The 57,057-nt window shown below is 69.0% G+C and carries 53 protein-coding genes, 1 pseudogene and 1 riboswitch (1 of these 55 only partly in view); of the genes and pseudogenes, 25 read left to right on the top strand and 29 right to left on the bottom strand.

All coding sequences use genetic code 11. The features are described from left to right. Positions 1–361: 361 nt before the first annotated feature. The 6 genes from ACWIGI_RS18415 (at position 362) to bluB (ending at position 7,526) form a co-directional block, all read left to right on the top strand. Positions 362–1,777 carry a WS/DGAT/MGAT family O-acyltransferase gene (locus tag ACWIGI_RS18415; RefSeq protein WP_454203598.1) on the top strand — a complete coding sequence of 472 codons (1,416 nt, stop codon included), beginning with the start codon at positions 362–364 and terminating at the stop codon, positions 1,775–1,777. Positions 1,778–1,829: 52 nt separating this feature from the next. Next, positions 1,830–2,360, top strand: a complete 531-nt coding sequence (locus tag ACWIGI_RS18420; RefSeq protein WP_454203667.1) for a DUF6912 family protein — start codon at positions 1,830–1,832, stop codon at positions 2,358–2,360. A gap of 258 nt (positions 2,361–2,618) precedes the next feature. Next, positions 2,619–3,779 (top strand): ferredoxin reductase, encoded by a 1,161-nt coding sequence (locus ACWIGI_RS18425; RefSeq protein ID WP_454203599.1) that lies wholly within the window; start codon positions 2,619–2,621, stop codon positions 3,777–3,779. A gap of 182 nt (positions 3,780–3,961) precedes the next feature. Beyond that, a complete protein-coding gene (locus tag ACWIGI_RS18430) occupies positions 3,962–5,398 on the top strand; it encodes a fatty acid desaturase family protein (RefSeq protein WP_454203600.1) in 1,437 nt (478 codons plus the stop codon). Positions 5,399–5,493: 95 nt separating this feature from the next. Beyond that, positions 5,494–6,744, top strand: a complete 1,251-nt coding sequence (locus ACWIGI_RS18435; RefSeq protein ID WP_454203601.1) for a fatty acid desaturase family protein — start codon at positions 5,494–5,496, stop codon at positions 6,742–6,744. Between the two features lie 116 nt (positions 6,745–6,860). Then, complete coding sequence (gene bluB / locus ACWIGI_RS18440; protein WP_454203602.1) at positions 6,861–7,526, top strand: 5,6-dimethylbenzimidazole synthase; 666 nt, start codon at positions 6,861–6,863, stop codon at positions 7,524–7,526. 239 nt (positions 7,527–7,765) lie between these two features. Here the strand turns inward: bluB and ACWIGI_RS18445 are convergent, their stop codons facing one another. From ACWIGI_RS18445 to ACWIGI_RS18475, 7 genes and pseudogenes are all read right to left on the bottom strand, one after another. After that, entirely contained in the window at positions 7,766–9,058 is a 1,293-nt protein-coding gene (locus ACWIGI_RS18445; protein WP_454203603.1) for an acetyl-CoA C-acyltransferase, read from the bottom strand. Between the two features lie 185 nt (positions 9,059–9,243). Beyond that, positions 9,244–9,921, bottom strand: a complete 678-nt coding sequence (hpf, locus tag ACWIGI_RS18450; protein ID WP_454203668.1) for a ribosome hibernation-promoting factor, HPF/YfiA family — start codon at positions 9,919–9,921, stop codon at positions 9,244–9,246. A 229-nt stretch (positions 9,922–10,150) separates the two neighbouring features. Next, positions 10,151–10,807: a ComF family protein gene (locus ACWIGI_RS18455; protein WP_454203604.1), complete on the bottom strand. Its 657-nt coding sequence runs from the start codon at positions 10,805–10,807 to the stop codon at positions 10,151–10,153. 15 nt (positions 10,808–10,822) lie between these two features. Further along, positions 10,823–12,586 carry an MtrAB system accessory lipoprotein LpqB gene (gene lpqB / locus ACWIGI_RS18460; protein ID WP_454203669.1) on the bottom strand — a complete coding sequence of 588 codons (1,764 nt, stop codon included), beginning with the start codon at positions 12,584–12,586 and terminating at the stop codon, positions 10,823–10,825. 698 nt (positions 12,587–13,284) lie between these two features. Beyond that, positions 13,285–14,874: pseudogene (gene mtrB, locus ACWIGI_RS18465) on the bottom strand (MtrAB system histidine kinase MtrB); the annotation flags it as partial. Next, a complete protein-coding gene (gene mtrA / locus ACWIGI_RS18470; RefSeq protein ID WP_029931579.1) occupies positions 14,871–15,548 on the bottom strand; it encodes an MtrAB system response regulator MtrA in 678 nt (225 codons plus the stop codon). The gene mtrA and the pseudogene mtrB, both read right to left, overlap by 4 nt. Before the next feature lie 77 nt (positions 15,549–15,625). Continuing rightward, the gene (locus ACWIGI_RS18475; protein WP_454203605.1) at positions 15,626–16,273 is read right to left on the bottom strand and encodes a dTMP kinase; all 648 of its coding nucleotides are present in this window, start codon (positions 16,271–16,273) and stop codon (positions 15,626–15,628) included. Positions 16,274–16,799: 526 nt separating this feature from the next. Between ACWIGI_RS18475 and ACWIGI_RS18480 the strand changes: the two genes are divergently transcribed. After that, positions 16,800–17,075: a hypothetical protein gene (locus ACWIGI_RS18480; RefSeq protein WP_454203606.1), complete on the top strand. Its 276-nt coding sequence runs from the start codon at positions 16,800–16,802 to the stop codon at positions 17,073–17,075. Between the two features lie 168 nt (positions 17,076–17,243). Here the strand turns inward: ACWIGI_RS18480 and ahcY are convergent, their stop codons facing one another. The 4 genes from ahcY to ACWIGI_RS18500 all read right to left on the bottom strand — a co-directional run bounded on the left by ahcY (position 17,244) and on the right by ACWIGI_RS18500 (position 22,495). Then, positions 17,244–18,719: an adenosylhomocysteinase gene (gene ahcY / locus ACWIGI_RS18485; protein WP_454203608.1), complete on the bottom strand. Its 1,476-nt coding sequence runs from the start codon at positions 18,717–18,719 to the stop codon at positions 17,244–17,246. Positions 18,720–18,885: 166 nt separating this feature from the next. Further along, on the bottom strand, positions 18,886–19,971 hold the full coding sequence (locus ACWIGI_RS18490) for an alkane 1-monooxygenase (RefSeq protein WP_454203670.1): 1,086 nt from the start codon (positions 19,969–19,971) through the stop codon (positions 18,886–18,888). 260 nt (positions 19,972–20,231) lie between these two features. Further along, positions 20,232–20,924: a response regulator gene (locus ACWIGI_RS18495; RefSeq protein WP_454203609.1), complete on the bottom strand. Its 693-nt coding sequence runs from the start codon at positions 20,922–20,924 to the stop codon at positions 20,232–20,234. Next, positions 20,921–22,495: a sensor histidine kinase gene (locus ACWIGI_RS18500; RefSeq protein WP_454203610.1), complete on the bottom strand. Its 1,575-nt coding sequence runs from the start codon at positions 22,493–22,495 to the stop codon at positions 20,921–20,923. Before ACWIGI_RS18500 ends, ACWIGI_RS18495 begins: the two co-directional genes overlap by 4 nt. A gap of 149 nt (positions 22,496–22,644) precedes the next feature. Here ACWIGI_RS18500 and ACWIGI_RS18505 point away from each other — a divergent pair, with 149 nt between their 5' ends. After that, entirely contained in the window at positions 22,645–24,051 is a 1,407-nt protein-coding gene (locus tag ACWIGI_RS18505) for a cation:dicarboxylate symporter family transporter (RefSeq protein WP_454203611.1), read from the top strand. Between the two features lie 79 nt (positions 24,052–24,130). Here the strand turns inward: ACWIGI_RS18505 and ACWIGI_RS18510 are convergent, their stop codons facing one another. Further along, positions 24,131–24,496, bottom strand: a complete 366-nt coding sequence (locus ACWIGI_RS18510) for a hypothetical protein (RefSeq protein ID WP_454203612.1) — start codon at positions 24,494–24,496, stop codon at positions 24,131–24,133. Positions 24,497–24,891: 395 nt separating this feature from the next. On the opposite strand from ACWIGI_RS18510, the gene ACWIGI_RS18515 reads away from it, so the two are divergent. Then, positions 24,892–25,776 (top strand): helix-turn-helix domain-containing protein, encoded by an 885-nt coding sequence (locus tag ACWIGI_RS18515; protein ID WP_454203613.1) that lies wholly within the window; start codon positions 24,892–24,894, stop codon positions 25,774–25,776. Between the two features lie 6 nt (positions 25,777–25,782). Then, positions 25,783–26,013, top strand: coding sequence for a DUF397 domain-containing protein (locus ACWIGI_RS18520; protein WP_454203615.1), 231 nt, complete (start codon positions 25,783–25,785; stop codon positions 26,011–26,013). Positions 26,014–26,057: 44 nt separating this feature from the next. Here the strand turns inward: ACWIGI_RS18520 and ACWIGI_RS18525 are convergent, their stop codons facing one another. The 9 genes from ACWIGI_RS18525 to cofD all read right to left on the bottom strand — a co-directional run bounded on the left by ACWIGI_RS18525 (position 26,058) and on the right by cofD (position 32,939). Continuing rightward, positions 26,058–26,504, bottom strand: a complete 447-nt coding sequence (locus ACWIGI_RS18525) for a 6,7-dimethyl-8-ribityllumazine synthase (protein ID WP_454203616.1) — start codon at positions 26,502–26,504, stop codon at positions 26,058–26,060. Positions 26,505–26,581: 77 nt separating this feature from the next. Further along, positions 26,582–26,747: riboswitch (FMN riboswitch) on the bottom strand. A gap of 83 nt (positions 26,748–26,830) precedes the next feature. After that, positions 26,831–27,214, bottom strand: coding sequence for a hypothetical protein (locus ACWIGI_RS18530; protein ID WP_454203617.1), 384 nt, complete (start codon positions 27,212–27,214; stop codon positions 26,831–26,833). 105 nt (positions 27,215–27,319) lie between these two features. Then, positions 27,320–27,844, bottom strand: a complete 525-nt coding sequence (locus ACWIGI_RS18535) for a hypothetical protein (RefSeq protein WP_454203618.1) — start codon at positions 27,842–27,844, stop codon at positions 27,320–27,322. Between the two features lie 22 nt (positions 27,845–27,866). After that, positions 27,867–29,258 (bottom strand): hypothetical protein, encoded by a 1,392-nt coding sequence (locus tag ACWIGI_RS18540; protein ID WP_454203619.1) that lies wholly within the window; start codon positions 29,256–29,258, stop codon positions 27,867–27,869. A 1-nt stretch (position 29,259) separates the two neighbouring features. After that, positions 29,260–29,559, bottom strand: coding sequence for a WXG100 family type VII secretion target (locus ACWIGI_RS18545; RefSeq protein ID WP_354987337.1), 300 nt, complete (start codon positions 29,557–29,559; stop codon positions 29,260–29,262). Between the two features lie 13 nt (positions 29,560–29,572). Next, entirely contained in the window at positions 29,573–29,905 is a 333-nt protein-coding gene (locus ACWIGI_RS18550; RefSeq protein WP_354987336.1) for a WXG100 family type VII secretion target, read from the bottom strand. Positions 29,906–29,975: 70 nt separating this feature from the next. Then, positions 29,976–30,494, bottom strand: a complete 519-nt coding sequence (locus ACWIGI_RS18555; protein ID WP_454203620.1) for an NUDIX hydrolase — start codon at positions 30,492–30,494, stop codon at positions 29,976–29,978. A 139-nt stretch (positions 30,495–30,633) separates the two neighbouring features. Beyond that, positions 30,634–31,983, bottom strand: coding sequence for a coenzyme F420-0:L-glutamate ligase (locus tag ACWIGI_RS18560; protein WP_454203621.1), 1,350 nt, complete (start codon positions 31,981–31,983; stop codon positions 30,634–30,636). Next, on the bottom strand, positions 31,980–32,939 hold the full coding sequence (cofD, locus tag ACWIGI_RS18565) for a 2-phospho-L-lactate transferase (RefSeq protein ID WP_454203671.1): 960 nt from the start codon (positions 32,937–32,939) through the stop codon (positions 31,980–31,982). Before cofD ends, ACWIGI_RS18560 begins: the two co-directional genes overlap by 4 nt. A gap of 625 nt (positions 32,940–33,564) precedes the next feature. Between cofD and ACWIGI_RS18570 the strand changes: the two genes are divergently transcribed. Further along, positions 33,565–33,792 carry a WhiB family transcriptional regulator gene (locus ACWIGI_RS18570; protein ID WP_033089244.1) on the top strand — a complete coding sequence of 76 codons (228 nt, stop codon included), beginning with the start codon at positions 33,565–33,567 and terminating at the stop codon, positions 33,790–33,792. A gap of 59 nt (positions 33,793–33,851) precedes the next feature. On the opposite strand, the gene ACWIGI_RS18575 is transcribed toward ACWIGI_RS18570, so the two are convergent. Continuing rightward, a complete protein-coding gene (locus ACWIGI_RS18575; RefSeq protein WP_354987333.1) occupies positions 33,852–34,331 on the bottom strand; it encodes a metallopeptidase family protein in 480 nt (159 codons plus the stop codon). Between the two features lie 274 nt (positions 34,332–34,605). On the opposite strand from ACWIGI_RS18575, the gene ACWIGI_RS18580 reads away from it, so the two are divergent. The 5 genes from ACWIGI_RS18580 (at position 34,606) to ACWIGI_RS18600 (ending at position 40,115) form a co-directional block, all read left to right on the top strand. Continuing rightward, positions 34,606–35,007 carry a DUF3499 domain-containing protein gene (locus ACWIGI_RS18580; protein WP_454203672.1) on the top strand — a complete coding sequence of 134 codons (402 nt, stop codon included), beginning with the start codon at positions 34,606–34,608 and terminating at the stop codon, positions 35,005–35,007. A 68-nt stretch (positions 35,008–35,075) separates the two neighbouring features. Then, positions 35,076–36,452, top strand: a complete 1,377-nt coding sequence (locus ACWIGI_RS18585) for a phosphomannomutase/phosphoglucomutase (RefSeq protein WP_454203622.1) — start codon at positions 35,076–35,078, stop codon at positions 36,450–36,452. A 72-nt stretch (positions 36,453–36,524) separates the two neighbouring features. Next, positions 36,525–37,709 (top strand): tobH protein, encoded by a 1,185-nt coding sequence (locus tag ACWIGI_RS18590; protein ID WP_454203623.1) that lies wholly within the window; start codon positions 36,525–36,527, stop codon positions 37,707–37,709. Further along, complete coding sequence (gene manA, locus ACWIGI_RS18595) at positions 37,709–38,944, top strand: mannose-6-phosphate isomerase, class I (RefSeq protein WP_454203624.1); 1,236 nt, start codon at positions 37,709–37,711, stop codon at positions 38,942–38,944. The genes ACWIGI_RS18590 and manA overlap by 1 nt, the downstream gene beginning before the upstream one ends. A 250-nt stretch (positions 38,945–39,194) precedes the next feature. Then, positions 39,195–40,115, top strand: a complete 921-nt coding sequence (locus tag ACWIGI_RS18600) for a cation diffusion facilitator family transporter (protein WP_454203625.1) — start codon at positions 39,195–39,197, stop codon at positions 40,113–40,115. 5 nt (positions 40,116–40,120) lie between these two features. Here ACWIGI_RS18600 and ACWIGI_RS18605 read toward each other — a convergent pair whose 3' ends face one another. Both ACWIGI_RS18605 and ACWIGI_RS18610 read right to left on the bottom strand, forming a co-directional pair. After that, complete coding sequence (locus tag ACWIGI_RS18605) at positions 40,121–41,587, bottom strand: phytoene desaturase family protein (RefSeq protein WP_454203626.1); 1,467 nt, start codon at positions 41,585–41,587, stop codon at positions 40,121–40,123. Between the two features lie 222 nt (positions 41,588–41,809). Further along, positions 41,810–42,385 (bottom strand): TetR/AcrR family transcriptional regulator, encoded by a 576-nt coding sequence (locus ACWIGI_RS18610; RefSeq protein WP_454203627.1) that lies wholly within the window; start codon positions 42,383–42,385, stop codon positions 41,810–41,812. Positions 42,386–42,473: 88 nt separating this feature from the next. Here ACWIGI_RS18610 and ACWIGI_RS18615 point away from each other — a divergent pair, with 88 nt between their 5' ends. Next, entirely contained in the window at positions 42,474–42,902 is a 429-nt protein-coding gene (locus ACWIGI_RS18615; RefSeq protein ID WP_454203628.1) for a DUF4267 domain-containing protein, read from the top strand. A gap of 76 nt (positions 42,903–42,978) precedes the next feature. Beyond that, positions 42,979–43,197, top strand: coding sequence for a DUF4287 domain-containing protein (locus ACWIGI_RS18620; RefSeq protein ID WP_454203629.1), 219 nt, complete (start codon positions 42,979–42,981; stop codon positions 43,195–43,197). Positions 43,198–43,364: 167 nt separating this feature from the next. On the opposite strand, the gene ACWIGI_RS18625 is transcribed toward ACWIGI_RS18620, so the two are convergent. From ACWIGI_RS18625 to rfbD, 3 genes are all read right to left on the bottom strand, one after another. Beyond that, positions 43,365–44,456, bottom strand: coding sequence for a sugar phosphate nucleotidyltransferase (locus tag ACWIGI_RS18625; RefSeq protein WP_454203673.1), 1,092 nt, complete (start codon positions 44,454–44,456; stop codon positions 43,365–43,367). Between the two features lie 75 nt (positions 44,457–44,531). Next, positions 44,532–45,446, bottom strand: a complete 915-nt coding sequence (locus ACWIGI_RS18630) for a glycosyltransferase family 2 protein (RefSeq protein WP_454203630.1) — start codon at positions 45,444–45,446, stop codon at positions 44,532–44,534. Positions 45,447–45,457: 11 nt separating this feature from the next. Further along, entirely contained in the window at positions 45,458–46,351 is an 894-nt protein-coding gene (gene rfbD, locus ACWIGI_RS18635) for a dTDP-4-dehydrorhamnose reductase (protein WP_454203674.1), read from the bottom strand. Between the two features lie 274 nt (positions 46,352–46,625). Here rfbD and ACWIGI_RS18640 point away from each other — a divergent pair, with 274 nt between their 5' ends. From ACWIGI_RS18640 to ACWIGI_RS18650, 3 genes are all read left to right on the top strand, one after another. Then, entirely contained in the window at positions 46,626–48,083 is a 1,458-nt protein-coding gene (locus tag ACWIGI_RS18640) for an LCP family protein (RefSeq protein WP_454203675.1), read from the top strand. Beyond that, a complete protein-coding gene (locus ACWIGI_RS18645; protein ID WP_454203631.1) occupies positions 48,071–48,787 on the top strand; it encodes a TIGR03089 family protein in 717 nt (238 codons plus the stop codon). The genes ACWIGI_RS18640 and ACWIGI_RS18645 overlap by 13 nt, the downstream gene beginning before the upstream one ends. 101 nt (positions 48,788–48,888) lie before the next feature. Beyond that, positions 48,889–50,184: a cytochrome P450 gene (locus tag ACWIGI_RS18650; RefSeq protein WP_454203632.1), complete on the top strand. Its 1,296-nt coding sequence runs from the start codon at positions 48,889–48,891 to the stop codon at positions 50,182–50,184. Between the two features lie 13 nt (positions 50,185–50,197). On the opposite strand, the gene ACWIGI_RS18655 is transcribed toward ACWIGI_RS18650, so the two are convergent. Next, positions 50,198–51,760: a carboxylesterase/lipase family protein gene (locus ACWIGI_RS18655; RefSeq protein WP_454203633.1), complete on the bottom strand. Its 1,563-nt coding sequence runs from the start codon at positions 51,758–51,760 to the stop codon at positions 50,198–50,200. On the opposite strand from ACWIGI_RS18655, the gene ACWIGI_RS18660 reads away from it, so the two are divergent. Continuing rightward, positions 51,663–52,106, top strand: coding sequence for an FmdB family zinc ribbon protein (locus ACWIGI_RS18660; protein WP_454203634.1), 444 nt, complete (start codon positions 51,663–51,665; stop codon positions 52,104–52,106). The two genes, ACWIGI_RS18655 and ACWIGI_RS18660, sit on opposite strands and share 98 nt — an antisense overlap. Positions 52,107–52,132: 26 nt before the next feature. Here ACWIGI_RS18660 and ACWIGI_RS18665 read toward each other — a convergent pair whose 3' ends face one another. Continuing rightward, on the bottom strand, positions 52,133–52,426 hold the full coding sequence (locus ACWIGI_RS18665) for a SelT/SelW/SelH family protein (RefSeq protein WP_454203635.1): 294 nt from the start codon (positions 52,424–52,426) through the stop codon (positions 52,133–52,135). A 238-nt stretch (positions 52,427–52,664) separates the two neighbouring features. On the opposite strand from ACWIGI_RS18665, the gene ACWIGI_RS18670 reads away from it, so the two are divergent. The 3 genes in view from ACWIGI_RS18670 to ACWIGI_RS18680 are tightly spaced (each overlapping or abutting the next) and all read left to right on the top strand, a layout consistent with a single transcriptional unit that may run on beyond the window. Beyond that, positions 52,665–55,604, top strand: coding sequence for a DUF5691 domain-containing protein (locus tag ACWIGI_RS18670; protein ID WP_454203636.1), 2,940 nt, complete (start codon positions 52,665–52,667; stop codon positions 55,602–55,604). Continuing rightward, positions 55,601–56,713 (top strand): ATP-binding protein, encoded by a 1,113-nt coding sequence (locus ACWIGI_RS18675; RefSeq protein WP_454203637.1) that lies wholly within the window; start codon positions 55,601–55,603, stop codon positions 56,711–56,713. Before ACWIGI_RS18670 ends, ACWIGI_RS18675 begins: the two co-directional genes overlap by 4 nt. After that, on the top strand, positions 56,713–57,057 hold the beginning of the coding sequence (locus ACWIGI_RS18680; protein ID WP_454203638.1) for a DUF5682 family protein. The gene runs 2,364 nt beyond the window's last position; only the first 345 of its 2,709 coding nucleotides appear in the window; it begins with the start codon at positions 56,713–56,715; its stop codon lies beyond the right edge, outside the window. Before ACWIGI_RS18675 ends, ACWIGI_RS18680 begins: the two co-directional genes overlap by 1 nt.

Consider the following 57,057-nt stretch of genomic DNA (forward strand, 5'->3'; position numbering starts at 1 on the left):
TCGGCGCGCGTTCCGCTTCGCTCCCAGCGGACGGCACGGCTCGGCGTACCTGCGGTGATAGCGCGCGCCCGCCCCGGCCCGGCCCGGCGGGGGCCGGCGATTCGCCAGCGAATCGTCTTGGCGCGGAGTCAATTTCGGGACCCTGTCGTACCATGTAGCCAGGTTCGGGGTGCGCCAGGCTTGCGCCCGCACACCCGGGCCGGGGGCGTCGATGACGACGAAACGGTGGGCAGTGTCGCTCGGACCGTATCCCCGGATGAACGGATCGCGATAGCTTGCCGGTGTACCGGCGCGCGCCGCCGACGCCGTGCCCGGGGGACACCGGCGGGCACAGGCAGGGATGTAGGGAGTAGCGGGCAGCGTGATCACCAGACTGACGCCCCAGGACGCGTCGTTCTACCGGCTCGAATCGAGCAGCAACCCGATGCACATCGGATCCCTGGCAATCCTGCGCAACCCCGCGCCGGGCGCCGATGCCGGGCCCGCGCCGCTGGATTATCAGCGCCTGGTGTCGCTGGTCGAGTCGCGACTGCCGCTGGTTCCGCTGTATCGCCGCAAGGTGCGCGAGATCCCGTTCGCGCTGGGCCGGCCGGTGTGGGTGGACGACGCGCACTTCGACATCAGCTATCACATCCGCCGCTCGGCCCTGCCCGCCCCGGGCACCGACGAGCAACTGCTGGACCTGGTCGCGCGCCTGGCCTCGCATCCGCTGGACCAGTCCCGGCCGCTGTGGGAGATGTACCTGGTCGAGGGCCTGTCCGAGGGTCGTTCGGCGGTGTTCACGAAAACCCATTCGGCGCTGGTCGACGGTGATTCCGCACTGGAGATCGGGCACGTGATCCTGGACACCTCCGCAGATCCGCGCGAGGTCGCCGACGATGCCTGGCGCGCGGATCGCGAGCCCGCCGATCTGGAACTGCTCGTCGGCGCGGTGCTGCACCTGGCCACCCAGCCGCGCGAGGCCCTCGAGGTGATGCGCCACCACGGCGCGGAGGCGTTCGCGGTGGTCGACGCGACCGGCAAGGCCGTGCAGAAGATGGTGTCGATGCTGCGCGCGGCCGCGCTCGGCGCGCCGGACAGCCCGCTGAACACGCGGACCTCACGCAATCGCCGGGTCGAGGTGGTGCGCACCGATCTCGAGGACTACCGCAAGATCCGTAAACGCTTCGATTGCTCGACCAACGACGTGATCCTGGCCGTGGTCACCGGCGCGCTGCGCAACTGGCTGCTCTCGCGCGGGCAGGTGCTGACCGAGGCCGACACGCTGCGCGCGGTGGTCCCGATGTCGGTCTACGCCGATGGCGCCGAGCTGAAACCCGCAGGTGAGATCACGTCGATCATGGTGGATCTGCCGGTGGGCGAGCCGAATCCGATCATCCGGCTCTCGCACATCATGCACGCCACCGAACCGCACACGCGGCACGACCGCGGGGTGCGGGCGCGGACCCTGGTGCATATGGCCGGATTCGCTCCGGCGAGCCTGCATGCCATGAGTGTGCGGTCGGCGAGTACCTTCGCAGAACACACGTTCAATTTGGTGATCACCAATGCGCCGGGTCCGCAGCAGCCGATGTACATCGGGGGCGCGCGGATGCTGGAGATGTACCCGGTATCGCCGCTGCTGCGCTTTCAGGCTCTGAGTATCGGGCTCACGTCCTACGACGGACGCGTCTGCTACGGACTCACCGCCGATCGCGACGCCATGGCGGATATCGCGGTGCTGACCGCTTCGGTGCACGAGTCGATGGAGGAGATGCTCGGTGCCTGCGTCCAGTGAGTCGTCCCGCGTCTCGAAGAAACTTCGCGTGTACGTGCCGGCCACCGTGCCGATGCTGCGAGAGCTGGTCGCCGACCGCGAGATTCGCGCCCTCAACGACACCGCCTTCGCGGTGACCCCGGCCCTGCGCGAGGCGTACGCGTCCGGCGACGACGAGGAGCTGGCCGAGGTCGCGATGTCCGAGGCCGCGCGCGCCTCGCTGCGCCTGCTCGCCGATCAGCAGGCCGGGATCGAGGAGTTCGACGGTCCGGACGCCGACGGCACGGGCGACGACACCGCAGCACCCGTGCGCGGCCCGATCTTCCGGCGCGCGGTCATCGCCGCCGACGTCGACGAGGCCACGCTGCGCCCGGATCTGGACGACGCCGTGGTCCGGCTGGTGGCCGCGATTCCCTACGACCGGATCGCCTCGGTGCACGTCGATCTGGCCGAGGCCGAGCCGGAGATCGCCAAGGCCGTCGATGTGATCGACGCCGCCGACATGGGCGACACCGACGCCGAATTCGTGCTGGGCGATGCCGAGGATCATCAATTGGCTTGGTACGCGGCCCAGGAACTGCCGTTCCTGCTGGATCTGCTGTAGCGGTCGCGGCCCTCGTATCCGGAGTTCTTCACCTCTTCCCCCAGCGCCGACGGCACCGTAACCTACGATGCCGTAACCTTGCTGTGACAGCGTGCGGCGAAGCTCCGAGCCTGGCCCTATAGGGTCCTCGGGAACCGCACGCGCCGCGCCGGGGCGGGCAGCGACGACGCTGACTCGCAGAGCCGACGGCTCCGATTTCGGGCCGCATCTGAACGAACCGCGCTACGAGCGCTCGACCGACGGGAATTTGTCCGGATCATGGCTTCGAAGACTTCGGGTTTCTCCATACGGGGACTCCGGGAATGGCTGGAGGCGCCGGTCGCCGACGGCGCCACCGCGGGACGGACCAAGCTGAACGCGCTGCGCGGCGCGGCGGCCCGGGTCACCACTCCCCTGCTGCCCGACGACTACCTGCATCTGGTGAATCCGCTGTGGTCCGCGCGCGAGCTGCGCGGTCGCATCGTGGAAGTGCGCAAGGAGACCGCCGACTCGGTCACGCTGGTGATCAAGCCGGGCTGGGGTTTCGATTTCAAGTTCGAGCCGGGCCAGTACATCGGCATCGGCGTGCTGGTGGGCGGGCGCTGGCACTGGCGGTCGTATTCGCTGACCTGCCCGCCGGATTGGACAGATCCCGAGCACAAGTCCAAGCGGCTCATCTCCATCGCGGTGAAGGCGATGCCGGAGGGCTTCCTGTCCAGCCACCTGGTCAGCGGGGTCGCGGTGGGCAGCATCGTGCGCCTGGCCGCGCCGCAGGGCGGTTTCGTGCTGCCCGAGCCGCCGCCGGCCAAGACGCTGTTCCTGACCGCCGGGTCGGGCATCACCCCCGTGATGGCCATGCTGCGCACGATGGATCGGCGCGGCGTGGTGCCGGACGTGGTGCACGTGCATTCGGCGCGCACTCCCGAGGACGTCATGTTCGGCGCTGATCTGCGGGGTCTGCACGACCGGCACCCGAGTTTCCATTCGTACCAGCACTTCACCGGTGAGCACGGCAAGTTCTCGCTCGCCGAACTCGACGAGAAGGTGCCGGACTGGCGCGAGCGCGACACCTGGGCGTGCGGCCCGGCCGGCATGCTCGACGAGATCGAGAAGCATTGGGACGCAGCGGGTATCGCGGACCGACTGCATGTCGAGCGGTTCGAGATCGCGCGGTCGGCGACCGGCGAGGGCGGCACCGTCACCTTCGGCCGGACCGGGCGCGCGGTGGAGGTGGACGGCGCGACCACCCTGCTGCAGGCCGGTGAGGGCGCGGGCGTGCAGATGCCGTTCGGCTGCCGGATGGGCATCTGCCAGACCTGCGTGGTCACCGTGACCGACGGTCACGTTCGCGATCTGCGCAATGGCAACGAACATCGCGCGGGCGACAAGGTGCAGACCTGCATCTCCGCCGCCGCGGGCGACTGCACTCTGGACGTCTGACCAGTATGCTGGGCGCGAGCTGTGACACACCGAGGGGCGGCACCGCATCACACGCGGTAACCGCTTGCGGCACTCGAGCCGGGGACCGGATACCCTCGATGGCAGTCGACACGGTTCGCGCCCGGCTCGGGGCGAACCCTCGCCGTACAGCGGCGTAATTCGAAATACGGAAGGACCCGCCGGTGGCCATCACCGACATCAAGGCGTTCTCCCATCTCACGGCGGCCGATATCGAGACCCTGGGTCAGGAACTCGACACCATCCGCCGGAATGTGGAGCTTTCGCTCGGCGAGCGCGATGCCAAATACATCAGGCGCACCATCGCCGCCCAGCGCGTGCTGGAAGCGGCGGGTCGCGCCACCCTCTTCGCATCCAAGAATCGCTGGGCCTGGCTCGGCGGCACCGCCCTGCTCTCGGTAGCCAAGATCATCGAGAACATGGAGCTCGGGCACAACATCAGCCACGGGCAATGGGATTGGATGAACGACCCGGAAATCCACTCCACCTCGTGGGAGTGGGACATGACGGGCACCTCCGCGCAGTGGAAACGCGCGCACAACTACTCGCACCACACCTATACCAACATCGTCGGCATGGACGACGACGTGGGCTTCGGCATTCTGCGCATGACCCGCGACGAAGAGTGGAAGCCCATCAATCTCTTTCAGCCGGCGGGCAATCTGGTGCTCGCCGCACTGTTCGAATGGGGCATCGCGCTGCACGATCTGGCCGCGACCAAGGAACAGATGGGCCTGGCCGGCAAGAAGTTCACCGAGCCGGACATGGACTTCATGCGCAAGGCGGCCAAACAGGTCGTCAAGGATTTCGTCATCTACCCGGCGCTCACCGGACCGGCGTGGAAGTCGACGCTCAAGGCGAACGCCACCGCGAACCTCGTCCGCAATCTGTGGGCGTACGCGGTGATCTTCTGCGGCCATTTCCCGGACGGCGCGGAGAAGTTCACCGAAGAGCAGTTCGAGGGCGAGACGCAGGGCGAGTGGTACCTGCGCCAGATGCTGGGCAGCGCCAATTTCGAGGCGGGCCCGGCCATGGCGTTCATGAGCGGCAATCTCAGCTTCCAGATCGAACACCACCTGTTCCCCGACATTCCGAGCAATCGGTATGCCGAGGTGTCGGTGAAGGTCAAGGACCTGTGCGACAAATACGACCTGCCGTACACCACCGGATCGCTGGGTAAGCAATACCTGTTGGCGTTCCGCACGATTCACAAGCTGGCGCTGCCGGACAAGTGGCTCAAGCGGACCTCCGACGACGCGCCGGAAACCTCGTCCGAACGCAAGTTCATCGGGGTGACGCTGCCGCACATGCCGTCGATGCCCGCCATGCCCTCGATGCCGTCCATTCCGAACGAGGCCAGCGAATGGCTGGCCGAGCATCATTTCACCGGTATCGACCCGGTGACGGGTCAGCGGCGCGGATTGCGTTCGGCCATGCAGGAAGCCAAGGTGGCGCTGAAGGAAAAGGCGCAGCACGAGAAGCAGGTACTGCGCGAGGCGAAGGCGTCGCTGCAGGAAAAGGCCCGGGCCGAGAAGGCGCTGCTGCGCGAGAAGGCCGATCGTAAACACATCCTCCCGAAGTTCCTGCGCCGCAACGCATAGCAGAGCGAAGTGTCGAATACAATGCGGTATTCGACACGTTCGGGATTCAAGAGCTCGTAACCTACGGGCCCGTAACCTACGGTATCGTAGGCCGCATGGCGATCTCGGATGTCAAGGAATACGCACACCTCACCCCGGAAGATGTCGAAGCTATCGGCGCAGAGCTCGACGCCATCCGCCGCGAAATCGAATCCTCCCGGGGTGAGCGCGATGCCCGCTACATCCGCAATGTGATCCGTTTGCAGCGCGCGCTCGAAATCAGCGGGCGCGGTGTGCTTTTCTTCAGTCTCTTCCCGCCCGCCTGGTTCACCGGCGCGGCACTGCTCGGCGCGGCCAAGATCATCGAGAATATGGAGATCGGCCACAATGTCATGCACGGGCAATGGGATTGGATGAACGACCCGGAAATCCACTCCACCTCGTGGGAATGGGACAACGCCGGCCCGTCCGAGCACTGGAAGATCACCCATAACTTCCTGCACCACAAGTACACCAATGTGCTGGGCATGGACGACGACATCGGCTACGGCCTGCTGCGCGTCACCCGCGACCAGCGCTGGTCCCCGTTCTACCTCGGGCAGCCGCTGTACAACCTGCTGCTGCAGAGCTTCTTCGAATACGGCGTCGCCATCCAGCATCTGGAGCTCGGCAAGGTCGCGAAGAAGAAGTGGGCCAAGGACTCCCCCGAGTGGAAGCAGTTCGAGGCCGACCGCGCGCTGGTGCTCAAGAAGATCGGCAAGCAGGCCGGTAAGGACTACCTGCTGTTCCCGCTGCTCACCGGTCCCGCGTTCTTCGGCACGCTCACCGCGAACCTGGCCGCCAACGTGATTCGCAACGTGTGGACCAACGCCGTCATCTTCTGCGGCCACTTCCCCGACGGCGCCGAGAAGTTCACCAAGCACGACGTGCTCACCGAGACCCAGGGCGAGTGGTACCTGCGCCAGATGCTGGGCAGCGCCAACATCGACGGCGGCAAGCTGATGCACTTCATGTCCGGCAACCTGAGCCACCAGATCGAGCACCACCTGTTCCCGGACCTGCCGTCGAATCGCCTGGCCTCCATCGCGGTTCGCGTGCGGGCGATGTGCGACAAGTACGACCTGCCCTACACCAGCGGTTCGCTGCCGGTGCAGTACTTCAAGTCGTGGCGCACCATCATGAAGCTGTCGCTGCCGAACAAGTACCTGTCCCGCAGCACCGACGACGCGCCGGAGACCAAGTCGGAGAAGGCTTTCGGCGGCGTGGCCACCATCGACCCGGCCACCGGCCGCCGCTCGGGCCTGCGCACCGCGCTGGCCGCGGGCAAGCGCCGCATCTCCCGCAAGGAGCCCGCGCTCGTCGGCTGAATGCCGAACCGCGTACGACCACCGTGCCCCGCCGAGTACTCGGCGGGGCACTGCCGTTCCGGCCACAAAGGCAGGCCGAAGCAACCGCCGGCATCGCGCCTGGTTCACTGGGGGCCGTGTGTTCCGAAGGCCCGATTGCCCCCGTCGAATGTCCCAGCGTCTACGACGCCATTCGCCTGCGCCGCGATGTGCGCGCGGAGTTCACCGGCGACGTCGTGGACGACGGCACCCTGCTGCGCATCCTCGACGCCGCCCATCGCGCACCCAGCGTCGGCAATTCCATGCCCTGGGATTTCATCGTCATCCGCGATCCGGCGATGCTGAACAAGTTCGCCGACCACGTCGCGGACAAGCGCCGCGAGTTCCACGCGGGCCTGCCCGCCGACCGCGCGGACACCTTCGACCCCATCAAGATCGAGGGCATCACCGAGTCCGGCACCGGGATCGTGGTCACCCACAACCAGTCCCGCGGCGGCACCCACGTGCTGGGCCGCGCGAGCGTGCCGGAGACCGGCATCTACTCCACGATCCTGGCGATCCAGAACCTCTGGCTCGCCGCGACCGCCGAGAACATCGGCGTGGGCTGGGTCAGCTTCTACGACACCCCGGTCCTGGCCGACCTGCTGCACCTGCCCGACCACGTGAAACCGGTCGCCTGGCTCTGCGTCGGCCCCGTCGAGCGGTTCCAGGAGGTCCCCGACCTCGAGCGCTTCGGCTGGCGCACCCGCCGCCCCCTGGAGTCCGCGATCCACTGGGAGCGTTTCACCGACCGCGACGCCTGAACGCCCGTCCCGAAGCCCGCGCTCCGCACCGGCCCCGTATGCCGCGCCACGGGAAGTGCGCCGGCCGCGGCCGAAGGTCTCGCGTGGTCACCGCAACGGCAGCAACCGACACCCCGATCACGCAACGTCGTCACGAGTGATGGCGGCGCGTGATCCGTCGGGCGGATCGGTGACGACACCGTTCGGTTGCGCGGGCGGGTCGCCCCGTCACGCGTGCGGGATGGTGCGACCGGGCCGAGTCAGACGCGTTCCAGGACCGCCGACGCGCCGATGCCGCCGGCCGCGCAGATGCCGAGCAGGGCCGTCGACTTGCCGGTGCGGTGGAGCTCGTTGGCCATCGTCGTCACCATGCGGGCGCCGGTCGCGCCGAAGGGGTGGCCGAGCGAGACCGAGCCGCCGTGCACGTTGAGCTTCGCGGGGTCGATCTCGCCGACGGCGGTGTCGCGGTCGAGGCGGGTCTTGGCCCACTCGTCACTGGCCAGGGCCGTCACCACGGACAGGGTCTGGGCGGCGAACGCCTCGTGGATGTCGACCAGGTCGACGTCGGCGAGGGACAGGCCGGCCTTGTCCAGGGCGCGCGGCATCGAGATCGCGGGGCCGATCAGGACCTGGTCGCGCGGATCGACGCTGACGTAGCTCCACGAGCGGAAGGCCGCGAGCGGGGTGAGGCCGAGGGCGCGGGCCTTCTCCTCGCTCATGAGCAGCACCGCGGACGCGCCGTCGGTGAGCGGGCTGGCGTTGCCCGCGGTGACGGTGCCGCCCTTGGCGAAAACCGGTGCGAGGGAAGCGAGTTTCTCGATGCTGGTGCCGGGGCGCACCAGGCCGTCGCGATCGACGACCTTGCTCTCGGGGGTGGTCACCGACAGCACCTCGTCGGCGAACCGGCCGGAGTCGATGGCCGCGGCGGCGCGGTGGTGCGAGCGGGCGGCGAACTCGTCCTGCGCGGCGCGCGAGACGCCGTGGATGCGCGCCATCTTCTCGGCGCTCTCACCCATGACCTCGCCGGTGGTGCGCTCCTCGATCTTGGGGCGGCGCGGCATCAGGTCGTAGAAGGGCGCGAGCTGCGCGGCGGCGGCGAGGTAGTCCTTGGCCTTGGGCTTGCCCAGCGCGAGCGGCGCGGCCGCGTGCACCATCTTCTGCGGCAGCTTCACCTCCGCGTTGCTGGTGGAGTCGCTGCCGCCGGCGATCATGATGTCGTATTCGCCGCGCTCGATGGCGGCCGCGGCCGAGGTCACGGCCTGCAGACCGGAGGCGCACGCGCGCGTGACGGTGTAACCCTCGCACCCGGGGTCGAGCTGGAGATCCAGCGCGATCTCGCGCGCGATGTTGGGCGCACCGCTGGGCAGGATCACCCCGCCCCACACGATGGCCTGCACGGCGGCCCTGTCCAGCCCGCTGCGCTCGAGCAACCCGGCGACGGCGATGTCGGCCAGGTCGATGGAGTCCATCCGGGTGTAGTCACCGAATGCCCGCACGAACGGGGTGCGTACGCCGGAGACGATGACGGCACGACGAGCGCCCTTGGTAGCCATGCTTTTTCCCTTCGAGAATGCCTGGCCCTCAAACTTACCGCGAGGTAAGAAAGAAAGCGATACACCTCGTAACAGAAAAATGCGCAGGCTACGGGGTCTCCCCACGACCTGCGAGAAGCCGCGGGGAGGCGAGGGAATCCGGGGCCCGGACGGGCCCCGGGATAGGAAATGACGAGGGCTACCGGTTACGCGAGACGGATGATGCCGTAATCGAACGCGTGGCGACGGTAGACGACCGACGGTCGGTCGGTCTCCTTGTCCTGGAACAGGAAGAAATCGTGACCGACGAGCTCCATCTGGTAGAGGGCGTCGTCGACCGTCATGGGGATCGCGGGATGGGTCTTGGTGCGCACGACGTGACCGGGACCGGCGTTCTCGCCGTCCAGATCCTCGGGCGCGTGATCGTGCGCGTCGGACGACCCGTTCGACGACACGAAGAGCGAATCGTCGATGAGACCGGCGGTCGCCTGAGACACCGAGATGGGTGTCTTGTCCCCATGATGAACGCGACGACGGTCCTTGAGCCGGCGTAAGCGGCCCTCCAGCCTCTCGACCGCCAGTTCCAGGGCGGCGTAGAAGCTGTCCGCGCAGGCTTCGGCCCGGACGACCGGGCCCTTGCCGCGAGCGGTTATCTCGATTCGCTGGCAATTCTTGCGTTGACGACGGTTGGGCTCGTGCGTGAGTTCCACGTCGAAGAGGTAGATGCTGGGGTCGAAGCGCTCCAAGCGAGAAAGCTTGTCCGCCACATGAACTCGGAAATGATCGGGCACTCCGCCCTCACCGAGTGTTCGTCCCTTGACAACGATCTCCGCCTGCTGGGCGGGGGTGGTTTTGTCTTCGGGTTCGAGAGCGTCTTCCAGCAGCACCGAAGTGACCGCGGACTTCGCTGAAGGTCGTGAAGAAGTCGTCACGCGTACCTCCCGGATCTGGCCGCACAAGCCGCTCGTGCGGCGGGATTGAACGTGTGCCGATCGAAATTCGCTCGGCACATATGGTCCGAGGCGCCACCTCCAAACTCTCCGTTCGGGTGTCTGATCGCCACGCTAGTTCGCCAGCGACCTGTCCGCCAGTGTTCACGCAAATTTCGGAGAATCAAGCGTGGCAGGTTACCAGCGCGGCACGAACCGTCACTCCGGCCGCAGTGAGCGCACGGACCGATTCCGTCACTGTGGCACCGGTGGTCAACACGTCATCAATCAGCACTACCTCGGCATTTGCCGGAAACCGGGCCTCATTCGGGCGGCCGGGAGCCACTATGATTCGCCCGCGCAGATTGTGCTGGCGGTCGCCGCGGCCCAATCCGACCGAATCGCGCACACCGGCGCGAAGTCGAAGCATTCGTGCCGGTCGGCAATCGGATAGCCAACTCGCCGCGACGAACGCGGCACCGGTCACCGGATCACCACCGCGCTCGCGGGCCGCGGCGGCCCGGGTGGGCGCGGGGACCAAAATAAGCGGTCGCGCGCGATCCCGCAAAGTATCCAGCCCCCTGGCCATCGCGAGCCCCAGCGGGGCCGCCAGGTCGGCGCGGTGCCGTTCCTTGGCGGCCAGCACCGCGCGCCGGGCCGCACCGCGGTAGGGAGCCAGCGCCCAGCACGGCACCCCGGGATCGGCGCGCGGGCGCAACCGGATCGGCGGCCCGGACAGCGCCGCGGCGCAGTCGGCACACCAGTCGGTGCCCGGGATCCCGCAGCCGCCGCAGGCGCGCGGCAGGATCAGATCGATCGCGCTCGCGAAGAACGCCCCCATCGATCCAGTGTGCGCCTAGCCCGGCAGCACCGGGACCGCATTGCCGCCCAGACCCGGAACTTCGCGCCAGTAGTACTCGCCGCCTTCGGGATTGCGGGTCAGTTCCAGCACCGCGCGCGAGTCCGCGACGTACTCGTTGTTCGGGGTCGCGCACACCACGCGCACCGGCGGGGTCAGGTTCTGGGTGGTCTGCGGCTGGTACCCGGAGCCGTCCACCAGCACGGCCGCCACGGGGTCCACGTTGCCCTCTCGCGAGACGATGACGCGTTCGTCGGACTGCCAGTCGATCGACACCGCAGCGGTGCTCAGACCGACCGCCAGCGGCAGCGGCGAGGAGAGCCGGAACTTTCCGCCGGGCTGGGGCACCACGACCGCGACGTACACCTTGCCGTTGGCGATGATGGCCGCGCGCGCCCCCGAGGGCGAGATCCGCAATTCGGTGATGGGCCCGCGCGGGGGCTGCGCGCTGGAGTTCGCCGCCGCGGCGGTCAGATCACTGATGTCCACGTCCTGCACCGACACGTTGCCGGTGGACCGCTCGTGCACGGCCCGGATGACCCGCTCGCCGTCGACCACCGTCCACGCCGAGCTGCCGTCCGCGGGCCAGCTCGGACGGGTGAACGTGCCGCCGGTGGCGACCGGGAACCCCTGCCCGTCGTAGGTGCCGAAGATGAGGGTGCGGCCCGGTTCCGGTTCCGGGCGACCGGATTTGGCGACCGCGGCGACGAGCCCTCCGTCCATCGACAGCGCCACGGTCTCCAGGGTGCGGGTCGTGCCGAAGAAGCCGGGGGCGGGCGTGATGCCGTTCTCGGTCACCGCGACCAGGGAGCCGTCGCGCACCGCGTGCAACCCGGCGCGGTTGTGCGCCACCGATTCCGGGCCGAGACCGTCGACGTCGGCGCGGGTCCAGCCGGTGGCGGCGTAGCGCTCGTCGAGCGGCTTGCCGTCGGCGAGCAGCATGTACGGGCCGAGCACCTCGGCCCCGGCCAGGGTCAGCACCACCTGGGTGGCCAGCAGCTCCTTGGCCTTGGGATCCAGCGCGCCCGCCCCGGCGAAGTCGATCTGCACCCCGCCGCCGACGCCGACCCCGTCGGCGTCGCCGCTGGCGCTGGTGATGGGACCGCGCAGGGTCACCGGCCCGGACAGCGGATTGCGCACCGCGGGCGCGAGTGCCTCCTGCGGGCCCTCCGCGAGCAGCCCGAGCAGCTTCTGCGGCAGCTGATCCTTGCGGGTGGAGATCCAGCGCAGGTCCGGGACCATGGCCGCGCCGGCCAGGTTCGGGAAGAACAGCGAGTACCGCTTGTAGGACTTGGCGAACGCGGTCTGTTCCACGATCACGCCGGAGGGCAGATCGTCCACCCGCCACTCACCGTCGACCTTGACCAGTTCGACCTTGTTCTCCAGGGTGCCGTCGCTGGTCCGGTAGGAGCCGTCCGGCGCGAGTTCGCCGATCTTGCGGGCCCGGATGACATAGGTGGCGGTGTCGGCGGTCCGCGATTCCCGCAGCGTGTCGGGCCGGTCGATGATCGTGGTGCCGGCGGCGTCGTCCCAGCGCACATTGGCCGCGGGCGAGAGGAATTGGCGCGCGGCCTGATGCCGGTTGGTGGGGTCGGCGGTGGCCTGCAGGAAGTCGCGCAGCAGCTGATCGGGTTCGCGCCCGGAGATGGGCGGCTGGAGTTCGGCGCTGGTGGGCTGGCGTTCGAGGGTGCCCAGCGCCTGCGGCGCCGAGGAGTCGGGGAGATTCGCGCAGGCGGCCCCGCTCAGCACACAGGTGAGCACCAGCAGCGTCCGGAACAGGCGCGAACACCGGCGCGGCGCGCGCCGCCCGCCGGTGGCCGCGCGCGAGGCGGCCACCGCGCCGGGCCGCCGAGCGGGAAGGGGGCCGAGTAGCGAGGTGGCTGAGAAGGTACCCACATCGTGTGAACTCAGTGGGTCACGTTTCCTCATTGCCGTCCGTCTCCTGAGTCGGCGAGCACCGTGTCATCGGGATTGTCGTCCGGGGAACCGGAATCCGCGCGGGAATCGGCGTGGGCGCCCGCGGTGCCGTTGCTCCCGGAACCGTCACCGGCCCGGGGTGTGCCGTTGGACCCGGGCGCGGCGTCCTCGCCGTTCGCGGCGGTGTCGTCTTCCGGGACAGCGCTTTCCGAGGCTGCCGGAGCCGCGTCCTCGGGAGCCGAATCCTCCGGAACCGCGTCGTCCGGAGCCGAATCCTCCGGGACCACGCTCGCCGGGGCGGGATCGGCCGCGTCGAGGACGATCCCGGACGGCACGAACAGCGGGATCGGCGTGACACGGCCGGAACCGGTCTCGTCGTCCGAACCCGATGCGCCGAACTCGGATTCGGCGTCGGCCGGCTCCCCGGCCGCAGCGGCCCCGAAACCCGTTGCGGCCGGACCGGCTTCGGGCCCGGCGTCGGAATCCGCCGTGCCGATGTCCAGGGCGAGTTGTTCGGCGGTGATGCCGCCGCGCAGCTTCGGCGGCTCCAGGGGCAGCGGGCTCGAACCGAGCTTCTTGGTGCGCACCAGCGGCAGCGTGAGCCGGAAGCTCGCGCCGACGCCGATCTCGCCCCACGCCTCGAGCTTGCCCTCGTGCAGGTTCGCGTCCTCGACGCTGATGGACAGGCCCAGACCCGTTCCGCCCGAACGCCGCATCCGCGAGGGGTCCGAGCGCCAGAAGCGATTGAAGACGAGCTTTTCCTCGCCGGGCCGCAGGCCCACGCCCTGATCGCGCACCACGATGGCGACCGCGTTGGCGTCGGTGTCCCCGCGCATGCGCATCAGGACTGGCTTGCCCTCGCTGTGGTCGATGGCGTTGGCGAGCAGATTGCGCAGCACGCGTTCCACGCGGCGCGGATCCACTTCGGCGACAAGGGGTTCCTCGGGCATGTCGACGACGAGCTCGACGCCGGACTCCTTGGCCAGGTGCCGCACGGTGGACACCGCGGCCCGCGCGCACATGCGCACGTCCAGCGATTCCACCTGGAGTTCGGCCACACCCGCGTCGTGCCTGGAGATTTCGAGCAGATCGTTGAGCAGGCCCTCGAAGCGATCGAGTTCGTTCACCAGCAGTTCGGCCGAGCGCGCGAGCGCGGGATCGAGGTCGTCGCTGGAGCCGTGGATGAGATCGGCGGCCATGCGGACGGTCGTCAACGGCGTGCGCAGCTCGTGGCTGACATCGGAGGTGAAGCGGCGCTGCAGATTTCCGAACTCTTCGAGCTGGGTGATCTGGTTGGACAGACTCTCGGCCATCTCGTTGAACGACATGGCGAGCCTGGCCATGTCGTCCTCGCCGCGCACCAGCATGCGTTCCTTGAGGCGGCCGTCGGCGAAGCGCGAGGCGATGCGCGCCGCGGATCGAATGGGCAGCACCACCTGTCGCGTCACCAGGGCGGTGATGGCGGCCAGCAGGACCAGCAGCACGATGCCGCCGATGAGCATGGTGCCGCGCATGAGATCGAGGCTGCGCTGCTCGTTGGTGAGCGGGAAGATCAGGTAGATCTCCAGCGACGGCACGTCGGTGGCGGGGCTGCCGATGATGAGGGCGCGCCCGCGGAAGCCGTCCGGATCCGAGACCGGCGCGAACTGGTAGCTGATCTGCCGTTCCTGCACGAAATGCCGCAGTTCCGGCGGGATTTCCTGAATCGGCCCGGCCGACAGCTCGGATTGACTGTCCCCGACCATGGCCAGCGCCGAGTTGTAACTGCCCGCCTCACCGCCGGATTGGGCGCCGCCGCCACCGGCCAGGGCGCGGCGGGCATCCTCGAGACGGGCCAGCTGGGTGCTGGAGTCGTGCACGCCGGTGAGCGTGGACTGCACCGTGTTCCGCGCGCGGGCCATCTCCTCGACGGCCGCGTTGATCTTCGCGTCCAAGAGCCTGTCGGTGATCTGGGAGGTGAGCACGACTCCGAGAATCGTGATCACGATCAGCGACAGGGTCAAGGTCGACACGACGACTCGCAACTGCAGCGAGCGCCGCCACACGTGGCCCAGTTGTTCTCCGCGAGTACGGAACCAGGCCACCACTACTGCCAGCCACCGCTGTACGCGGTTTCTGGAGCCAGCGATCACGGCGGTCCGGCCTTGTAGCCCACGCCACGGACGGTGAGCACGATCTCCGGGTTCTCGGGATCCTTCTCGACCTTGGCGCGCAACCGCTGGACGTGCACGTTGACCAGGCGGGTGTCGGCGGCGTGCCGGTAACCCCAGACCTGTTCGAGCAGGACTTCACGGGTGAACACCTGACGCGGCTTGCGCGCCAGTGCCACGAGGAGATCGAATTCCAAGGGAGTCAGCGAGATCTGCTGACCGCCGCGGGTCACCTTGTGCGCCGGCACGTCGATGACGATGTCCGCGATGGACAGAAGTTCTTGTGGCTCCTCCTCGGTACGGCGCAGGCGCGCACGCACGCGAGCGACGAGTTCCTTCGGCTTGAACGGCTTGACGATGTAATCGTCAGCGCCCGACTCCAACCCCAGGACGACGTCGACCGTGTCGGTCTTCGCCGTCAGCATCACGATGGGCACTCCCGAATCGGCACGCAGCACACGGCAGACGTCGATGCCGTTCATGCCGGGCAGCATGAGATCCAGCAACACGAGATCCGGGCGCAGCTCCCGGACCGCGGTAAGCGCCTGTGTGCCGTCACCGACGACGTGAGGGTCGAATCCCTCACCCCGCAAGACGATCGTGAGCATCTCAGCGAGAGCCATATCGTCGTCGACGACCAGAATCTTGGGCTTCATAAGACTATGTTGTCACCTTCCCGGCTCCGATCAGGCCGCCACGCCAACACTCGTGACCTGTCGGCGCACATCCAACCCTATCCAGCAACGTTTTCCGCGATCCGCGCCGCCAGTGTTGCCGGATCGTCACCGGTCCGATGCGTCCACCATGGCCCGCGCCAGTTCATTTCGGCCAGTTCACGGTAGACGGCTCCGGTGCGCCGCTGGAGTCCGCCGTCTTTCTCGTACGCGTCGAGCGCGCGCGTCGCATCGGCCTCCCCGCGCGATCGAGCACGCTCCTCGGCAACACTAACCGGGACATCCAGCAGAATCTGGAGTTTCGGGACGGGGAGTCCGAAGCGCTCGAACTCCAATTCCGCGACCCAGGTAATGATTTCGCCCGTTGCGTCCTGTTCCAGCCGGGCGGCGGAATAGGCCGCGTTCGAGGCCACGTAGCGGTCGAGTAGCACGATGTCGTTGTCCGCCAGCAGCTTCGAGAGTTCGTCGCGGGCGTCGTAGCGATCGAGCGCGAACAGCAGCGCCATGGCGTTCACCGAGGCGGCCACGTCGCCGTGCCCGCCGCGCAGCGCCTCGGCCGCCAGATCGGCGTGGATCGACACCCCGTAGCGGGGGAACGCGAGCGTGGCGACCCGCAGCCCGCGCCCGGTCAGCTCGCCCACGACGGCAGAGGTGAGCGTGCGTTTACCCGCACCGTCGAGCCCTTCCACCGGAACCAGCACACCCATGATCGCGAGCGTACCGAATGAATGCCCGGGCAAACCGGGGCGGGCGTCCCCGCGCGAGCCGTCGAGCACGCGGGGGCCGGCGGACCGGCCCGCGCGGACCGCGGGCCGCGATACCGGATGCGCCCGGCCGACCCGGACGCCCGGGGCTCGACCACACCGGCAGCGGACCCGCCGAGGCCGGGCCCCGCAGAATTGGGGGCAAGTGTTCAAAACGTAGTTGCTTCATAACCGGGCGCACGACCGGCGGGTGTGGGTACAGTGCGACGCACACTCCCCCTGCAAGGAGAGCAACGCACTAAAACCGGCCGGTCGCCTTACGGGCGACCGGCCGCGTGCTACGCGCGGCCGGGGACAGCCTCACCCGACACGCGGCGGACCGCGTCGGTCCGGGGCACGGTCCGGGCACGCGAGTTCGGTGCCCGATAGGCCCGTCGCGCCAAACCTGTCGAATTTTCGACGGGTTTTGAAATGTTGACGCTTCAGTTCTTGTAGGGTCCCACGCACTGTCCCCCGCAAGGAGCGCCCCATGAAATCTCGTCTTGCACACCAGATCCCGCGCGCGGCCGTCGGCGCGTTCGCCATCGCCGCGGTCATCTCCACCGCCGGCGTGGCCACCGCCGCACCCGTCGCGGCCCCGGTCGCGCCCGTGGCCGGGCCCAGCACCGGCTCGCTCGACTCCCTCTCGGGCACCGGTCAGTCGGGTTCGCTGGGCACCGGCTCGAGCGCGAGCCAGCTGATCCAGGCGGCGCTGTGCACCCTGCAGGGCAAGCAGTGGATCCCGCTGCTGGACATCTGCATCTAGGCGGCTTCCCCCTCGAGTCGACGCGACCCCGGCTTATCCGGGGTGCGAAACGGCCGGTCACCCAGTGGGTGACCGGCCGTTCTCGACTCGGCGGCCGGCCCGCGGTTCACACCGCTTGCGCACCGCGCACGGTGCGCGCCGCCGGAATCCGGCGACGCGCGGCCGGGCTCAGTAGCGGTAGTGCTCGGGCTTGTACGGGCCCTCGACGTCCACGCCGATGTACTCGGCCTGGTCCTTGGTGAGCTTGGTCAGGGTGCCACCGAGCGCCTCGACGTGGATCTTGGCGACCTTCTCGTCCAGGTGCTTGGGCAGGCGGTAGACCTCGTTGTCGTACTCCTCCGGCTTGGTCCACAGCTCGAGCTGCGCGATGACCTGGTTGGAGAACGAGTTCGACATGACGAACGAGGGGTGGCCGGTGGCGTTGCCCAGGTTCAGCAGGCGGCCCTCGGACAGCACGATGATCGAGCGGCCCGTCTCCTTGAACGTCCACAGGTCGACCTGCGGCTTGATGTTCAGGCGATCGGCGCCCGAGGACTCCAGGGCGGCCATGTCGATCTCGTTGTCGAAGTGGCCGATGTTGCCCAGGATGGCCTGTTCCTTCATCGCCTTCATGTGATCGAGGGTGATGATGTCCTTGTTGCCGGTCGAGGTGACCACGATGTCGGCGTCGGCGATGGCCTGCTCGACGGTGACGACGTCGAAGCCGTCCATGAGCGCCTGCAGCGCGTTGATCGGGTCGATCTCGGTGACCTGCACGCGCGCGCCCTGGCCCTTGAGGGACTCCGCGCAGCCCTTGCCGACGTCGCCGTAGCCGCAGATCAGCACCTTCTTGCCGCCGATGAGCACATCGGTGCCGCGGTTGATGCCGTCGACCAGGGAGTGGCGGGTGCCGTACTTGTTGTCGAACTTGGACTTGGTGACCGAGTCGTTGACGTTGATCGCCGGGAACGACAGCTCACCCGCGGCGGCGAACTGGTACAGCCGCAGCACGCCGGTGGTGGTCTCCTCGGTGACGCCCTTGACCGAGTCGGCGATCTTGCTCCACTTGGTGCCGTCGGCTTCCAGGCTGGCGCGCAGCAGGTTCAGGAAGACCTTGTACTCGGCGGAGTGGGTCTCGTCCTCGGGCGGGACCACGCCGGACTTCTCGAACTGCGCGCCGCGCAGCACCAGCATGGTGGCGTCGCCGCCGTCGTCCAGGATCATGTTGGCCGGCTCGCCCGGCCAGGTGAGCATCTGCTCGGCGGCCCACCAGTACTCCTCCAGGGTCTCGCCCTTCCAGGCGAAGACCGGGGTGCCCTTGGGCTCGTCCTCGGTGCCGTGCGGGCCGACGACGACGGCCGCGGCCGCGTGGTCCTGGGTGGAGAAGATGTTGCAGGAGGCCCAGCGGACCTCCGCGCCGAGATCCACGAGGGTCTCGATGAGCACGGCGGTCTGCACGGTCATGTGCAGCGAGCCGGAGATGCGGGCGCCGCGCAGCGGCTGCACCTCGGCGTACTCGCGACGCAGTGCCATCAGGCCCGGCATCTCGTGCTCGGCGAGGCGAATCTCCTTGCGGCCGAACTCGGCCTGCGACAGATCCGCCACCTTGAAATCGATCCCGTTGCGGACGTCGGCGGTCATCATGCTGGTCACTGCGGTCGTCATCTGCCTCTCCTGGTCGGCTGCTTCCCCCGCAAGGCTAGTCGGTGCGGGTGCGCTTGCCCCCACCCACGGCAAAGCTCGCACCCCGTAAGGGTGCGAGCTCTGCTTTCGCGACGTCAGCCGAACCCCGATGCCCTCCCCTGGTTCATCGGGACCGCGGGCCGCTGTGTCAGGCGACCGCCATGCCGTGCTCGGACAGAATCCGCGCGCGCTTGCGCGGTTGGATGTTCGCCCGGGCGATGTCGCCCTCGTAGTGCGCGAGTAGTCGTGCGTCCATGACGTGCCGCCACAGCGGCGGCACCAGCGCCAGCAGGATCATGGTCGCGTAGCCCGCCGGGAGTTGCGGCGCCTGCTCCGAACTGCGCAGGGTCTGATACCTGCGGCCCGGATTGGCGTGGTGATCGCTGTGCCGCTGCAGGTGGAACAGGAAGATGTTGGTGACCAGCCTGTCGCTGTTCCAGCTGTCGCTGGGCGAGCAGCGCGCCCAGTTGCCGTTCGGTCGCCGGCGGCGCAGCAAACCGTAGTGCTCGACGTAGTTGACCGTCTCCAGCAGCGCGACCCCGATCACGGCCTGAATCACCAGGTAGGGCAGGATTTTCCAGCCGAAACCCAGCAGCAGCGCGCCGAAGAGCACCACGGACATGGACCACGCCTGCAGGATGTGGTTGCGGTAGTTCCACCAGCCGTGGCCGCGACGCCGCAGCCTGGCCTTTTCGATGCCGATCGCCGAGCGGAACCCGCCGATCACACTGCGCGGCAGGAACCCCCACAGCGTCTCGCCCATGCGCGCGCTGGCCGGATCCTCGGGGGTGGCGACGCGGGCGTGGTGGCCCTTGTTGTGCTCCACGAAGAAATGCCCGTAGGCCGACTGCGCCAGCGCGAGTTTGGAGAGCCAGCGCTCGAGCCGCTCCACGCGGTGCCCGAGTTCGTGCGCGGCGTTGATGCCGATGCCGCTGACGAAGCCGAGGGTGGCCGCCAGGCCCAGCTTGTCCACGACGGACAGTTCGTCCCCGGCCCACATGATCGCCGCGATGATCAGGCCCGCGAGCTGGATGGGCAGGAACAGATAGGTGCACCACCGGTAGAACCGGTCGTTGCTGAGTAGTTCGTAATCCTCATCTCGCGGATTGCTGCCGTCCTCCCCGACGACCCAATCCAGTACCGGTATGACTATGAGAACGATGACCGGGCCGATCCACCAGAACACCTCTGCCTTCGTCCAATACACCAGCTGTGACGGCAGCAGCGCACTCATCGGGGCGATGAGCCCCAGTACCCACAGGTGACGTTTGGGATCCGGCGAACCCGACCGTTTGCCGACCAATTGCACGTTTGCCCCGCTAATTAGATACCTCAGAAGTTCGCAGGTAGATATATACGTACTTTACGTCCGTTACACCACCGGCTGGGTCCCGAAGGTGGCAACCGTTACACGCTGGGCAGTCATTGATCGAGCAACTGACCGTGTAATGCCAGTCACCGCACATCACAGGCAAACCGGTAGTGAATCCGAACTCAGTGCAACCACGTGTAGCGAACTTGTGGCCGCCCGGTGCGACCGTAGTCGGTCCGGCGTTCCACCACGCCGTCTTCGGCGAGACGCTCCAGGTATCGCCACGCGGTAACCCGCGAAACGCCGACGACTCGCCCGCACTCCCCCGCCGACACTCCATCGGGCGACGCGCGGACCGCACGGGATACTTCCTCCATCGTCTGTGGCGCAATGCCTTTCGGCGAGGTCGCGCGCGCGTCGGTGGTGCGCAGCGCACCGAATGCCCGGTCTATTTCCTGCTGCGACACCGCGGCTGCCCCCGCGGGCAGCGCCGCCCGGTACTCGAGATAGCGCTCGAGCTTCTCGCGGAACGCCGAAAAGGTAAAGGGCTTCAGGAGATACAGCACGACGCCGTGCGCCACCGCCGCGCGCACCATGGCCAGATCGCGGGCGGAGGTGACCGCGATGACGTCCGGGCGCGGGCGCAGACCCGCCAGAGCCGCCGCGACGGCGAGACCGCTCATATCCGGTAAACCGATATCCATCAGCACGAGGTCGATGGATTCGTCACGCTTCTGTGACCTCGTGGCGGCGGTGATCGCCTCGCGGCCCGAGTGCGCGATCGCCGCGACCTCGAAGCCGGGGATCCGCTCGACGTAGGACCGGTGCGCCGCGGCGATGGCCCGGTCGTCCTCCACGATCATGACCCGGATCATCGCGAGAACCGCACGATCACACCGGATTCCGGCTCGCGCTGGGCGCGCAGCTCACCGCCGTGCCGGGCCACCAGCCGGCGCACCAGCGCCAATCCCAGTCCGTGGTGGTCGGTTTTGGTGGAGTAGCCGCGTTCGGTGGCGCGGGTGAACACCTCCTCGGACATGCCGGGACCGCTGTCGGCCACGCGGACAAGGAGTTCGGTCGGTTTCCCGGGCTCCTCCGGCTCGTCGCGCCGCACCGTCACCTCGACCCAGGCATCCTCGTCGTGCCCGACCGCGTCGAGGGCATTGTCGACGAGATTGCCCAGCAGCGTGACCATTTCGTGCGCGGTGAGCGGATCGGTGCTGTCCAGCAGGGTATCCCCGGTCACCGTCAGTTCCACGCCGTTCTCCGCGGCCTGCTCCACCTTGCCCAGCAGCAGCGCCACCACCGCCGGTTCGGCCACCGCGCCGGTGAGCCGGTCGATGAGCGCCTGGGAGAGTTCGAGTTCGGCGGTGGCGAAGGCGACGGCCTCGCGGGTGCGGCCGAGTTCGACCATGGTCACCACCGCGTGCAGCCGGTTGGCGGCCTCGTGCGCCTGCGCGCGCAGGGCCTCGGCGAAGCCGCGCACCGAGTCCAATTCACCGAGCACGTCACCCAATTCGGTGTGATCGCGCAGGGTGAGCACGGTGCCCATGCGGTGCCCGTCGTGCTCGACCAGGTCCTGGTTCACCACCAGGACCCGATCCGGGGTCACGTGCATCTCGTCGCGCACGACCTCGGTGCCCAAGCGCTGCAGCGAGATCGGCAGATCACCGCGCAGCACCGGACCTTCGGCGGGCAGGTCGAGCAGCTTGCGCGCCTGATCGTTCACCACGTCGGCGCGTTCGCCGGCCTTGTCGAACACCAGCAGGCCCTCGTGCACCGAGTGCAGCACGGCGTCATGATGCTCGTACATCCCGCGCAGTTCGGCCAGGGCCAGGCCGTGCGTCTGGCGGAAGAGCCTGCGCCGCAGCAGCAGTGCGCCGAGCGTGGCCAGCACGAGTCCGGTGGCGGCCACCGCCAGGATGGTCGGCAGCTGGCCGCGCACCTGATCGCCGATGTGCTCGCGGGTCACGCCCGCGGACACCAGCGCCACCACCGCGCCGTCGGCGTCGCGCACCGGGGTGACCGCGCGGATCGAGGGTCCCAGTGTGCCGGTGTAGATCTCGGTGAACGTCTCCCCCGCCAGTGCGCGGTCGATGGTGCCGCTGAACGGTTTTCCGATGCGGCTCGGGTCGGTGTGCGTGTAGCGGGTGCGGTCGGGGGCCATGACCACGACGAAGTCGACGCCGGTGCGCTCGCGGATGCGTTCGGTCACCGGTTGCAGCGCCGCCACCGGATCGGCCCCGCGGACCGCGGTCAGGGTGGACGGCGCCTGGGCCAGGGTCACCGCGATGTCGGTGACGCGGTCGCGGGTGGCGTCGTCGTGCGCGGTGCGGGTCTGCAGGACCGCGAGCGCGGTGCCGATGCCGATCACCGCCGCCAGCACCACCAGCTGCACCGCGAACACCTGGCCGGCCAAGGTGCGCCGGGACTCCGTTCTTCTCACCTGTGCCTCCGCGCCGCGTGAACAAAACTTACGAAACAGTGATCGGCGTCACCGCCCGGGTAATCATTCTTCACGAGACGGTGTGAACGGGCTCACACCTTCGACTTCGGATCGGTATCGAAGCGACCCAGAACGAGGAATCCACAGCGATGACGACAACCGCCACAGCAGAGCCGAATCCGCCGGGCCGGACGGGAGACGACGAACCCACGGGCGCCGCGCCCAAGCGGGACCGCACCCACTGGCTGTATCTGGCGGTCATCGTCGCGGTGGTGGCCGGTGTGCTGGCGGGCTGGCTGGCCCCGGGCTTCGGCCGGTCGGTGGGCGAGCTGGGCACCCTGTTCGTGAACCTGATCAAGATGATGATCTCGCCGGTCATCTTCTGCACCATCGTGCTGGGCATCGGCTCGGTGCGGGCGGCGGCGCGGATCGGCCGGGTCGGCGGGCTGGCGATCGCCTACTTCCTGCTGATGTCCACCGCGGCGCTGGCCATCGGACTGGTGGTGGGCAATCTGCTGCATCCGGGCAACGGGCTGGATGTGGCGGGGCACGCCGGGGAGACCGCGAAGTACGTGCAGGATGCGCACAGTGCGGGCGGCACCTGGGATTTCGTGAAGGACATCGTGCCGACGACGCTGGTGTCCGGGCTGACCTCGGGCAAGGTGCTGCAGACGCTGTTCATCGCGCTGCTGGTCGGTTTCGCGATTCAGGCCATGGGCGCGGCGGGTGAACCGCTGCTGCGCGGGGTGGCGCTGATCCAGAAGCTGGTGTTCCGGGTGCTCACCATGATTCTGTGGCTGGCGCCGATCGGCGCGTTCGGCGCGATCGCGAACGTGGTGGCGCGCACCGGGTTGGACGCGGTCAAGCAGCTGGCGTTGCTCATGGTGGCGTTCTATCTGACCTGCGTGGTGTTCGTGTTCGGGGTGCTGGGTGCGCTGCTGCGGGCGGCGGCCGGGGTGTCGATCTTCAAACTGGTGCGGTATCTGGCGCGCGAGTATCTGCTGATCGTGGCGACCTCGTCGTCGGAGTCGGCGCTGCCGCGCCTGATCGCGAAGATGGAGCATCTGGGCGTGGAGCGCCCGACCGTGGGTGTCGTTGTGCCGACCGGCTATTCGTTCAATCTCGACGGCACCGCGATCTACCTGACGATGGCCACGCTGTTCGTCGCCGACGCGATGGGTCAGCCGCTGTCCTGGTCCGAGCAGCTGAGCCTGCTGGTGTTCATGATCGTCGCGTCGAAGGGCGCGGCGGGCGTGACCGGCGCGGGCCTGGCCACCCTGGCCGGCGGGATCCAGAGCCATCGCCCCGACCTCCTCGACGGCGTCGGCCTGATAGTCGGGATCGACAGGTTCATGTCCGAGGCCCGCGCGGTCACGAACTTCTCCGGCAACGCGGTCGCGACGGTGCTGATAGGCACCTGGACCAGGACGATCGATCCCCTCCGGGTACAGGCGGTGCTGGACCGCCGGCTCCCGTTCGACGAGACGACGATGGTCGACGACCACCCGGCGACCCCGGAACCGGCGACCCCCGAAAAGAGCCTGATTCCCGCCTGAGCTGCCCAAATATCTCGGTAGGAATCGGAAAGCCGTCGGCGCGCAGCCTGCACTGCGCGCCGACGGTCGTTTTGTCGTCTCATCCGGGATGCGCTGTGAGGCGCTGGATTCCGGGCTTGCGCCGGTACCAGGTGCCGTTCGAGGTCAGGACGTCCGCGAACTCGACGACGACGCCGAGCTGTCCCACCAGGTCGGCGATCGTGGGCACCAGCACGATCTCGGCGCGTACCAGGGCGAAGCGCGCGAGGATCTCGGCGGCCGGCGCGTCGTCCCCGGCGTCGAGCAGCAGCAGATCCGAATCACGCGCGGAATGTGCTCCGGAAGCCCAGCACAGTCCGAATCTCGCTATGAGCGAGCGCAATTGGTCCTCGGCCTCGTCCACGTCGTCGGTCACCCCCTGATGAACGACGCCGAGCGCGCCCGGCCCCGACGGTGCCGCGGGCACCGAACTCCGCTCCGCCCCAACGCCTCCCGGCAGCAGCCGCAACGACGGGCGCGTCATGCCGCCGCACCGCCCGCCCACTCCCCGGGCTCGACGCCGCCCGCCAGCAAGCTTCCGGTCGTGATCACCATCGCAACCTCCCGAGTCCCAGCGAACGGATGAGGTGCGCCCGGCCCGGCCCCGAGGGGGCACACCCCGGGGCCGGAGGGAAGCGGGAGCGACGGTCGCGGTCGCTCCCGGGTCGGTTGCCTCCCGAACCGGGCGCAGCACCAGCACACCACCGAGACCCAATAGTGGGAAAGCCATTGTGGCAAAACCACGAAATTGATCCGAAGTCCCAGGTCCATTGCCAGAATGGAGCCACATCATTGCCATTTCGTCCACGGGAGGGGTGGTTCATGGCAAAGCAGATTCAAGCGCCGGCATCGGTGGCGCGTAAGCAGGTGGGGATGAAGCTGCGCACTGCTCGGGAGGCCGTGGGGTTGGACCTGAAGCAGGTGGTGGCTGAACTCGGGCCGGGTTGGAGCATCAGCAAACTCGGCCGACTCGAACGGGGCGAGACCGGGCGGATCAGTCTTCCGGAGGTCGACGCGATCGCACGGATCCTCGAGATGGACGAGGACACGCACTCGAACCTCGTTGCGCTGGTGAAGCAAGCGGCGTCGAAGTCCTGGTGGTACCGATACCGCGATGTCGTCCAGGGCGGGTTCCGCATCTACGCGGACATGGAGGCGTGCGCGGAACAGCTCACGATGTACCACGCCAACATCGTCCCCGGCCTCATGCAGACCGCAGAATACGCACGGGCGCTTGACCGTATCTACTTCGCAAACGAGGCCGAAGATGCCCTCGACCGGAGACTACGACTGAAGCTGGAGCGCCAGACCTTCATCACCCGCAAGACGAAACCGATTGCGCTGAAGGCGGTTCTCCACGAGTCCGCGATTCACACCGAGGTCGGCGGGCCACGCGTCATGCGCCATCAGATCGATCACCTCGTGGAGATGAGCAAGCGACCCAACATCAGCCTGCGCGTGGTTCCCTTCGCAGCGGGGCACCCGCTCGGAACGGCGATCGGTTCGTTCACGATCATCGCGATGAAGGACTCGGGGCTCGGCACGCCGACACCTGTTGTCTACTTCGAAACTCTTGTCGGCGGTGCGGCTCTCGAAGACGATGAGAGCATCTCGACGCACACCGCCGCGATGGGCGCACTTCAGCGAGCGGCGCTCGACGAAGTCAGTACCCGTACTCTGCTACGCACGTTCAGCAAGAAGGGATAGCGGAAGATGCACAATCTGTCCGGCACGGACCCGAGGGTCAAGGACGCCGAATTCCGCAAGAGCCGCCGCAGCGGGAACGGGCCGGACTGTGTAGAGGTTGCGTTTCTGGCCGATGGCAATGTCGCTGTGCGGCACTCCAAAGCACCGAACGGCCACGTGATCGTCTACACGCCCGGCGAGTGGGACGCGTTCACGGCGGGTGTGAGCGACGGGGAGTTCGACCGGCCGTCCGCCTGACGGCCGTGGGCGCACGCAATTCGGCGCGCGCCCACGGCTCGCGGTCAGTTCGCGGTCACCGGCTCCAGGGCCAGGGTGGCGGCGATCGCGTTGGCCAGCTCGGTGCCCTTCACCACGAAGTGGCGGGTGAAGTAGTCGCGGTGTTCGGCGTGCTCGTGGAAGTGGTGCGGGGTCAGCACCGCGGAGAACACCGGGACGTCGGTGTCGAGCTGCACCCGCATGAGGGCGTCGACGACGGTGCCCGCGACGAAGTCGTGGCGGTAGATGCCGCCGTCGACCACCAGCGCGAGGCCGGCGATCGCCGCGTAGCGGCCGCTGGTGGCCAAACGCTTTGCCTGCAGCGGGATTTCGAAGGCGCCGGGCACCTCGATGACGTCGATCTCGTAGCCCCGGTCCGCGAGCCCGATGCGGGCGGCCTCCACGGCCTGCCCGACGATCTCGCTGTGCCACTGCGCGGCGACCAGAGCGATGCGGCTAGAGATGGGTGACATGTCCTGCTCCTGTTCGTGTTGTCACCCAGGGCAAGACGACACGAACGCCCCGCCGCCGTAGCGCAGGAACACCCGTGTCGCGTTCTCTTCCATCCGGACTATGACCGTCGGCTCCGGGTTCACACCGGAATCTGCTGACCCGCCCTGTCCGAGGACAACGCGGCGCTCGCGGGCCCGTGCGCCCGGGTCGGTCCGGACACCATCACCGCCGGTAGGGACTTCCACCCCGCCCTGAGAACGTGTACCCGCCGAACTCTATGCGCTCACATACTCCCGATCAACACGGACTCCACTCTGTGGAAACGACCGCGAGAATCTCGGGGTAGCTAGCTGCTCTCCGCCTGTCTCCAGCGCGCCAAGTCCTGAGTAATCGGCCCGGAATCGGGCACCCTGAACCACCACCAGCCACGGTCCGTGACATCGAGGTTCGAGACCGCGGCCATCCGCTTGCCCGAATCCTCCACGGTGATGGACAAGTATCTGTCATCGGCTTCGGCAGCGAAGGCGATCATTCTGCTGCCAACGTCAGCAGGCAGCACCCGTATGGCGTCCTGCAAACGATCGCGAATCAAAAGGGCAGCACAGAAGTCGTACTCGTTCCACACCGTGCGGTCCGACCAGGGCAGCTCCCTGTCTCGATCGATCTTCTCGACATGCGCGGCCCAGGCATTCGCGAACTGGATTGCGTCACGCTCATGTCCCGCTTCCAAATTTATAGGGTGAGCTTTGATTTCCAATAGCTCTCTATCACCGTCGAGTCATCTCTCTACTACGACACCGAAGCTGGCGAATACAAAACGTTCAACCGCAGCCGGTCAGTCATCGGTAGCGACAACCAACAAGAGTTCAAGACGAGCCCGATCGATGATAACGAACTCATGGAACGCCTGATGGATGTCCGAAAAATCGCTGCGCAGGCGATTCGGCAAATCATCGAGCGTGTATATCGTCGAGCATGGCGCCTCGAGTCGATCAACAACCAGTTTCTGCACAGCGCTTCGGAGTGTTGGCGGCATTTCACCGCAGGCTTCCAGCCAGCCCTTTAGGATCTGCACCGCACGCTGACCGTTCGATGCGCTGTACGAGTCAACCGAAAGACCGCTGAGCAGATACGGACCATGGACGATACCCTGCGGATCAACCCCACCCCCCACGTAGTCGTCGCGATACTCGACAGTCTTCATTACCGCAGCAATCAGCTGCTGGTCGGCCATCTCAACGTTGTCGAACTTGTAATTTTTGATGGCAATCCACTGGAAGCAGTGATGTCCGCCGGGCCCGAATTCGAATGTGCGAAAGTTTATGAAACTACGATCGATATACTCGATGCCGGATTCCATCGATCCCCTCTTTCCAGATAATCTAATTCTGCGGAATATGCCAACGCTTGATGTCCACACCTGGCACGTTGTTGAAGTCTATGGTCGCACCTCCGGAATCACTGAATGGACGGTAGGTAACCGTGACCTTCGGGTCGCTGGACAGCTTCCACACCTCGATGTCACCTTTCGGAGTGGCCTGTACCTGAGGATCGCCGAGCTTGGCCTTGAGGTCTGCTCTCCCCTGGTCGATCTGCTCCTGGGTGACCATTTGGACGCCTTTGGCATCCTCTTGCCCGAGCAGGTTTCCATCGGCGTCGGTGACTATGTCCTTGACCGCTTCCGCGGCAGCTTCGAGAGATCCGGCGGCGGTCGCGCCGCCCGAAGTCGTGTCAGGCTTGCCATCTCCGTCCATGCTGTCGATCGCGACCTTGATCGCGAGGATGGTGGCCAGGGTGCCGGTGAGCGTCTGGATGCTCTTGGCGGTGTTGAAGGCGGTGACGACACCCACCGCATTGGGACCGAGGCGGCCCAGCAAGCCGATGATGCGGATGAGTTTGCTGCCTTCGTAGGCGGTACGGCAGGCGGTCAGGGTGTTGGCGATGATCGCGCTGATGCCGCCGGCGGCCGCGGCGCCGCCTCCGCCGAAAGTGAAGCAGGCGGCGATAACCCCGACCACGGCGGTGACCGTGACCCCGATGATCGCCGTGCTCAGAATCGTGCTGATGGCACTGCGTACCTCGGACGTGCCGGTGCTGTAGTCCTCGACGGCGGTGCCGATGGACAGCCCGGCTGCCGCCAGGTCCGTTGCACCTTGGCGCAGACTTCCCAGCTGAGCGAGCAAAGTGTCCTTGTTCGGATCGCTCAGGGTCTCGAACAAGGCGATGACGGTGCCGACGCTGTCCGCCGCGCCGGTGACCGCGGCGTTGCTGTTGAAGGTCTTCCAAGCCGACGCCGCGGCGGCGAGCCGATCGGTGTCGCCGTTGGGCAGCGCGCCGAGCTCGTCGCGGATCTTGTCGACGAATCTGTTGTAGAGATCGGAGTCACCGTCACGCTGCTCGGCGCCCAGGCCATTGGCACCAGTCGCGGCCGGCATATCCATTTCGGTGTCGTAGTAGAGCGAGGATTCGACGGGTTTTTCCGGCATGTTGGTCGGGCGTTGGCTGACCGCGTAGTTCCAGCCGTACGCGTAGAGCACGTCGCCGTAATGCGCGATCGCGTTGACCAGAGCGGCGGCGGACCGCGTGAAGTCCGCGGCGGCGGTGTCGTATTCCTGAGCCCACTGCAAACAACCTGGTGCGTCACCGGCCATACCTTTGCAATTGTGCACAAGGGTTGAATGCAGCGGACCGAAAGCCAGCGACAGTTCACCCGCGAGATCGTGACACTTCTTGCCCGCCGCATACGCCACACCCCATTCGATGCGGATCGCCATGTCAGGACCCGCCGAGCATGCGGCTGTTGAGATCCACCGCGCGCTGAATCCGTTCGTGTGCCAGGCGCGCGGCCTCCTGCGCGGTACTCACTCCCGCGGCGAACTCACGAGCCTTCGTCGCCCACGTTTGATGGGCTTCCGAATACGCCTGCGCGGCTGCGGAATTCCATACTCCCGGCCCCAAGCCCGCAACCGTGGTATCGATCGCGTCGAGCTGGTCGGTGATGAATCCCGCGAGCGCGGACAAACGCGCGACTATGCCATCGAGTTGATCGAGATCAACCCGGAAACCGTCTTCCATGCCCCCCGGCCCTTCACATGTTCAGATTGGTCAACTGCACGGTCGAGACCTCTTCGGTCTGTTCATACGTGTTCGCGGCCGCACCGAGCTTGCCCGCCAGCGAATCGAGCGTCGAAAGAATCGCGAGACCACTGTCGCGGGTTTGGGTCCAGCCGTTGGTGAACCGTGTCGCCGCGGGGCCGGCCCAGTCGGCGTCCAGGAACGAATCCACCTCGCTGCCCGCCGATTCCAGCGCGCTGCGCAGATCCACCGCGGCCTTCGATACCAATTGTCCGATCGCACGTACCGCCGCCGGAGTCACGTCCACCCCGGTTCCAGCGGTCGTCGAATCCCCCTCGACCCCCATGGACGGGAACGCTAACCGACCGACCGGGCATTGTCGACTCGGGCGTCGACCACGGTCGGCCGGATGCCGATCAGCGGAGCAGGACGTCCGCGTCCGGGGGTAGGGCGTTCACCGGCCAGAAGCGGAGGTCGGTCGACTCCGCGCTGCGGACGGGGACCGCGCCGGGCGGGGCGGTGATCTTGAACAGGAGGTCCAGGTGGCGGGTCGGGACGCCGAGGGAGCAGGTGATGGGGTGGGCCTGGGCTGCGTAGAGGCCGGGGTGGAGGTGGAGGCCGGGGATCCCGGACTCCTCGGTGGCCTCGCGGTAGGCCGCGTCGGACACCGACTCGTCGGATTCCTCGCAGTGGCCGCCCAGCTGGATCCAGCGGCCCACGCGGGGGTGCAGGGTCAGCAGGACCTCGGACTCGTCGTGGGACAGGACTATCGCCGACGCGGTGATGTGGCCGGCGGCGTGCTCGCGCAGGCAGCCGCGGGGGGCCGAGCCGAGGAACGCGAGCATCGCCTCACGCAGGGAGGAGTCCGGTCCCGTTGCGGGGGACCACTTTTCGAGCAGTTCGGTGGCTGAACGGTGCAGGGATTCAGCGCTCACGGTTCCACCGCCCCCGTGCCGCGCGCCGCGAGTTCGGCACTTGCCCCACACAAAGACTCCGGACGGGTGGGGTGTAGCCGATGTCCGCTATCGCGGGTGGCCCCCGAGCCGCACACACCCGGCGCCCGGCGCCCCGTGCTCACAGCTCCACCAGCCCGGTGCCGGGGTCGCGAGCAGCGCGAGGTGCGAGCTCCTCCAGGGGATAGCCGATCGCGATGGCCCCCAACGGATTCCAGTCCGACTCCAGACCCAGCACCTCGCGAGTCAACTCGGGAGCGAAGATCGTCGAGCCGATCCAGCAGCTACCCACGCCCTTGGTCGCCAGCGCGACCAGCAGACCCTGCACCGCCGCGCCGACCGCGACGTTGAACATGGTCGCCTCGTGCCCGCGCCGGCGCTCGTCCGGATAGTCGTGCGCGCCGTCCGGCACACAGAACGGGATGATCACCTCGGGGGCGTCGAACAGGATGCGCCCGCGCGCGACCCGGCGTTCGACCCGGTCGGGATCGAGCCCGTCGGCGCGCAGATCCGCACGCCACTTCTCGGCCATGGCCTCGAGCAGCCGCTCGCGCAGCGCCCGATCGCGCAGCCAGACGAACCGCACCGGGCGGGTGTGGTGCGGCGCGGGCGCGGTCAGCGCCTCCCCCACCGCGGCCCGGATGATCGTGGGTTCGACCGGCGCGGCGGCGAATTGCCGCACCGACCGCCGCACCAGGAGCGCCTGCGAGCGCCCGAGCTCGATGGCCTCCTGGGTCCCGAGCCAGAACAGATCCTCGACCCCGCGCCGCGGCAGATCCGCGGCGGTGGAACCGTCGTCGGTGTAGTCGAGCCCGCGCACCACCGCGATCGGCACCCCGCCGAGTTTGCCCTTCACCAGGTCCGCGGCCGCGGCCAGTTCGTCGGCGATCGCGACCAGGGTGACGTGCAGTTCGTTGCCCTGCCCGTCGATCGCGCCGTCGTAGTCGTGCAGCACCCGCACGCCGGAGGAGCCGATGGCGGCGTCGATCTGGCCGTTGCGCCACGCCCGCCCCATGGTGTCGGTGACGACCACGGCCACCCGCACGCCGAGCCGGTCGGCGAGCGCGGTGCGCAGGGCCTTGGCGCTGCCGTCGGGATCGACCGGCAGCAACACCAGTTCACCGGATTCCACATTGGACCCGTCGATGCCGGAGGCCGCCTGCACGATGCCGAGCTTGTTCTCGGTGATCAGGGTGCGGTTCTTCTGCGCCAGTACGCGAACCGCCTCCTGCCGCACCAGTTCCCGGCGCGCGGCGTCGCGCTCCTCGGGATCGGTGGGCGCGGCCACGATCCGGCCCTCGACCTTGGAGACGATCTTGCTGGTGACCACCAGCACGTCCCCGTCCCGCAGCCAAGGTGCCTGTGCCGCAACGTGTTCGGCGATATCGTCACCCGGCCGGAACTCGGGCAGACCGGTGATGGGCAGTATGCGGAGTTCGCCTCCGGCCGCGTGATCGTGCACGCCGCTCATGGTTTCACGCCCGCGAGGTCCAGGACCTGTTCGACCATCCGCGCCGTGGTGGCGGGATCGGTCATGAGCAGCGGCACCGAGCGGACCTCGACGCCGGGGATCTCGGCGGTATCGCCGGAGTGCACGAGCCAGCCGTCCAGGATTCCGGTAGCCGACCGTGCGCCGAAGTGGTTGCCCACGGCCTCGGCACTGGTCTCCACCCCGATCACCGACAGACATTCATCGGCCATGCCACGCAAGGGCTTTCCGCCGACCACGGGCGACAGGCCGATCACCTTGGCGGTGGTGGTGCGCAGTGCGCCGCGAATGCCCGGAACCGCGAGTATGGCTCCGACGCTCACGACGGGGTTCGACGGGGCCAGAATGACCACATCGGCGGACTCTATGATTTCTGTCACACCTGGCGCCGGTTTTGCTTGTTCCGCCCCAATAGTCACAAATCCATGGGTCTCAACGTTCGCCCGGTACCGCACCCACCACTCTTGGAAATGGATCGCGCGACGTTCGCCAGGGTTCTCCGGGTCACCGATAACGACGTGTGTTTCACACCGATCGTCCGTTGCCGGCAGCAGCTTCACACCCGGCTGCCAGCGATTGCAGAGGGCATCGGTCACCGCCGAGAGCGGGTATCCCTGACGCAGCATTTCGGTCCGGATGAGATGGGTGGCGATATCGCGGTCGCCGAGCCCGAACCAATCGGGCTGCGCGTTGTATTTCGCCAGCTCCTCCTTGGCGTTCCAGGTCTCGTTCGCATGCCCCCAGCCGCGTTCGGGATCGATGCCCCCACCCAGCGTGTACATGCAGGTGTCCAGGTCAGGACAAATTCGGAGCCCGTGCATCCAGACGTCGTCGCCGACGTTCACAATGGCGGTCACATCGGCGCCGGGGACCAGCTCGCGCACGCCCTGCAGGAACCTCGCGCCGCCGACTCCACCCACCAGTACCGCAATCCGCAGACCGGTTCCGGGCGCGGTATCCGCTTGTTCTCGAGTCACATCCGCACAGCCTAAGCGGTACACGCGCGGACACACCCGGCAGGATATTTGCTGTGAATTTGCTACTTGATCTGCGGGAACCTCAGAAAATAGGGCCGCAGATGGTAACGGAATAGCTTCGGCGGCTTGACCACCGCCGCGCCCGGCGTGTCTAATCACAGGCATGTCATTCCGGGTCCCGCGAGAGCTCAAGGCGCGGACCACTTTTCGAACAACTGTTCGCATCGGAATGGCCAGCAGCTCGGGGATGGCCGCGGGACTACGTCGCGGTGTTGGGCCGTCGGTGGGATCGGGTCCGACGGATTAATCATTCTGCGCTAACACACAGTGAGGAGGCGGAGCGATGGCCGATGAGCTGGCCCCGTCAGGAATTCCGGGCGGTGTATCGCGAACCGATTCCCAAGCTGGCGCAGCTTCTGACTTCTGCGCCGACGTTTGGAACGGACACGAGGGGGGTGAACTGATGACGCCGCGCCCAGGCGGCGGTCAATGGGCTCGGGCGCAATACCAGCCCGAACCGCCCCGCCTGAGCCTGATCGTCACGGGCACCGATGAGGGGTTCGACAGCTTTTCCCGCGGGGGTCGCATGACCGAGGCGGAGCAGTGGCAGGAACGGGCGCTGTGCGCCCAGACCGATCCGGAGGCGTTCTTCCCCGAGAAGGGCGGCTCCACCCGCGAGGCCAAGCGCATCTGCCTGGGCTGCGAGGTTCGAGACGAATGCCTGGAATACGCGCTCGCGAACGATGAGCGCTTCGGCATCTGGGGCGGGCTCTCCGAGCGCGAACGCCGTCGCCTCAAACGCGGCATCATCTAGAGACGCCGGGCCCCTCGCACGAAAACTGTTGTAGCGAGGGGCTTTTCACACTCCCCCGACTACTCCGGCTCCGGGTCGATCACATCCGGATCGACCCCGAGATAGGTCGCGATCTGCTGAACGAGCACCTCGCGCAGCAGATCCACCAGATCGTCCGGATCCCCGGCGCGCAGCTCCAGTGGCTTGCGGAAGATCACGATGCGGGCGCGTGTCGCCTGACCGTAGCGGTCGACCCCTGCCGGGATGAGGCGCGACAGGGGCACCGGCCCGTCGGCCACCACCTCGTCCGGCCAGGTGACCGAATCCGGGTTCAGCGGACGGATTTTCGGCACGTCGTCCACCGCGATGTCGAGATTGGTGAGCTGATCGTGCCAGCGACTTTCCAAGGGCGCGAACGCTTCCAGCACCAACCGGTCGAACTGCTGACCGCGGGTGCGGCGAGCGGGCACGGTGGGCGGCAGCATCGGTCCACGCACACCCCGCCCGCGGCGGATGACAGACCGCGCCGTGGGGGCGGGTCGCTTACGTGAACGGGTCATACCTCGAATCTACTGTGTCCGATTGCCTCCGCTACGCTCCGGCGGTTCGCGGCCCCCGAAGCCCGGTTCTTCCCTCCCTCCGCTCCTCCGCTTCGCTCCCCCGCTCCACTCAGTCCAGAACCGGGCGGGCCGCGAACAGCGAAGGTGAGATGCCCGTCATGATCGGTTCAGGACGGGCACGAAACGCGACGTTGACCGGGTTGTGGCGTGTCCCATTGCGCGTGTCTGACCGCACGGAGGCCCCCGGAGGGTTACCCTGCTTGGCGTGATTCCCATGCGTCGTTGCTGCCGACCCGGCTGCAAGAACCCGGCCGTCGCGACGCTGACCTATGTGTACTCGGACTCCATGGCGGTGGTCGGGCCACTCGTCACCGTCGCCGAGCCGCACTCCTGGGATCTGTGTGAAACGCACGCATCCCGCATCACCGCTCCCAAGGGCTGGGAACTGGTCAAGCACGAGGGCGGTTTCTCCTCGGGTACGCCCGATGACGACGACCTCACCGCGCTGGCCGAGGCCGTCCGCGAGGCCGGATTGCGCCGTCGCGCACCCGAACCCGATCCACGCGGCTATTCCGACTATCCGGGCAGCGCGGGCCCCGCGGCCCAGCGCACCGGCCGCCCCGCGCGCACCGGGCGACGCGGTCATCTCCGGGTGCTGCCGGATCCGCCGAACTGACGCCGTGTCCGTATACAGCTCCCCGGCCGGGCGCCGAAGTCTCGGGCAGGCGGGATAGTGTGGTCGGCATGACAGTCGCCCGCTCCGCCGAGTCCGTGCACGCAGTCATCAAGGCGTATGACGTCCGCGGTGTCGTCGGCGAACAGATCGACGCGGCCTTCGTCGCCGATGTCGGCGGCTCGTTCGCCCGCCTCATGCGCGCCGAGGGCGCCGCCCAGGTGGTCATCGGCCACGATATGCGCGACTCCTCACCGGAATTGGCCGCCGCCTTCGCCGACGGCGTGCTCGCGCAGGGCCTGAACGTGGTGCACATCGGCCTGGCCTCCACCGACCAGCTGTACTTCGCCTCGGGCCACCTCGAATGCCCGGGCGCCATGTTCACCGCCTCGCACAACCCGGCCAAGTACAACGGCATCAAGCTGTGCCGCGCCAAGGCGCTGCCGGTCGGTCAGGACACCGGCCTTGCCACCATCAGCGACGAGGTCATCGCGGGCGTGCCCGCCTTCGACGGCCCGCGCGGCACCGCCACCGAACAGGATCTGCTCGCCGACTACGCGGCCTTCCTGCACAAGCTCGTCGACCTGAGCGCGAGCCGCCCGCTGCGCATCGCGGTGGACGCCGGCAACGGCATGGGCGGCTACACGGTGCCCGCCGTGCTCGGCACCGTCGGCCAATACGAGATCGAACCGCTGTTCTTCGAACTGGACGGCAACTTCCCCAATCACGAAGCCAATCCCCTGGATCCGAAGAACCTGGTGGATCTGCAGGCCTACGTGCGCGAGACCAAGGCCGACATCGGCCTCGCCTTCGACGGCGACGCCGACCGCTGCTTCGTGGTGGACGAGAAGGGCGACCCGGTCTCCCCCTCCGCCGTCACCGCGCTGGTGGCCGAGCGCGAGCTGGCCAAGGAGCCGGGTGCGACCATCATCCACAACCTCATCACCTCCAAGGCCGTGCCGGAGCTGGTGAGCCAGCTGGGCGGCAACCCGGTGCGGACCCGCGTCGGCCACTCGTTCATCAAGCAGCAGATGGCCTCGACCGGAGCGATCTTCGGCGGCGAGCATTCCGCGCACTACTACTTCCGGGATTTCTGGGGCGCCGACTCCGGCATGCTCGCGGCCCTGCACGTGCTCGCCGTCCTCGGCGAGAAGGACCGCCCGATGTCCGAGCTCGCGTCCGCGTATGCAACATACGCATCCTCCGGGGAGATCAACTCCACGGTGCCCGACGCCCAGGAACGGACGCTGGCCGTGCTCGAAGCGTTCGGCGCCCGCGCGAAGTCGGTGGATCGCCTCGACGGGGTGACCGTGCAACTGGCCGACGGCGCGTGGTTCAACCTTCGGGCCTCGAATACCGAACCGCTGCTGCGACTCAACGTCGAAGCCCGATCGCAGGAGGATGTAGACGGACTCGTAACCGAGATCCTGAGCATCGTCCGCGCCTGACTGGAATAGTGGAATCACAGAGCTTGGATTCGCCAGCGCCTGGTGACCTGTGAGGGGAGGTGGCAACGCCCGATGATCGCTGGGACACCGGTACTCGATCTCGATGACGTCGCCTCGCTGGAGGCAGCCGACGTCGCGGGCACACTGCGCTCGGCGGCGTCCGGCGGAGCCCAGGTACGGGCGACCGCGGCCGCACTGGCGGAGAACGCCCTGACGCGCCTGACCGAGCTGCGCCCGCGCAGCGTGGTCCTGGTGTCCGGCAGCGGCCGGGCCGCGAGAGCGGCCGCCCTGCTGGTCGCCGCCCTCGGCGACAGAACCAGCATGCCCGTGGTCACCTCGACCGCGATTCCGCCGTGGGTGGGACCGCTGGACGTGGTGCTGGTCGCGGGCGACGACGCGGGCGATCCCCGCCTGGCCGAAGCCGTGGATTTCGCGGTGCGCCGGGGCGCGGAGGTCGTGGTCGCGGCGCCGGACGAGGGTCCGCTGCGCGCCGCCGCGGCCGGGCGGGCGACGATGCTGCCGCCGCGCATCCCGGTGCTCGACCACAATCGCGTGCTGCGCTTCCTGGCCATCGGCATGGCCGTACTGGCCGCGGTCGATCCGCATCGCACGGGCCCGCTGGTGCCGGATCTGAACGCGCTCGCCGATCTGCTCGACGCCGAGGCGCTGCGCGACGGCCCGCAGCAGGAGGCCTTCCGCAATCCGGCCAAGACCCTGGCCACCCGCATGCAGCAGCGCAAGCGCCTGGTCTTCTCGGGCGATTCGCCCGCCACCACCGTGCTCGCCGCGCATTCGTCGGACGTGCTGCTGGCCGCGGCCGGACAGGTCGTCGCGGCCGCCGGGCTGGCGGAAGTCATTGCCGCGCACGGACGTCTGATCCAGGCCGCGGGTGTGGCCGATCCGGATTTCGATCCGCTCTTCCACGACGCGGAACTCGACGGGCCGCCGCCGGTCGAGCAGGTCCGCATCTTCGTACTCAGCGCCGAATCCGATCAGGTGACGGTGCGCAGACGGCTGGCGGTGTTCGGCTCCGACGCCGGACTCGTCGACGTCGATCTGGTGAATCTGGACGCGGAGGCCGCGGGTACCGCGCCGGCCGCGGAGGCGGCGGGGCAGGCCGTGCCCCCCGGTCGGGGCGGCGAGCTGGAACAGCTCGCGGTGCTGACGCTTCGAATCGAGATGGCGGCCGCGTATCTACGACTACTCGGTTCCCGCCCGGTCGCAGATCCGGGACGCTACGACGGGGGACACTACTAGTGCACGAACTCGTTGGTGCGCTGCGTTCTTACGCATGGGGTTCGCGCACCGCGCTCGCTCAGCTGTGCGGACGACCGGTTCCATCCGCGCATCCGGAGGCCGAACTCTGGTTCGGCGCGCATCCGGCCGATCCCGCGCAGGTGCGAATCAATGGACACAGCACCTCGCTGCTCGACGTGGTCAGCGCGAATCCGCAGCGCGAATTGGGCGCGGTCGCCGGTGAATTCGGCGGACGGCTGCCGTTCCTGCTGAAGATCCTGGCCGCGGAGGAAGCGCTCTCGCTGCAGGCCCACCCCAGCCTCGAACAGGCACAGGTCGGATTCCAGCGCGAGAACCGCGCGGGCATGCCGCTGGACTCGCCGCTGCGCAACTACCGCGACGAGAACCACAAGCCGGAACTGGTCGTCGCCCTGGATCGCTTCGAGGCGCTGGCCGGATTCCGCACCCCGACCCGGACCGTGCGACTGCTGCATGCGCTCGAGGTGCCCGAACTCGAGCCCTACGCCGAACTGCTCGCCGCCCAGCCCGATTCGGCCGGCCTGCGCACGCTGTTCACGACCTGGATCGCGCTGCCGCAGGCCAGCCTGAGCACGCTGCTGCCCAAGGTGCTGGACGGCTGCGTGCGCTACCTGTCCGGGCGCGACGAGGGCTCGCAGGACAAACGCCGCGAATTCACCGCCGAGATCCGGACCGCGCTGGAGCTGGCCGAGGCCTATCCCGGCGACGCCGGCGTGCTGGCGGCGCTGCTGCTCAACCGCATCACCCTGGAACCCGGCGAGGGCCTGTTCCTGGCCGCGGGCAACCTGCACGCGTATCTGCGCGGGGTCGGCGTGGAGATCATGGCCAACTCCGACAACGTGTTGCGCGGCGGGCTCACCCCCAAGCACGTGGACGTGCCGGAGTTGTTGCGGGTGCTGGACTTCGAACCGCTCGAGCTGCCCAAGGTGCAGCCGGAGGTGCTGGGCAACGGGGTCTTCCGCTACCGCACGCCCGCGTCCGAGTTCGTGCTCAGCCGGTTCGAGCTGGCGCCGGGCGACGAGCCGGTGCGGGTGCCGCACGCGGGCCCGGGCATCGCGCTGTGCACGCACGGCGCGGTCGGGCTGCTGCTCGGCAAGGATCAGCTGCGGGTCGAATGCGGGCGCGCGGCCTGGATCTCGGCCGCCGACGGCGAGATTCGGGCACGGGCGCTGGACGGCGCCGCACAGCTGTTCTACGCGGCGGTCAGCGAGAACTGAGCGGCCGAGCGCCCACCGACTCCGACGCCGACGCGGGCGCACACCGACGCCGGTTTGGGCACCTCACCCACGTGAAACAGGCGCGAAGCCGTGTGCCGTCTCGAGGCGGAGCGGACAGCGGCTGCGGCCCCGGCCCACGAACGCTCAGCCGCGTGCCGACGCCGTTATGCGGTGTGAATCCGGCATCGGAGTCCGCCGCGCCCGGCGACGCTACCGACACCGCGCCCGCGCCGTCGGTAGCGTCGTTCCCATGTCCGGTGACGAGAGTCGTAAGGCGGTCCTGGCGGCGTTCTCGGCGGACGCCGGAATCACGGTGGCGAAATTCGCGGGCGCGGTGATCACCGGCTCGTCGTCGATGTACGCCGAGGCCGTGCACTCGCTCGCCGACACCGCCAATCAGGGCCTGCTGCTGATCGGGCGCAAACGCGCGCAGCAGCCGCCGGATCAATTGCACCCCTTCGGGTACGGCCGCAACCGCTACTTCTACTCGTTCGTGGTGGCGCTGGTCATCTTCGCACTGGGCTCGCTGTTCGCCATCGACGAGGGCATCACCAAGATCCGGCATCCCGAGCATCTCTCGGACGCCGGGATCGCCATCGGCATCCTGGTCATCGCCATGGCGCTGGAGTCCTACAGCCTGTTCACCGCCCGCAACGCCTCGGCGCCGCTCAAGGGCCGCAAGAGCTGGTGGCGCTTCATCCGCACCACCCGCAATCCGGAACTTCCGGTGGTGCTGCTGGAGGATTTCGGCGCGCTCATCGGCCTGCTGCTGGCCTTCCTCGGCGTCGGCCTGACCGAGCTGACCGGCAATCCGATCTGGGACGGCGTCGGCACCCTGGGCATCGGCATCCTGCTCGGTTTCATCGCGATAGTGCTCATCGTGGAGATGAAGAGCCTGCTCATCGGCGAGGGCGCGACCCCCGACGAGGAACACCGGATTCGCGCGAACCTGGTGGACGGCACGCGGATCGACCGCGTCATCCACCTCAAGACCCAGTACCTGGCCCCGGATGATCTGCTGGTCGCCGCCAAGGTCGGCATGGCCCCGGACCTGGACCTGACCGGCGTGGCCCGGGCGATCGACGACGCCGAAGCCCGTGTCCGCGAAGCGGTCCCGGTGGCACGGACCATCTACCTCGAGCCGGACCTGTACCGCCCCGAGCCGAACTGACGGAGTCAGGCTCCGGCGAGCAGTTTCAGCGGGTCCGTGCGGATGCCGAACTCCCGGCGCAGGGCGTGGCGGGCCGCGAAGTAGCCGTTCATGCCGTGGACGCCGGGGCCGGGCGGGGTCGCGGCGGAGCAGAGGTAGACCCCGGGCAGCGGGGTGCGGTACGGATTCCAGCGGGGCACGGGGCGAAAGAGGGTCTGGCGCAGGGTGACCGCGCCCGCGGAGATGTCGCCGCCGACGTAGTTGGCGTTGTGGGCGGGCATCCGGGCGGCGGTGCGCACGTGGGTGGCGAGGATGAGATCGCGGAAGCCGGGGGCGAAACGCTCCACCTGGGCGATGATCTCGGCGCTGACGTCGCGCCGCGACCCGTGCGGGACGTGCGCGTAGGTGTAGAGGGTGTGCTGCCCGGCGGGCGCGCGGGTGTCGTCGACCACGCCGGGCTGGATCGCGAGCACGTACGGCCGGTCCGCGTGTTGTCCCGCGGCGACGGCCTTCTCGGCGGCCTCGGCCTCGGCGCGCGAGCCGACCAGGTGCAGGGTGCCCGCCCGATCGCAGCCGAGCCCCTGCCACGGCACCGGGCCGGACAGCGCGAAATCGACCTTGCACGCGGCGCCGCCGTAGCGGAAGTTCGCCAGTGCGCGGGTGTAGCGCCCGGGCAGCCGATCCCCCGCGACGCGCTGCAGTTCGGCCGGGGCGAGATCCAGCAGAACCGCTGACACGGAATCGAATTCGTCGATGTCGTCGACCCGGTGCCCGGTGTATATCTCGCCGCCGTGCGCGCGCAGATCGGCGGCCAGCGCGTCCACGATGGCCTGGCTGCCCCCGCGTGGCACCGGCCAGCCGCCCACGTGCGCCAGGGTCCCGAGCAGCAATCCCACACCCGCGCCGGGGATTCCGCGCGGCGGCCGGATGGCGTGCGCGGCGACACCGGTCAGCAGCGCCGGCGCGACGTCCTCCCGGAAGCGCAGATTCCACAGCGGCGACGCCTGTTCCAGCAGCCGGCGCGCGACCCCGATCTCGGTGCGCAGCAGGCCGTCCGGGCGGATCGGCGGCGGCCGCAGATCCGACATGATCAGCCCGACCACGTCCTCCCACTGCCGCACCAGCGGGCCGAACAACCGCCGCCACGCCGCGCCGTCACGACCGAGCCCGTCCACGGTATTGCCCAGATCGCGCCAGGCCAGCCCGGCCCGGCCACCGTCCAGCGGATGCGCGTAGGACACCTGCGGCGCAAGCAGTTCCACCCCGTGCGCGGGCAGGTCGAAGGCGCGCAGGAACGGCGAGGCCACCGCCATGGGATGCGCGCCCGCGCACAGATCGTGCCGGAAACCGGGCAGCGTGATCTCGGCGGTGCGGCAGCCGCCGCCGATCGTGTCGGCGGCCTCGTACACCTCGACCGCGAGCCCCGCCCGGGCCAGGATCACCGCCGCCGCGAGCCCGTTGGGCCCGGACCCCACCACCACCGCGTCAGCCATGTTCACAGCCTAGGCGCGTTCGGACGGCCGGAACCGGACCGTGGTGAATCGCATGATTCACGCGCGGCCGCACCGGTGCTGTGCCGCTTCGCGTTCCGCGTACGGGCGGGCCGACGCCGCTATGTGACGGCCGGGCCCGCCTCGGCGCGGTGCCAGCGCAATTCGATCGGTGCGTCACCGGGCCACGGCTCGACCCGCACCGGACAGCCCGTGCCGAGTGGGTCAGCTCCCGATCCATTCGGCAGTAAGGATTTCCAGACGCTCGGCACGAAAGTCCGGCCGCAGTCGGCCACCTCGATCCAGCGTGGCCAGTCCGTGCAGCGCACTCCAGGCGACCTCGGTGAAGGTCTCCACATCGTGCGGCGGCGCGAAGGGCGCGAAGGTGAGCAGTAGTTCCATGAAGCACTCCTTGAGCACCTCCCCCGCGTCGGGCCCGAACTTCAGCTCGGTGCGCAGCAGGAACATGGCGTCGTACAGCGCCGAGCTCTCGCGGGCGAAGGTCAGGTAGCCCTCGGCGACCAGGGTCAGCGCCTGTTCCGGGGTCTCGGCGCCGGTGCGCAGTTCCCGGGTCGCCACCGCGAGTTCGGCGAACCCCTGTTCGGCCACCGCGGTGACGATGGCGTCCTTGCCCGCGAAGTGGCTGTACAGCACGGGCTGGCTGTATTCGATGGCCTCGGCCAGTTTGCGCACGGTGACCGCGTCCCAGCCCTGGGTCTCGGCCAGTTCGCGGGCGGTGTCGACGATGCGCTTCTCCCGTTCGGCCCGTTCGCGTTCACGACGGCTCTGAGATGCGTTCATGAGCAGAATTCTAGCACCGCTAGACAATCTATCCATGCGAATGCTAGCGTTGCTATATCAACAAGCGACGCTAGAACCGGAGATCGACATGACCCTGCACCGCATCAACACCGCCCTCACCCTCGCCGGCGTGGCGTTCATCCTCTACATCGGTCTCAACTACCTGCTCACCCCCGAAACCTTCGCCGCCGGCTTCGGCCTGCCGGAATGGCCGACCGGCGACGCGGTCGCGTTCATGAACCTGAAGGGCGTGCGCGACACCGCCTTCGGCGTGGCGATCCTGGCCCTGCTGGCCTTCCGGCAGCGCTTCGCACTGGGCATCACGATGCTGGCCACCACCCTCGTCCCGCTCGGCGACATGATCACCGTGCTGAGCTACGACGGCTCGACCTCCGCCGCGTTCGGCATCCACGGCTTCACGGCCGCCCTCGTCGCCCTCACCGGCGCCCTGCTGATCCGCGAACACCGCGCGGCCACGGCCGCGACCGCACGCATCCCCGCCGCGGCCGCAGCGTGATGCCGATCACACGGCGATGAATTCGGCCCGGCCCGCCCGTCATGATCGGCAACACCCCCCGACAAGGAGCGACACCATGGCGACCACCAAGCCCCACGGCCCGGCCTCGTACTTCCCCTCCATCGAGACCAAGTACGGCCGCACCGTCGACGAGTGGTTCGCCCTCATGTCCGCCTCCGGCCACACCGGCCAGAAGGACCTGGTCAACTGGCTCAAGACCGACCACGAGATGGGCCACGGGCACGCCACCGCCCTCGCCCAGTTCCACCTGAACCCGGGCAAGTGGGAACGCTGAGAAACTCCCTCTACGACGAAAAGGCCGCTCCCCCAAGGGGAGCGGCCTTTCGCGTGTACTCCGATGGTGCGTTGACCCGCGCGGGCGAACACCGTTGCCACCGCGCGGCGAACCGGCCCGCACGCGAGAGTGCTACTCGCCCGGCCCGACTGCCCGGGCGGGAATCCCTAGACGTCGGTCGAGAAGCGGATGCCGCCGTCGGGAATCTCGACGCCGGGCCAGACGCGCGCGCCGCGTAATAGTTCGCAGCGCGCGCCGACGACCGCGCCGTCGCCGATGACCGCGTCGCGGACCAGGGCGCGGGGGCCGATCTTGGCGCCGAAGCCGATGATCGAGCGTTCCACGGTCGCACCGGCTTCCACGCACGCGCCGTCGAACAGGACCGCGCCGTCCAGGCGGGCGCCCGCGCCCACCTCCGCGCCGCGGCCGACGACCGTGCCGCCGATCAGCAGCGCGCCCGGCGCGACGCCCGCGCCGGCGTGCACGAGCGACTCGCCGCGCTGGCCGGGCAGGGCCGGGGACGGCGCGATGCCGCGGACCAGATCCGCGGAACCGCGCACGAAGTCCTCGGGGGTGCCCATGTCGCGCCAGTACGAGGTGTCCACGTGACCCTGGATGTGCGCGCCCTCGGCGAGCAGGGACGGGAAGGTCTCACGCTCGACCGAGACCGGGCGCCCGGCCGGGATCTTCTCGATGTACTCGCGGCGGAACACGTAGCAGCCCGCGTTGATCTGGTCGGTCGGCGGATCCTGGGTCTTCTCCAGGAACGCGGTGACGCGGCCGTTCTCGTCGGTGGGCACGCAGCCGAACGCGCGCGGATCGCTCACCCGCACCAGGTGCAGGGTGACATCGGCATTGGACTCGTGATGGGTGTCCAGGATGCCGCCGAGATCGGTACCGCCGAGCACGTCGCCGTTGAACACCATGACGGTGTCCGCGCGCAGCTTGGGCAGCACGTTGCGGATGCCGCCGCCGGTGCCCAGGGCCTCGGCCTCGAAGACGTACTCGAGTTCGAGCCCGAGCGCCGAGCCGTCACCGAAGTGGTCCTCGAACACCTCCGCCTTGTAGGAGGTGCCGAGTACGACGTGGGTGATCCCGGCATCGGCGATGCGGGCCAGCAGATGCTGCAGGAACGGCAGACCGGCCGTCGGCAGCATCGGCTTGGGAGCGGACAGGGTCAGCGGACGCAGGCGGGTGCCCTGGCCGCCGACCAGAATCACCGCATCCGTGGATCCGGCACCATTGCCGCTGTTCACCATGTTCTCCCCTGTGGTCAGGTGTCTATCGAAATTCGCGGGCGCGTGCTCCGGGACCCGCCGGAGCATGCGACCTGCTCAGTGGGCCGAGCCGGCCGCGGCCTCGGCCGCATCGCGTTCACGCAGTGCGGATCGAACCGCAAGCTTGCAGCGGATGGCAAGTCCGGCCTTCAACGCGACCCGCAACGGCGCCTGCCACCAGTGCGGATGCCTGTCCGCCTGGAAGCGGTAGGCGCTGGCGTGGTGCGCGGGCAGCATGGTCTCGGGGTGCTTACCGGCGGCGTGACCCTTGGCGTGGGTGACCTCGGCGGTCGGCACGAAGACATTGTGCCAGCCCGCCTTGCCCATGCGGTCACCGAAGTCGACATCCTCCATGTACATGAAGTAGCGGGAGTCGAAACCGTCGATGGAGTCGAAGGCGGCGCGGCGGACCAGCAGGCACGAGCCCGAGAGCCAGCCGACGGTGCGCTCGGAGATCTGCTCGTTCTCCTGGCGGTAGCGGCGGGTCCAGGGGTTCGTGGGCCAGACGGTGCCGAGGATGGCGTGGCCCGCGCCGTCGAGCAGTCCGGGGACCGAGCGCGCGGAGGGGTAGAGGCTGCCGTCCGGCTCGAGCACCTTGGGCCCGAGCGCACCCGCGCGCGGCCAGCGCCGGGCCGCGGCCAGCAGTTCGTCGATGGAGTCGGTGCCCCAGCGAATGTCCGGGTTCACGATGGCGATGAATTCGATGTCCGGGTCGATCTCGGCGACCGCGCGATTGATCGCGCCGCCGTAGCCGAGGTTGCCGCCGGTGCGCAGCAGCCGCACGTGGCTGTTGGCTTCGGCGATCAGCTCCGGCACCCCGTCCACCGAGCCGTTGTCGGCGAGGATCACCTGGGGCTTCTCGCCGGTGGCGGTGGCTAGCGTGCTGATGAAGTGCTGCAGGTGCTCACCGGGCGAGTAGGTCACCGTGACGACGGCCAGTACTGGCGGTCCGACAGAATCCGAGGGGCTCACGGACGCCCAGCCTAGTCGGAGATGGCGGCCAGTGCGTCGCCCAGTGCCAGTCGCCATTCCCGCAGGGGCGCGAGCCCGGCCGATGCCCAGGCCGTGCCCGAAAGGACCGAATATGCCGGGCGCGGAGCGGGTCTCGGGAAATCGGCGGTGCCGCAGGGGCGCACGCGTTCGGGGTCGGCGCCCAGACCCGCGAAGACGGCCCGCGCGAGCTCGAACCAGCTGGCCTGTCCGGCATTGCCCGCGTGCAGGATTCGCGGGATGACGGATTCGTCGGGATCGGCGCTCAGCCGGCCCGCCAGCTCCAGCAGGCCCGCTGCCAGATCCGGTGCGTAGGTGGGTGATCCGATCTGGTCCGCGACCACGTTCACGGTGTCGCGTTCGCGCTCGAGCCGCCGCATGGTCGCGACGAAATCGCCGTCCGTGCCGGTGTAGACCCACGCGGTGCGCACGACGCGGGCGCGCGGATCCAGCTCCAGCACCGCCTGTTCGCCGGCGAGCTTGGAGCGGCCGTAGACGGTGCCGGGTCCGGTCGGGTCGCCGGGCTCGTAGGGACGATTCGCGGTGCCGGGGAAGACGTAGTCGGTGGAGATGTGCACCAGCCGCGCGCCGATGTCCGCGCACGCGGCGGCGAGGACCGCGGGCCCGGTGGCGTTGCCCGCGAAGGCGGCGTCGACATCGGTCTCGGCCAGATCCACCGCGGTGTAGGCGGCGCAGTTGACGACGATGTCGCCCGGATTCAGTACCGCGCGTACGGCATCGGCGTCGGTGATGTCGAGTTCGGCGCGGCCGTAGCCGCGGGCGCCGGGCGCGTGCCGGAGCAGGGCGCGGCCCAACTGTCCCCGCGCACCGGTCACCACGAGCCGCTCGGTGATGGGTGTCACGGCGGGGGAAGTCACGGCGGTCAGTGTGACACGGGCGGCGGCGGGTTTCGCGCACACCCGTAGCTACCTGCGCGAATGTCCGGCTCTCGCGCGCGCGGGCGCGAGTGGGCAACACGACTCACGGAGCGCGAGCTACACGGACATGTCCGGCGGCGCGTCTAGCCTGCATTCGGGGGCACTCCACAGACATCACCCCGGCAGCGAGCGCGGTCGGCCGAGTACTGGAAGAGGGAGCAAGGGGTTGTCGCAGACCAGGAGAGCATCCGCACCGCTACCCTCTCGCCCGGCCGGGCCCCGGGTGCACGGCGGCCGGGATCGGACGCATCCCCTGCGGCTTCTGTCGGCGGCGGCCGCGATCGTCGTGCTGGTGGTGACGGGACTGGGCTGGCGCAGTGTGGATCAGCTCGTTTCCAGCATCGAGCGGATCGGCGACCTGGGCCTGGGCGGGGGCAAGGACGGCGCGGTCGACATTCTCATGGTCGGCATCGACTCGCGCACGGACGCGCACGGCAATCCGCTGTCCGATGACGAGCGGGCGATGTTGCACGCGGGCGACGAGATCGGGCTCAACACCGACACGATCGTGCTGATCCGCGTGCCCAACGACGGCCGATCGGCCACGGCCATCTCGATTCCGCGCGATTCGTACGTGGACATTCCGGGGCTGGGCATGGGAAAGATCAACTCCGCGTACGGCGTGACCAAGCTGACCGAGCAGCAGAAGCGGCTGGACAAGGGCGAATCGGCGTCCGAGGCCGACAGCGAGTCCACCCTGGCCGGGCGGCAGGCCCTCATCAAATCCGTTGCCACGCTGACCGGTATCACCGTCGATCACTACGCCGAAGTCGGCCTGCTGGGCTTCGTCCTGCTCACCGACGCGGTGGGCGGGGTCGACGTCTGCCTGAACAACGCGGTGTACGAGCCGCTTTCGGGCGCGGACTTCACCGCCGGGGAGCAGAAGCTCACGGGCCCCGAGGCGTTGAGCTTCGTGCGCCAGCGGCACGAGCTGCCGCGCGGGGATCTGGACCGCATCGTGCGCCAGCAGGTGTACATGGCGCAGCTCGTGCACCAGGTGGTCAGCGCCAAGACCCTGACCAATCCGGGCCGGCTGAGCGATCTGAGCAAGGCGGTCGGGCGCACCGTGGTGCTGGACGATAATTGGGATGTGCTGGCGTTCCTGACGCAACTGCAGGATCTGTCGGGCGGACAGGTGAAGTTCGAGACCATCCCGGTCAAGGATCTCAACGGCTGGACCGACAACGGTGAATCGGTCGTGCGCGTGGATCCGACCGCCGTGCAGAAGTACGTGGCGCGCACCATCGGCGGCGGTTCCGCGGACGACTTCCAGGACACCGGCGGCGTCGATCCCGCCACCGTGGTCGCCGACGTGTACAACGCCAGCGGCACCGGCGGTCTGGCCGCGGTTGCCGCACAGGCGCTGGCGGGCAAGGGTTTCCGCACCGGCACGGTGGACAACTGGATCGGCGGGCCGGTGCAGAGCAGCCGGGTCCTGGCGAACAGCGGCGGCGATCCCCGGGCCCGCGCGGTCGCGCAGGCGCTGGGCGGATTGCCGGTCTACGCCGAGGCCGGATTGGCGGAGGGCTCGGTCCGCGTGGTGCTCGCGGGTGACTACTCTGGTCCGGGTTCGACGACCGGCACCGGGATCGATTTCACGATCGGTACCACCCCCATGACGCCGGTTCCGCCAGCTCCACCCATCGATGCCGGTAAGAACGGACCGAAATGCGTCAACTGAACGAGACCCTCACCGACGCGGTACTCGACCCCATCCTGGCCCGCGATCCCGCGGGTCCGCGCATCACCCACTACGACGACGCGACCGGCGCGCGCATCGAGCTCTCGGCGCTCACACTCGCCAACTGGGCGGCCAAGACCGCCAACATGATTCGCGACGAGTTCGGCCTGTCCCCGGGGTCCCGGGTAGCGGTCCTGCTGCCCGCGCACTGGCAGACCGCGGCGGTGCTGCTGGGATGCTGGTGGGCCGGCGCGGAGGTCGTGCTGACCGCCGACCCGGACGCCGAGCTGGCGCTGGTGACCGCCGATCGCATCGACGAGGCCGGGGACATCCCGGAGATCGCGGCGCTGTCGCTGGATCCCATGGGCATGCCGGTCCGGGATCTGCCCGTCGGGATCACCGACTACGCGACGTCGGTGCGCGTGCACGGTGATCAGTTCCGGCCCGGGGACAGCGGCTGCGCGCTCGACGGGCTCTCGGTCTCGGAGGTGCTGGAGCAGGCCCGCAGGTCCGCGCAGCGGCAGGGGTTCACCGCCGAGGATCGCGTGCTGTCGAGTACGCCGTGGGAAACCCCGGCCGAATTGATCGACGGCTTCGTGGCGGTCCTGGCCGCGGGGGCGTCGTTGGTGCAGGTCAGCCATCCGGATCCGGCCGCCCTGGAACGCCGCGTGACGTCGGAGAAGGTCACCGCCCGGCGGGCCTGAGTCCTACCCCGGTAGGAGCCCGAATTCCCTCTCCGGGATCTTTTTCACCCCAACCGCTTTCCGTACGGTGAGAGATACCCGAGGAGAGGGGATCAACGATGATGAGCCCGCGATACCGAATGCGGTGGCTGTTCGAGCAGGGCGCCGCGCGCTACATGTTGCGCCTGCAGGCGCGGCGGGGTGATCCCTTCGGCAGACTCTTCGGCAGTCGCGCGGCCATCGCCGATCCCTATCCCTTCATCGAGGACCTGCGCGCCCGCGGGCGACTCGTGCGCAGCCCCTCCGCGCACGCCACCGCGGACTACGAAGTGATCCGGGGTGTGTTGCGGGACAATCGATTCGGCATCTTCGGCCTCGGCAACCTCGACGTACCCCGCAGCCTGCGGGACACCATCCGCTCGGCCAAGCTGCCGCCCAATCCGGTCGAGCCGCCCTCGATGCTGGTCATCGACCCGCCGGACCACACCCGATTGCGCAAGTCCGTCGCCGCCGCCTTCACCCCGCGCGCCACGAGCCGCCTGCGCGAGCGGGTGGAGACGGTGACCCGGGAGCTGCTCGACGCGCTGCCCGAGAACGGTTCCGCCGATCTGATCGGCGATTACGCCCAGCAGATCCCGATCGCGATCATCGCCGAGATGCTGGGGTTCCCGCACGAATCGCGCGACGAGTTCCTCGAATGGGGCGACGCGGCCAGCCCGCTGCTCGACTTCGGCATCTCGTGGAAGACCTGGCGCATCGCGGCCGAAGCCATGATGGACATGGACGCGTACCTCGACCGGCACATCGCCCGGCTCCGCCGGGAACCGGGCGAGGACATTCTGAGCAGCCTGGTGAGCGCCGGCGATCTCGACGACCGCGAACTGAAGGCGACGGCCAGCCTGCTCATGGGCGCGGGCTTCGAGACCACCGTCAATCTCATCGGCAACGGCATCGTGCAGCTGCTGGCCCACCCGGACCAGTTGGCGCTGCTGCGTGCGGATCCCGCGCTGTGGTCGCCCGCGGTCGAGGAGATCCTGCGCTACGACGCACCGGTGCAGACCACCGCGCGGCTCGCGCTGGCGGACGTGGAGATCGGCGGCGTGCGGTTCCACCGGGGCAATGTGGTCGTGATGTCGCTGGCGGGGGCGAACCGGGATCCGAAGGTCTTCGAGAATCCCGCGACCTTCGACATCACGCGCTCGAACGCCCGGGACCACCTGACGTTCTCCAGCGGAATCCATACGTGCCTGGGCGCGAGCCTGGCTCGGATGGAAGGGGTGTACGCGCTGCGAGCACTGTTCGACCGGTTCCCCGAGCTGGCGCTGGCGGGTGAGCCCGAGCGGCGTCCGCTGTTCACCCTGCACGGATACTCGCGGATGCCCGCCCGGCTGGGGCGGCGGGCCGCCGCCGTGGTGTAGCCGCCGCTCCTCCTCAGAAGAACCCGACCACCTGATCTCCCCAGACCGAGTTCCGGTCGTAGTCGGGGTCGTCGACGATGCGATCGGTCGCGTCGATGATCAGCGTGCGGCGGTCCGCGACGTTGTAGGGCGGCCAGTGTTTGGAGCCGTCCAGCGCGGCGGGGACGCTGTGCCGGGCGAAGGCCGTCCAGCGGCGCATGGTGCGGCCGGAAACCTCCTGCGCCGCTTTGCGTCCGCCGAGCCAGAAGGTCGGGTCGCGGTCGAAGGACCCGAAATTGCCGAAGACGTACGGCAATTCGGTGGCGTGCCCGGCGCCGACGCGGGCCGCCTTGAGCATGGGCGTCGCGTGATCGAAGCGGTACATCCAGGTCGGGGAATGCTGGGAGTGCGCGTTGGCGACCCAGTGCGCGGGCATCCGGAAGGCGGCGTCGCCGGACATGGTCAGGGCGCTGCGCGCGGTGCTGAGATCGCCGTAGGCGGAGGCGATTTCGGCGATCCGCTCGGGCGACATGCCGGGGTGCTCGGCGGCCACCCCGCGCAGCATCGCGTTCACCGCGTCGGGGGTGACGGGCATGATCGGCGAGCGGAACAGGCGGAACATGGACGCCTCGTCCTTGTTCGTGCCGATGATCAGCGGCACGCGGTGCGAGCGGCCCTGCTGGAAACGGTCGCTCGGATACGCGGGCAGCACCTCGCCGTCCACCACGGGCGCGGCGGCCAGGCGGCCGGGCTCGCGGGTCGGCACCTCGTCGAGCAGGATTCCGGCGCCGGCGATGATCCGCTCGATGGGCATGTCCAGCAGTTCGGCGCCCTCCCCCGGTTTCACGTCCAGGATCTCCAGGAAGCGCCGGGCCACGCCCGCTGCCCGCTCCTGCCCGAAAACCGTTGTGGCGGGCGGTGACTGCGCGATGGCGCGGTGGAACAGACCCGCCGACAGCGGGGAGGTGAGCAGGGCTGTCACGCAGCCCGCGCCGGAGGATTCACCGAAGACGGTGACGCTGCCCGGGTCACCGCCGAAGGACTCGATGTTGTCGCGCACCCATTCCAGGGCGGCGATCTGATCGCGCAGGCCCAGGTTCGGGGTGAACTCGGGACCGAGGGAGGACAGGTCCAGGAAACCGAGCGATCCCAGCCGGTAGTTCACCCCGACCACGATCACGTCACCGGTCTCGACGAGTCTGCGGCCGTCGTAGATGGCCTGGGCCGCCGTGCCGAGGCAGTACGCGCCGCCGTGCAGCCACACCATGACCGGCCGCGGGTCCTCGCTGGGCGCGGCGGGGGCCCAGATGTTGAGCCAGCAGCAGTCCTCGCCCATGCGCAGGCCCGAGTCCACGGGGACGAAGCCCGCGCTCTGGGGGGCCACCTCGCCGAAGTCGAAGCAGTCGCGCACACCGTCCCAGGGTTCGGGGGGCTGCGGCGGGCGGTACCGATTCGGGCCGCCGGTCGAGGCGGCGTACGGAATGCCCCGCCAGACCGCGATGCCGTCCTGCCGTCGGCCCCGCACCCGGCCGTATTCGGTGACGGCCACCGGTTCGGCCTGCTCGTCCGGCAGCGTCTCGAAGAACGTAGTGTTCATCGCCCACCTCCTCGTACTCCGTAAATCGAGGGTACCGGGGAGATCGACAGCGGTCCGGCCACCGGTGACCGCGCGCCGCCGCCGGACCCCGGGGTCATCGGTGGCCTACGCTGGGCCGGTGCCGAGTTATGCGTACCGCTGCCGCAGCTGCGGGGACAGTTTCGAAGTAACCCGTCCGATGGCCGAGGCGTCCGATCCGGCCGACTGCCCGCTGGGGCATTCGGACACCGTAAAGCTGCTGACCACGTTCGGGACGGTGAGTCGCGGGGGCGGCGGCGCGCTGCCGATCGCACCGGCCGCGCCCGCGGGTGGGGGCGGCTGCTGCGGGGGCGGCGGGTGCTGCTGACCCGCTGAGGCCGCCCCGGCCCGGGGTTACCCGGCGGAGTCGCCGGTGGCCGGCGTGTCCGAGTGGCCGAGGGAGCGGCCGGGGGCGACCCGGTCCCGGACGCGCTGCTTGAGCACGGTGATGTCCGGAAAACCGCCGTCCGCCTTGCGTTCCCAGATCTGTTCGCCGTCCACGGTGATGCGGAAGATCCCGCCGTCGCCGGGTACCAGGGCGACCTCGGACAGGTCGGTCGTGAAGGTGGTGAGCAGTTCCTGGGCCATCCAGCTCGCACGCAGGAGCCATCGGCACTGGGTGCAGTATTCGATCGCTACGCGGGGCATGGGCGAAACCCTACCGGGCGGTGCGCGGGGGTGAGGTCCCGGCGGAATGGCACGGCGCGCGGCGCGTGACTCGTTTCGGGCGCTGTCGGAGCGTGAATTCATCCCGGGGGCACGGTATTTCAGCTATCACGCCCGCAGAATTTCCACGGCCGCGACCGGCGAAATATCGGCAAATACGGCCCCGTGCACTTGTCGGTGCCCTGCGATAGACATGCGGTGAACGAACGAAGGGGGCACGATGACCACCGCCTGGACCGCCGAGCAGATCGCGGCGCTGGCGCCCGACGCGGCGTCGCTCACCGCCGCGCGCAAGCTGCGCGGCAAGTGGAGCGGCAGCGGAGAGCACGGGGGCACGGTGTGGGGCCTGTGCGCGGGCAGCGGCAGCCGCCCGTATCAGACCGTGGTCGACACCTCGGGTCCCGCGTACAAATGCTCGTGCCCGAGCCGGAAATTTCCGTGCAAACACGCACTGTCCCTTTTGCTTTCCTGGTCGGAGGGCAATGTTCCGGCTACCGGCGCGCCCGCCGATTTCGCCGCCGAATGGCTCGCCGGGCGCGCGGCGCGGGAAGCGAAGAAAGCCACGGCCGCCGCGACGCCGCCGGGGGGCGCGGGGCGGGCGGGCGCGGCCGATCAGCGACGGGCGCGGGTGGCGGCCGGCCTGGCCGATCTCGATACCTGGCTCACCGATCAGGTGCGGACCGGCCTGGCCCAGGCCGACCGCTCCCACCTCGCGTTCGACGCCGTCGCCGCGCGCATGGTCGACGCGCAGGCCCCCGGCGTCGCGGTCACGCTGCGCCATCTGCCGCGCGCCGCGACCGGCGCGGACTGGCCCCGGGTGCTGCTGCGCGAATACGCGCGCCTGCACCTGCTGACCGTCGCGCACACCCGCCTGGACGACCTCGATCCGGCACTGCGCGCGAGCGTGCGCACGCACGTGGGCTATCCGGTCCCGGCCGATTCCGTGCACGCCGAGCCCGCCGTCCGCGATCGCTGGCTGGTGCTCGGGCAGCGCGTGACCTCCGACGAAGCGCTGTACACGCGCCGAATCTGGTTGCGGGGCAGGGAGTCCGGCCGCTGGGCGCTGCTCGTGGACCACCATCACGGCAGCCCCAGCTTCCCGCCGGACACCCCGCTGCCCGGCTACGAGGTGGACGCGGACCTGCGCTTCTACCCGGGCGCCGCGCCCCTGCGCGCGCTGTGGGGCACACGGCATTCCACCCCCGAACCCTTCACCACGATTCCGCGGCCACCCGCCGCGCGAACCGGTTCCGTGGCGGCGGATCCGGCGCCCGGCGGACCGGGGGCGCACGAGGCCGCGCCGGGGAGCATCGCCGCGGCGCTGCTCGAGCACGCGGTGGCCGTAGGCGCCGACCCGTTCCTGCGGTCGTGGCCGGTGCTGCTGGCGAGCGTGGTGCCGGTGCGGGAGGACACCGGCTGGTACGTGGTCGAACCCGACGGCGCGGCGGTGCCGATCGCGCCCGGCGACGAGGAACCGTGGAAGCTGCTGGGGTTGTCCGGCGGGCATCCGGTGACCCTGGTCGGGGAATGGTCGGCGGCCGGGGTGATCCCGGTGTCCGCGCTGCACACCGGGGTGGTCACCGATGTGGCTGTCCCGGAGCGCAATTCGGTGGGTCTCACCGCGGCGAGTGATGATCCGGGCCTGGCCGAGCTCGTCTCCACCGCGCTGGTGGGCACGGCGCGGCGGCAGGGCGACGGCGGCGCGCTGCCGGGGCCGGTCGCGGCGCTGAGCGCGCGGCTGACCGGTGAGCCCGCCGCCGCCCTGCTCGACACCATCGCGCTGCAGGACTGTTTCGCGCGGGGCGCGGTCACCGCGGGTGCGGTGAAACAGCCGGACACGGCGCAGGACGACGATCGGCCGCTGCTGCCCCGGGGCGCGGGTGCGCACCTGGCGGAGCTGCTCGGGGAGAACTCGCCGTTCCTGGACGAGTGGTTCGCCGCGGCGGCCGTCCACGACTTCCGGGCACCCGACGAACTGTGCAGCCTGCTGCTGGATCGAGCCAAATCGCTGTCGGCGCACCGGGAATCACTGCTGCGCCTGGCGGGCGCGCGCGGGCGGTGGCTGGCCGCGCAGCACCCGGGCTGGCGGTCGCTGGTACGGGTCCCGGTCGAGGACGAGTCGGTGTGGTCGCACGGTCGGCCCGCCGAGCGGCGACTATGGCTGGCGCAGTTGCGGTCTCGCGACCGGCACGCCGCGCTGGCGGCGCTGGCCGGATCCTGGGGCACCGAATCCGGGCCGGGCCGGGCGGAATTGCTGCTGGTGCTCGCCGACGGGCTCGGGCTCGGCGACGAGGCGATGCTGGAGACCGCGCTCGATGATCGGCGGGCCGAGGTACGGCGCACGGCGGCGGATCTGCTGGCTCGGTTGCCGGATTCCACCTTCGCGGCGCGCATGGCCGAACGGGCGGGCGCGTGGCTGAGTTTCGGGCCGCGACTGCTCCGGCCGGTGCTCACCACCACCGGCCCGGGCGTGCTCGACGACGCCGCGCGCCGGGACGGTGTCGGGGATTCCTACGGCTACACCGCCTATCGCGCGGACGGCGCACCGGATCTGGCCGCTGAATGGCTGCACCGGGTCGTGGCCGGCACCCCGCTGGCGCATTGGGAACGGGTGCTGGGCCCGCCGGAACAGGCGGTGCGGGTGGCCATGTCCCAGGGCATGCGCGGTCCGATGTTCGCGGGCTGGTCCGATGCCACGCTCGCGCAGCGGGATTCGGCGTGGGCCAAGGCGCTGTTCACGGCGTTCGCGGCGCAGGAGGCGGGTGAGTCCGACAGCGAGAAGCTGCGCGAGCTGTTCGCCCTGCAACCGCTGGACGATCAGATCCGGCACCTGCGCCGCCTGGACAGCAGCTGGCTTGCCGAGATCGAATCGCTGCTGCGCGCGGTGCCGCATCCGTGGCCCGCCCCGATGGCCGAGCACGTGCTGCGGCTGCTGCTCGAGCGCGCGCAGTTGTCCGCCGACCGGCCGGGCGCGCCCTCGCTGGTGCCCGGTTCCTATCGCACGCTGTTCCGCGCCTCCTCCGCGCATTTCCCGGTGACGGCCGCCGAGATGGTGGCCGGTATCGCGCGGCGGTGCGGAGATCCCTACTGGGAGCAGGCTTTCGACCAGCTCGCCCATGACCTGATTCACCGTAAGACGATGCTCGAGGAGCTGCAGTGACCACTTCCGACGTTCGAACCACCGACGAGTCCGCGACCCTGCTGCGCCCGCACGCCGAGCAGGCGTTCGCCGACGAACTGGCCGCGCTCGCGGCCGCCGACGATCGCCCGCGCCCGCCGTCGTGGCGGCTCTCGCCGTGGGCCGTCGTCACCTATCTGCTGGGCGGCGCGCTGGCGGACGGCACCGTGATCTCGCCCAAGTACGTGGGCCCGCGCCGGCTGATGGAGGTCGCGGTCTCGACCCTGGCCACCGATCGCGCGCTGCTGCTGATCGGCGTGCCCGGCACCGCCAAGACCTGGGTGTCCGAGCACCTCGCGGCGGCCGTCTCGGGCCGGTCCACCCTGCTGGTGCAGGGCACCTCCGGCACCGCGGAGGAGGCGATTCGCTACGGCTGGAACTACGCCCGGCTGCTCGCGGAGGGTCCGAGCGAGGCGGCGCTGGTGCCCTCGCCCATCATGACCGCGATGCGGGCCGGTTCGATCGCACGGCTCGAGGAGCTCACCCGTATCCCGTCGGACGTGCAGGACGCGCTCATCACCGTGCTGTCGGAGAAGACGCTCCCGGTGCCCGAACTCGGCGCCGAGGTGCAGGCGGCCAAGGGCTTCAACCTCATCGCCACCGCCAACGATCGCGATCGCGGCGTGAACGAGCTGTCCTCCGCGCTGCGCAGGCGCTTCAACACCGTCGTGCTGCCGCTGCCCGCCGGGGAGGACGAGGAGGTCGCGATCGTCACCCGCCGGGTCGAACAGCTCGGCACCGCACTGGAATTGCCCGCCGTGCCCGCGGCCGCCGAGGAGGTGCGCCGGGTGGTGCGCATCTTCCGGGAGCTGCGCTCGGGCATGACGGCCGACGGCCGCACCAAGCTCAAGTCGCCGTCCAGCACGCTGTCGACCGCCGAGGCGATCTCGGTGATCACCAACGGGCTGGCGCTGGCCGCGCACTTCGGGGACGGCGTGCTGCGCGCGGGCGACGTGGCCGGGGCGGTGCTGGGCGCGGTCATCAAGGATCCGGTCGCGGACGGGGTGGTGTGGACCGAGTACCTGGAAGCCGTTGTGCGCCAGCGCCCGGACTGGGCCGACTTCTACCGCGCCGCCCGCGAGGTGAGCTGATGCGCGCCGACGCCGCCGGGCCGGCGGCCGCGGTTCCGGAGTCCGGGTCCGCGGTGGCGGAGGCCGGACCCGGAGATTCCGCCACGCCCGTATCCCCTGCGAAGCAGACGAAGTCGAGTACGTCGGGCGTCACGGTGCGCCCGGAGCCCGAGACCCGGGTGTTCGGGATCCGCCATCACGGGCCGGGTTCGGCGCGGTCACTGCGTTTGGCGCTGAACCGGTTCCGGCCGGACGTGATTCTGATCGAGGGCCCGGCCGACGCCGACCCGCTGCTGGGTTTCGTCGCCGCCGACGGCATGGAGCCCCCGGTCGCGCTGCTCGGCTACCGCCCGGACGAACCGGCC

This window comes from Nocardia sp. NPDC055321, from assembly GCF_053645575.1.

Coding starts and splice junctions, on each gene's coding strand:
- ACWIGI_RS18505 (WP_454203611.1), top strand. CDS start 22,645: ATGACGACAACCGCCACAGCAGAGCCGAATCCGCCGGGCCGGACGGGA.
- ACWIGI_RS18495 (WP_454203609.1), bottom strand. CDS start 20,924: ATGATCCGGGTCATGATCGTGGAGGACGACCGGGCCATCGCCGCGGCG.
- ACWIGI_RS18580 (WP_454203672.1), top strand. CDS start 34,606: ATGCGTCGTTGCTGCCGACCCGGCTGCAAGAACCCGGCCGTCGCGACG.
- ACWIGI_RS18590 (WP_454203623.1), top strand. CDS start 36,525: ATGATCGCTGGGACACCGGTACTCGATCTCGATGACGTCGCCTCGCTG.
- ACWIGI_RS18515 (WP_454203613.1), top strand. CDS start 24,892: ATGGCAAAGCAGATTCAAGCGCCGGCATCGGTGGCGCGTAAGCAGGTG.
- ACWIGI_RS18575 (WP_354987333.1), bottom strand. CDS start 34,331: ATGACCCGTTCACGTAAGCGACCCGCCCCCACGGCGCGGTCTGTCATC.
- ACWIGI_RS18540 (WP_454203619.1), bottom strand. CDS start 29,258: ATGGCGATCCGCATCGAATGGGGTGTGGCGTATGCGGCGGGCAAGAAG.
- ACWIGI_RS18665 (WP_454203635.1), bottom strand. CDS start 52,426: ATGCCCCGCGTAGCGATCGAATACTGCACCCAGTGCCGATGGCTCCTG.
- ACWIGI_RS18605 (WP_454203626.1), bottom strand. CDS start 41,587: ATGGCTGACGCGGTGGTGGTGGGGTCCGGGCCCAACGGGCTCGCGGCG.
- ACWIGI_RS18520 (WP_454203615.1), top strand. CDS start 25,783: ATGCACAATCTGTCCGGCACGGACCCGAGGGTCAAGGACGCCGAATTC.
- ACWIGI_RS18535 (WP_454203618.1), bottom strand. CDS start 27,844: ATGGAATCCGGCATCGAGTATATCGATCGTAGTTTCATAAACTTTCGC.
- ACWIGI_RS18490 (WP_454203670.1), bottom strand. CDS start 19,971: ATGAGTGCGCTGCTGCCGTCACAGCTGGTGTATTGGACGAAGGCAGAG.
- ACWIGI_RS18625 (WP_454203673.1), bottom strand. CDS start 44,456: ATGGTGAACAGCGGCAATGGTGCCGGATCCACGGATGCGGTGATTCTG.
- ACWIGI_RS18585 (WP_454203622.1), top strand. CDS start 35,076: ATGACAGTCGCCCGCTCCGCCGAGTCCGTGCACGCAGTCATCAAGGCG.
- ACWIGI_RS18545 (WP_354987337.1), bottom strand. CDS start 29,559: ATGGAAGACGGTTTCCGGGTTGATCTCGATCAACTCGATGGCATAGTC.
- ACWIGI_RS18445 (WP_454203603.1), bottom strand. CDS start 9,058: ATGGCTACCAAGGGCGCTCGTCGTGCCGTCATCGTCTCCGGCGTACGC.
- ACWIGI_RS18550 (WP_354987336.1), bottom strand. CDS start 29,905: ATGGGGGTCGAGGGGGATTCGACGACCGCTGGAACCGGGGTGGACGTG.
- ACWIGI_RS18620 (WP_454203629.1), top strand. CDS start 42,979: ATGGCGACCACCAAGCCCCACGGCCCGGCCTCGTACTTCCCCTCCATC.
- ACWIGI_RS18610 (WP_454203627.1), bottom strand. CDS start 42,385: ATGAACGCATCTCAGAGCCGTCGTGAACGCGAACGGGCCGAACGGGAG.
- ACWIGI_RS18425 (WP_454203599.1), top strand. CDS start 2,619: ATGGCTTCGAAGACTTCGGGTTTCTCCATACGGGGACTCCGGGAATGG.
- ACWIGI_RS18475 (WP_454203605.1), bottom strand. CDS start 16,273: ATGGGTGTGCTGGTTCCGGTGGAAGGGCTCGACGGTGCGGGTAAACGC.
- ACWIGI_RS18670 (WP_454203636.1), top strand. CDS start 52,665: ATGACCACCGCCTGGACCGCCGAGCAGATCGCGGCGCTGGCGCCCGAC.
- ACWIGI_RS18455 (WP_454203604.1), bottom strand. CDS start 10,807: ATGGGGGCGTTCTTCGCGAGCGCGATCGATCTGATCCTGCCGCGCGCC.
- ahcY (WP_454203608.1), bottom strand. CDS start 18,719: ATGACGACCGCAGTGACCAGCATGATGACCGCCGACGTCCGCAACGGG.
- ACWIGI_RS18435 (WP_454203601.1), top strand. CDS start 5,494: ATGGCGATCTCGGATGTCAAGGAATACGCACACCTCACCCCGGAAGAT.
- ACWIGI_RS18600 (WP_454203625.1), top strand. CDS start 39,195: ATGTCCGGTGACGAGAGTCGTAAGGCGGTCCTGGCGGCGTTCTCGGCG.
- ACWIGI_RS18570 (WP_033089244.1), top strand. CDS start 33,565: ATGACCGAGGCGGAGCAGTGGCAGGAACGGGCGCTGTGCGCCCAGACC.
- ACWIGI_RS18420 (WP_454203667.1), top strand. CDS start 1,830: ATGCTGCGAGAGCTGGTCGCCGACCGCGAGATTCGCGCCCTCAACGAC.
- ACWIGI_RS18655 (WP_454203633.1), bottom strand. CDS start 51,760: ATGAACACTACGTTCTTCGAGACGCTGCCGGACGAGCAGGCCGAACCG.
- mtrA (WP_029931579.1), bottom strand. CDS start 15,548: ATGAAGCCCAAGATTCTGGTCGTCGACGACGATATGGCTCTCGCTGAG.
- ACWIGI_RS18650 (WP_454203632.1), top strand. CDS start 48,889: ATGAGCCCGCGATACCGAATGCGGTGGCTGTTCGAGCAGGGCGCCGCG.
- ACWIGI_RS18645 (WP_454203631.1), top strand. CDS start 48,071: ATGCGTCAACTGAACGAGACCCTCACCGACGCGGTACTCGACCCCATC.
- ACWIGI_RS18615 (WP_454203628.1), top strand. CDS start 42,474: ATGACCCTGCACCGCATCAACACCGCCCTCACCCTCGCCGGCGTGGCG.
- ACWIGI_RS18660 (WP_454203634.1), top strand. CDS start 51,663: ATGCCGTCCTGCCGTCGGCCCCGCACCCGGCCGTATTCGGTGACGGCC.
- ACWIGI_RS18560 (WP_454203621.1), bottom strand. CDS start 31,983: ATGAGCGGCGTGCACGATCACGCGGCCGGAGGCGAACTCCGCATACTG.
- ACWIGI_RS18525 (WP_454203616.1), bottom strand. CDS start 26,504: ATGTCACCCATCTCTAGCCGCATCGCTCTGGTCGCCGCGCAGTGGCAC.
- ACWIGI_RS18480 (WP_454203606.1), top strand. CDS start 16,800: ATGAAATCTCGTCTTGCACACCAGATCCCGCGCGCGGCCGTCGGCGCG.